This window comes from Caulobacter sp., from assembly GCF_017744445.1.
In the GTDB taxonomy this organism is placed as follows: domain Bacteria; phylum Pseudomonadota; class Alphaproteobacteria; order Caulobacterales; family Caulobacteraceae; genus Caulobacter.
Genome location: NZ_JAGIBH010000007.1, coordinates 165,185 through 220,464 on the forward strand (window position 1 = coordinate 165,185; position 55,280 = coordinate 220,464).

The 55,280-nt window shown below is 68.5% G+C and carries 55 protein-coding genes (2 of these 55 running past the window's edge); 29 read left to right on the top strand and 26 right to left on the bottom strand.

Annotated elements, in window-relative coordinates; translation table 11 throughout:
* Both recQ and J7528_RS12770 read left to right on the top strand, forming a co-directional pair.
* On the top strand, positions 1–1,725 hold the 3' portion of the coding sequence (recQ, locus tag J7528_RS12765) for a DNA helicase RecQ (RefSeq protein WP_291874785.1). Its footprint begins 117 nt before the window's first position; the window shows 1,725 of its 1,842 coding nt (coding positions 118–1,842); the start codon falls outside the window, past its left edge; its stop codon occupies positions 1,723–1,725.
* Between the two features lie 47 nt (positions 1,726–1,772).
* Entirely contained in the window at positions 1,773–2,096 is a 324-nt protein-coding gene (locus tag J7528_RS12770; protein ID WP_291874787.1) for a hypothetical protein, read from the top strand.
* 165 nt (positions 2,097–2,261) lie between these two features.
* On the opposite strand, the gene mmcB is transcribed toward J7528_RS12770, so the two are convergent.
* Positions 2,262–2,717 (bottom strand): DNA repair putative endonuclease MmcB, encoded by a 456-nt coding sequence (gene mmcB, locus J7528_RS12775; protein ID WP_291874927.1) that lies wholly within the window; start codon positions 2,715–2,717, stop codon positions 2,262–2,264.
* A 187-nt stretch (positions 2,718–2,904) separates the two neighbouring features.
* Here mmcB and J7528_RS12780 point away from each other — a divergent pair, with 187 nt between their 5' ends.
* On the top strand, positions 2,905–3,942 hold the full coding sequence (locus tag J7528_RS12780; RefSeq protein WP_291874790.1) for a hypothetical protein: 1,038 nt from the start codon (positions 2,905–2,907) through the stop codon (positions 3,940–3,942).
* On the opposite strand, the gene J7528_RS12785 is transcribed toward J7528_RS12780, so the two are convergent.
* The 3 genes from J7528_RS12785 to J7528_RS12795 all read right to left on the bottom strand — a co-directional run bounded on the left by J7528_RS12785 (position 3,939) and on the right by J7528_RS12795 (position 6,227).
* Positions 3,939–4,475, bottom strand: a complete 537-nt coding sequence (locus J7528_RS12785; RefSeq protein WP_291874792.1) for a lipocalin family protein — start codon at positions 4,473–4,475, stop codon at positions 3,939–3,941. The genes J7528_RS12780 and J7528_RS12785 overlap by 4 nt on opposite strands.
* Positions 4,472–5,002, bottom strand: coding sequence for a lipocalin family protein (locus J7528_RS12790; protein WP_291874793.1), 531 nt, complete (start codon positions 5,000–5,002; stop codon positions 4,472–4,474). The genes J7528_RS12785 and J7528_RS12790 overlap by 4 nt, the downstream gene beginning before the upstream one ends.
* A gap of 97 nt (positions 5,003–5,099) precedes the next feature.
* Positions 5,100–6,227 (bottom strand): ferritin-like domain-containing protein, encoded by a 1,128-nt coding sequence (locus tag J7528_RS12795; protein ID WP_291874795.1) that lies wholly within the window; start codon positions 6,225–6,227, stop codon positions 5,100–5,102.
* Positions 6,228–6,375: 148 nt separating this feature from the next.
* Between J7528_RS12795 and J7528_RS12800 the strand changes: the two genes are divergently transcribed.
* Both J7528_RS12800 and J7528_RS12805 read left to right on the top strand, forming a co-directional pair.
* Positions 6,376–7,071 carry an NAD-dependent deacylase gene (locus J7528_RS12800; RefSeq protein WP_291874797.1) on the top strand — a complete coding sequence of 232 codons (696 nt, stop codon included), beginning with the start codon at positions 6,376–6,378 and terminating at the stop codon, positions 7,069–7,071.
* Between the two features lie 43 nt (positions 7,072–7,114).
* Positions 7,115–7,597: a GFA family protein gene (locus J7528_RS12805; RefSeq protein WP_291874798.1), complete on the top strand. Its 483-nt coding sequence runs from the start codon at positions 7,115–7,117 to the stop codon at positions 7,595–7,597.
* On the opposite strand, the gene J7528_RS12810 is transcribed toward J7528_RS12805, so the two are convergent.
* Both J7528_RS12810 and J7528_RS12815 read right to left on the bottom strand, forming a co-directional pair.
* On the bottom strand, positions 7,594–8,001 hold the full coding sequence (locus tag J7528_RS12810; RefSeq protein ID WP_291874800.1) for an SWIM zinc finger family protein: 408 nt from the start codon (positions 7,999–8,001) through the stop codon (positions 7,594–7,596). The two genes, J7528_RS12805 and J7528_RS12810, sit on opposite strands and share 4 nt — an antisense overlap.
* Positions 7,998–8,399: a metallopeptidase family protein gene (locus J7528_RS12815; protein ID WP_291874802.1), complete on the bottom strand. Its 402-nt coding sequence runs from the start codon at positions 8,397–8,399 to the stop codon at positions 7,998–8,000. Before J7528_RS12815 ends, J7528_RS12810 begins: the two co-directional genes overlap by 4 nt.
* A 115-nt stretch (positions 8,400–8,514) precedes the next feature.
* On the opposite strand from J7528_RS12815, the gene J7528_RS12820 reads away from it, so the two are divergent.
* Positions 8,515–10,827 carry an ATP-binding protein gene (locus J7528_RS12820; protein WP_291874804.1) on the top strand — a complete coding sequence of 771 codons (2,313 nt, stop codon included), beginning with the start codon at positions 8,515–8,517 and terminating at the stop codon, positions 10,825–10,827.
* Positions 10,827–11,834 (top strand): DUF1176 domain-containing protein, encoded by a 1,008-nt coding sequence (locus J7528_RS12825; RefSeq protein ID WP_291874805.1) that lies wholly within the window; start codon positions 10,827–10,829, stop codon positions 11,832–11,834. The genes J7528_RS12820 and J7528_RS12825 overlap by 1 nt, the downstream gene beginning before the upstream one ends.
* A 203-nt stretch (positions 11,835–12,037) precedes the next feature.
* Here J7528_RS12825 and J7528_RS12830 read toward each other — a convergent pair whose 3' ends face one another.
* Positions 12,038–12,868 (bottom strand): hypothetical protein, encoded by an 831-nt coding sequence (locus J7528_RS12830; protein WP_291874806.1) that lies wholly within the window; start codon positions 12,866–12,868, stop codon positions 12,038–12,040.
* Between the two features lie 162 nt (positions 12,869–13,030).
* On the opposite strand from J7528_RS12830, the gene ahcY reads away from it, so the two are divergent.
* From ahcY to J7528_RS12850, 4 genes are all read left to right on the top strand, one after another.
* Complete coding sequence (gene ahcY, locus J7528_RS12835; RefSeq protein ID WP_291874807.1) at positions 13,031–14,422, top strand: adenosylhomocysteinase; 1,392 nt, start codon at positions 13,031–13,033, stop codon at positions 14,420–14,422.
* Between the two features lie 159 nt (positions 14,423–14,581).
* On the top strand, positions 14,582–15,433 hold the full coding sequence (locus J7528_RS12840; protein WP_291874808.1) for a bifunctional hydroxymethylpyrimidine kinase/phosphomethylpyrimidine kinase: 852 nt from the start codon (positions 14,582–14,584) through the stop codon (positions 15,431–15,433).
* The gene (locus J7528_RS12845; RefSeq protein ID WP_291874810.1) at positions 15,430–16,557 is read left to right on the top strand and encodes a serine hydrolase domain-containing protein; all 1,128 of its coding nucleotides are present in this window, start codon (positions 15,430–15,432) and stop codon (positions 16,555–16,557) included. Before J7528_RS12840 ends, J7528_RS12845 begins: the two co-directional genes overlap by 4 nt.
* Positions 16,554–17,339, top strand: coding sequence for a transporter (locus J7528_RS12850; RefSeq protein WP_291874813.1), 786 nt, complete (start codon positions 16,554–16,556; stop codon positions 17,337–17,339). The genes J7528_RS12845 and J7528_RS12850 overlap by 4 nt, the downstream gene beginning before the upstream one ends.
* Here J7528_RS12850 and J7528_RS12855 read toward each other — a convergent pair.
* The 4 genes from J7528_RS12855 to J7528_RS12870 all read right to left on the bottom strand — a co-directional run bounded on the left by J7528_RS12855 (position 17,284) and on the right by J7528_RS12870 (position 22,276).
* Complete coding sequence (locus tag J7528_RS12855) at positions 17,284–18,690, bottom strand: MFS transporter (protein ID WP_291874815.1); 1,407 nt, start codon at positions 18,688–18,690, stop codon at positions 17,284–17,286. The two genes, J7528_RS12850 and J7528_RS12855, sit on opposite strands and share 56 nt — an antisense overlap.
* A 10-nt stretch (positions 18,691–18,700) precedes the next feature.
* Positions 18,701–19,609 (bottom strand): EamA family transporter RarD, encoded by a 909-nt coding sequence (rarD, locus tag J7528_RS12860; protein WP_291874817.1) that lies wholly within the window; start codon positions 19,607–19,609, stop codon positions 18,701–18,703.
* A gap of 199 nt (positions 19,610–19,808) precedes the next feature.
* Complete coding sequence (locus J7528_RS12865) at positions 19,809–20,837, bottom strand: aspartate-semialdehyde dehydrogenase (RefSeq protein ID WP_291874819.1); 1,029 nt, start codon at positions 20,835–20,837, stop codon at positions 19,809–19,811.
* A gap of 98 nt (positions 20,838–20,935) precedes the next feature.
* The gene (locus J7528_RS12870; protein WP_291874821.1) at positions 20,936–22,276 is read right to left on the bottom strand and encodes a TonB family protein; all 1,341 of its coding nucleotides are present in this window, start codon (positions 22,274–22,276) and stop codon (positions 20,936–20,938) included.
* Positions 22,277–22,403: 127 nt separating this feature from the next.
* Between J7528_RS12870 and polA the strand changes: the two genes are divergently transcribed.
* Both polA and J7528_RS12880 read left to right on the top strand, forming a co-directional pair.
* The gene (gene polA, locus J7528_RS12875) at positions 22,404–25,301 is read left to right on the top strand and encodes a DNA polymerase I (protein WP_291874823.1); all 2,898 of its coding nucleotides are present in this window, start codon (positions 22,404–22,406) and stop codon (positions 25,299–25,301) included.
* Positions 25,302–25,564: 263 nt separating this feature from the next.
* Positions 25,565–27,490 (top strand): methyl-accepting chemotaxis protein, encoded by a 1,926-nt coding sequence (locus tag J7528_RS12880; protein ID WP_291874826.1) that lies wholly within the window; start codon positions 25,565–25,567, stop codon positions 27,488–27,490.
* 63 nt (positions 27,491–27,553) lie between these two features.
* On the opposite strand, the gene J7528_RS12885 is transcribed toward J7528_RS12880, so the two are convergent.
* Positions 27,554–27,691: a hypothetical protein gene (locus J7528_RS12885; RefSeq protein ID WP_291874830.1), complete on the bottom strand. Its 138-nt coding sequence runs from the start codon at positions 27,689–27,691 to the stop codon at positions 27,554–27,556.
* Between the two features lie 299 nt (positions 27,692–27,990).
* The gene (locus J7528_RS12890) at positions 27,991–29,178 is read right to left on the bottom strand and encodes an acetyl-CoA C-acyltransferase (protein WP_291874832.1); all 1,188 of its coding nucleotides are present in this window, start codon (positions 29,176–29,178) and stop codon (positions 27,991–27,993) included.
* A 276-nt stretch (positions 29,179–29,454) separates the two neighbouring features.
* Between J7528_RS12890 and J7528_RS12895 the strand changes: the two genes are divergently transcribed.
* Complete coding sequence (locus J7528_RS12895) at positions 29,455–31,839, top strand: TonB-dependent receptor (RefSeq protein WP_291874833.1); 2,385 nt, start codon at positions 29,455–29,457, stop codon at positions 31,837–31,839.
* A gap of 49 nt (positions 31,840–31,888) precedes the next feature.
* Here J7528_RS12895 and J7528_RS12900 read toward each other — a convergent pair whose 3' ends face one another.
* The 5 genes from J7528_RS12900 to J7528_RS12920 all read right to left on the bottom strand — a co-directional run bounded on the left by J7528_RS12900 (position 31,889) and on the right by J7528_RS12920 (position 36,065).
* Positions 31,889–32,293, bottom strand: coding sequence for a nuclear transport factor 2 family protein (locus J7528_RS12900; RefSeq protein WP_291874835.1), 405 nt, complete (start codon positions 32,291–32,293; stop codon positions 31,889–31,891).
* A 79-nt stretch (positions 32,294–32,372) separates the two neighbouring features.
* Positions 32,373–33,074 (bottom strand): TPM domain-containing protein, encoded by a 702-nt coding sequence (locus tag J7528_RS12905; RefSeq protein ID WP_291874837.1) that lies wholly within the window; start codon positions 33,072–33,074, stop codon positions 32,373–32,375.
* Between the two features lies 1 nt (position 33,075).
* Entirely contained in the window at positions 33,076–33,864 is a 789-nt protein-coding gene (locus tag J7528_RS12910; protein ID WP_291874929.1) for a TPM domain-containing protein, read from the bottom strand.
* Positions 33,865–33,973: 109 nt separating this feature from the next.
* Positions 33,974–34,609, bottom strand: a complete 636-nt coding sequence (locus J7528_RS12915; protein WP_291874839.1) for a LemA family protein — start codon at positions 34,607–34,609, stop codon at positions 33,974–33,976.
* A gap of 163 nt (positions 34,610–34,772) precedes the next feature.
* Positions 34,773–36,065 carry an acyl-CoA dehydrogenase gene (locus tag J7528_RS12920; protein WP_291874842.1) on the bottom strand — a complete coding sequence of 431 codons (1,293 nt, stop codon included), beginning with the start codon at positions 36,063–36,065 and terminating at the stop codon, positions 34,773–34,775.
* Positions 36,066–36,185: 120 nt separating this feature from the next.
* On the opposite strand from J7528_RS12920, the gene J7528_RS12925 reads away from it, so the two are divergent.
* The 12 genes from J7528_RS12925 to sugE all read left to right on the top strand — a co-directional run bounded on the left by J7528_RS12925 (position 36,186) and on the right by sugE (position 45,147).
* Positions 36,186–36,608 (top strand): hypothetical protein, encoded by a 423-nt coding sequence (locus tag J7528_RS12925; RefSeq protein WP_291874845.1) that lies wholly within the window; start codon positions 36,186–36,188, stop codon positions 36,606–36,608.
* A gap of 456 nt (positions 36,609–37,064) precedes the next feature.
* On the top strand, positions 37,065–37,397 hold the full coding sequence (locus J7528_RS12930; RefSeq protein WP_291874846.1) for a hypothetical protein: 333 nt from the start codon (positions 37,065–37,067) through the stop codon (positions 37,395–37,397).
* 151 nt (positions 37,398–37,548) lie between these two features.
* Positions 37,549–37,788, top strand: a complete 240-nt coding sequence (locus J7528_RS12935) for a hotdog domain-containing protein (RefSeq protein ID WP_291874848.1) — start codon at positions 37,549–37,551, stop codon at positions 37,786–37,788.
* A gap of 180 nt (positions 37,789–37,968) precedes the next feature.
* Positions 37,969–38,523 (top strand): F0F1 ATP synthase subunit delta, encoded by a 555-nt coding sequence (locus J7528_RS12940; RefSeq protein WP_291874851.1) that lies wholly within the window; start codon positions 37,969–37,971, stop codon positions 38,521–38,523.
* A 53-nt stretch (positions 38,524–38,576) separates the two neighbouring features.
* Positions 38,577–40,109, top strand: coding sequence for a F0F1 ATP synthase subunit alpha (atpA, locus tag J7528_RS12945; protein ID WP_291874853.1), 1,533 nt, complete (start codon positions 38,577–38,579; stop codon positions 40,107–40,109).
* An 8-nt stretch (positions 40,110–40,117) separates the two neighbouring features.
* Positions 40,118–40,747 (top strand): pseudaminic acid biosynthesis-associated methylase, encoded by a 630-nt coding sequence (locus J7528_RS12950; protein ID WP_291874856.1) that lies wholly within the window; start codon positions 40,118–40,120, stop codon positions 40,745–40,747.
* A 7-nt stretch (positions 40,748–40,754) separates the two neighbouring features.
* On the top strand, positions 40,755–41,630 hold the full coding sequence (locus J7528_RS12955) for a F0F1 ATP synthase subunit gamma (protein ID WP_291874858.1): 876 nt from the start codon (positions 40,755–40,757) through the stop codon (positions 41,628–41,630).
* Positions 41,631–41,686: 56 nt separating this feature from the next.
* On the top strand, positions 41,687–43,315 hold the full coding sequence (gene atpD / locus J7528_RS12960; protein WP_291874861.1) for a F0F1 ATP synthase subunit beta: 1,629 nt from the start codon (positions 41,687–41,689) through the stop codon (positions 43,313–43,315).
* A complete protein-coding gene (locus J7528_RS12965; protein ID WP_291874864.1) occupies positions 43,315–43,566 on the top strand; it encodes a hypothetical protein in 252 nt (83 codons plus the stop codon). Before atpD ends, J7528_RS12965 begins: the two co-directional genes overlap by 1 nt.
* The gene (locus J7528_RS12970; protein WP_047412005.1) at positions 43,566–43,826 is read left to right on the top strand and encodes an ATP synthase F1 subunit epsilon; all 261 of its coding nucleotides are present in this window, start codon (positions 43,566–43,568) and stop codon (positions 43,824–43,826) included. Before J7528_RS12965 ends, J7528_RS12970 begins: the two co-directional genes overlap by 1 nt.
* 149 nt (positions 43,827–43,975) lie before the next feature.
* Positions 43,976–44,716, top strand: coding sequence for a hypothetical protein (locus J7528_RS12975; protein WP_291874873.1), 741 nt, complete (start codon positions 43,976–43,978; stop codon positions 44,714–44,716).
* 107 nt (positions 44,717–44,823) lie between these two features.
* Positions 44,824–45,147 carry a quaternary ammonium compound efflux SMR transporter SugE gene (gene sugE, locus J7528_RS12980; RefSeq protein ID WP_291874875.1) on the top strand — a complete coding sequence of 108 codons (324 nt, stop codon included), beginning with the start codon at positions 44,824–44,826 and terminating at the stop codon, positions 45,145–45,147.
* A gap of 160 nt (positions 45,148–45,307) precedes the next feature.
* Here the strand turns inward: sugE and J7528_RS12985 are convergent, their stop codons facing one another.
* From J7528_RS12985 to J7528_RS13005, 5 genes are all read right to left on the bottom strand, one after another.
* Positions 45,308–46,057: an alpha/beta hydrolase gene (locus J7528_RS12985; RefSeq protein WP_291874878.1), complete on the bottom strand. Its 750-nt coding sequence runs from the start codon at positions 46,055–46,057 to the stop codon at positions 45,308–45,310.
* A gap of 54 nt (positions 46,058–46,111) precedes the next feature.
* Entirely contained in the window at positions 46,112–47,593 is a 1,482-nt protein-coding gene (locus J7528_RS12990) for an alpha/beta fold hydrolase (protein ID WP_291874880.1), read from the bottom strand.
* A gap of 29 nt (positions 47,594–47,622) precedes the next feature.
* Entirely contained in the window at positions 47,623–48,111 is a 489-nt protein-coding gene (locus J7528_RS12995) for an RNA pyrophosphohydrolase (protein WP_291874883.1), read from the bottom strand.
* 39 nt (positions 48,112–48,150) lie between these two features.
* Positions 48,151–49,335 carry a divergent polysaccharide deacetylase family protein gene (locus J7528_RS13000; protein ID WP_291874886.1) on the bottom strand — a complete coding sequence of 395 codons (1,185 nt, stop codon included), beginning with the start codon at positions 49,333–49,335 and terminating at the stop codon, positions 48,151–48,153.
* Between the two features lie 87 nt (positions 49,336–49,422).
* Positions 49,423–50,793 (bottom strand): PLP-dependent aminotransferase family protein, encoded by a 1,371-nt coding sequence (locus J7528_RS13005; protein ID WP_291874889.1) that lies wholly within the window; start codon positions 50,791–50,793, stop codon positions 49,423–49,425.
* Between the two features lie 128 nt (positions 50,794–50,921).
* Between J7528_RS13005 and J7528_RS13010 the strand changes: the two genes are divergently transcribed.
* Genes J7528_RS13010 through J7528_RS13020 form a run of 3 tightly spaced genes read left to right on the top strand, consistent with a single transcriptional unit; the run spans position 50,922 to position 52,548 of the window.
* Positions 50,922–51,497 (top strand): DUF1579 domain-containing protein, encoded by a 576-nt coding sequence (locus tag J7528_RS13010; RefSeq protein ID WP_291874892.1) that lies wholly within the window; start codon positions 50,922–50,924, stop codon positions 51,495–51,497.
* Positions 51,497–52,057 carry a DUF1579 domain-containing protein gene (locus J7528_RS13015; RefSeq protein WP_291874894.1) on the top strand — a complete coding sequence of 187 codons (561 nt, stop codon included), beginning with the start codon at positions 51,497–51,499 and terminating at the stop codon, positions 52,055–52,057. Before J7528_RS13010 ends, J7528_RS13015 begins: the two co-directional genes overlap by 1 nt.
* A complete protein-coding gene (locus J7528_RS13020; protein WP_291874896.1) occupies positions 52,054–52,548 on the top strand; it encodes a GNAT family N-acetyltransferase in 495 nt (164 codons plus the stop codon). Before J7528_RS13015 ends, J7528_RS13020 begins: the two co-directional genes overlap by 4 nt.
* A gap of 11 nt (positions 52,549–52,559) precedes the next feature.
* Here the strand turns inward: J7528_RS13020 and J7528_RS13025 are convergent, their stop codons facing one another.
* From J7528_RS13025 to rlmH, 3 genes are all read right to left on the bottom strand, one after another.
* Positions 52,560–53,948 (bottom strand): S41 family peptidase, encoded by a 1,389-nt coding sequence (locus tag J7528_RS13025; RefSeq protein ID WP_291874898.1) that lies wholly within the window; start codon positions 53,946–53,948, stop codon positions 52,560–52,562.
* A gap of 114 nt (positions 53,949–54,062) precedes the next feature.
* Positions 54,063–55,118: a peptidoglycan DD-metalloendopeptidase family protein gene (locus tag J7528_RS13030; protein ID WP_291874900.1), complete on the bottom strand. Its 1,056-nt coding sequence runs from the start codon at positions 55,116–55,118 to the stop codon at positions 54,063–54,065.
* Positions 55,119–55,133: 15 nt separating this feature from the next.
* Positions 55,134–55,280, bottom strand: partial view of a 23S rRNA (pseudouridine(1915)-N(3))-methyltransferase RlmH gene (gene rlmH / locus J7528_RS13035; protein WP_291874903.1) — the final stretch only. Its footprint extends 318 nt past the window's final position; 147 of the gene's 465 nt are visible here — the last part of the coding sequence; the start codon falls outside the window, past its right edge; it ends in the stop codon at positions 55,134–55,136.

A 55,280-nucleotide genomic window follows, 5' to 3' on the forward strand; every position in this document is an offset into this window, starting at 1 on the left:
GGCCACAGCGCCATGGCCGTGCTGCCCACCGGCGGCGGCAAGTCGCTGTGCTATCAGATCCCGTCGCTGATCCGGCCGGGCGTGGGCCTGGTGATCTCGCCGCTGATCGCCCTGATGGCCGACCAGGTCCAGGGGCTGCGCCAGGCGGGCGTGGCGGCCGAGCGGCTGGACAGCAACGTCTCGATGGAGGAGCGCGGCGACATCTGGCGGCGCATCGACGCCGGCGAGGTCGACATGCTGTACCTGTCGCCCGAAGGCCTGATGCAGCCGTGGATGCTGGACCGCCTCTCGCGCACGCCGCTGGCTTTGATCGCCGTCGACGAGGCGCACTGCGTCAGCCAGTGGGGCCACGATTTCCGGCCCGAATACCGCATGATGGGGCGCCTCGCCGAACTGTTCCCCGACATCCCGCGCCTGGCGGTCACCGCCACCGCCGACGCCCGGACCCGCGACGACATCCGCGCCGAACTGCGCCTGCAGGGCGCGGCCGAGTTCGTCGACAGCTTCGCCCGCCCCGAGCTGGCGCTGAGCGCCGAGCGCAAGCGCGGCAAGGGTCATGACCGGGTGGTCGAGCTGGTGCTGGAGCGCCCCGGCCGCGCCGGCGTCGTCTATGCCGGCAGCCGTGACTCGACCGAGAAGCTGGCCGAGAAGCTCAACGCCGAAGGCATCCCGGCGCTGGCCTATCACGCCGGCCTCGACAAGGCCGTCCGCGCTCGCCGCCTGGAGGAGTTCCTCGAGGCCGACGCGGCGGTGATGGTGGCGACGATCGCGTTCGGCATGGGCGTCGACAAGCCCGACGTTCGTTACGTGATCCACGCCGATCCGCCGGCCGCCATCGAGGCCTATTGGCAGGAGGTCGGCCGCGCCGGGCGCGACGGCCAGCCGGCCGAGGGCATCACCCTGTACGGCTCGGCCGACATGGCCTGGGCGGGGCGTCGCATCGAGACCAAGGACGCGCCCGACGAGGTCAAGCAGGCCCAGAACCGCAAGCTGCGGCAGTTCTACGCCATGCTGGAAGGCGTCACCTGCCGCGCCGCCGCCGTCCGCCGGTATTTCGGCGAGGAGGGCGTGGCCCGTTGCGGGGTCTGCGACGTATGTGTCTCGCCGCCGACCGGGGTCGAGGCCACCGAGGCCGCCCAGAAGGCGCTGTCGGCCGTCCACCGCATGGGCGGCCGCTATGGGCGCGGGCGGATCATCGAGCACCTGATGGGCAAGACCAAGGACGTCACGCCCCAGGAGGCCCAGCTGCCGACCTTCGGCATCGGCCGCGAGTTCAGCCAGCCGACCTGGCGCGACCTGTTCGACACCCTGATCTTCGAGGGACTGCTGCGCGAGGACCCCAATGACGGCCGGCCGCTGATCGGGCTGGGCGATGTCGAGGGCGTGCGGCAGGTCTATCGCGGCGAACGCAAGGTCGCCCTGCGCCAGGCCGCCGAGGCCCCGGAGACCGGCCGCGCCAGCACGGCCCGCAAGCGCCGCGAGGGCAAGGCCCTGACCATCCCGCTGGAAAACCAGATGCTGTTCGAGGCCCTGCGCGCCTGGCGCAAGGAGCAGGCCCAGGCCCAGCACGTGCCGCCCTATGTCATCTTCCACGACGCCACCCTGGCCGAGATCGCTGCCGCGCGTCCGGCGACCCTGGCGGCCCTGGGTAAGTCCGGCGGCGTGGGTCAGGGCAAGCTGGACCGTTATGGGGAAGCGGTTTTGAAGGTCGTGCGGGAGAACTAATCCCGGTCCCGCGAGTTAGCTTCCGGTCAAGCCGAGGAGCCTCCCCCATGACTGACATCAGCAGCTTCACCCCCGACACCTCGTCCGCCGCCGCCGCGCTGGACGACGCCAAGAAGACGACCGCCGAAAAGACCAAGCAGGCCAAGGAAGCGGTCACCAAGGCCATGAAGTCGGCCCGCGAAACCGCCACCGAGGTGGCCGCCCAGACCCGCACCTTCGCCAGCGAAAAGGCCAAGGTCGGCGCCGCCTATGCGCGCGACAAGGCCCAGGTGGCCCACCACGTCGCCGAAGAGCATCCGATGGGCGTCGCGCTGGGCGCGTTCGCGATCGGGCTGGGCGTGGGCTTCCTGATCGCGCGGAATTTGGACTAATTCCGAAGCTCCCTCTTCCATAGGGAGAGGGAGGGGCCCGCCGCGTAGCGGTGGGAGGGTGAGGGGTTACACCCTCACCGATCGAAGCGCGGTCGTGCCTTGCGGGTCAGTGAATTATCCGGCCAAGGGTGAAACCTCTCACCCTCCCATCCCGGCTGCCGGTTTTCAGACCGCCAGCCGCTCGGCGTTCACGCCCGCCGCCCTGAGCGCCGCGAGGCGCGCGAACGCCAGGGTCAGGGCCTTGCGACGCGCCGGCGCCAGCGGCGTGACCGCCGCTTCGCGCACGACCGCGCCGCCGAAGGCGTCGGTGACCAGCAGCCCAGGCTCGTCCGGCAGGATGCCATCGGGAAAGTGCGGCGCCACGGCGAAGTAGAAGGCGTCGCAATAGGGCGCGTACTCGCCCCATTTGCGGTCGACGCGAAAGTCCTCCAGCCCCGACTTCACCTCGACGATCAGCACATCCCCTTTCGGCCCCAGCGCCATCAGGTCGGCCCGCCGTCCGTTCGGCAAGGTGACCTCGGCCAGCGGCGCATAACCCAGGTCCACGAGCAGCCGCGCGGCCCCACGGGTTACGGCCAGCGTCGTTTCCGGCCGGGTCTGAAGTTCGATGATCACGTCCATCGGCGCGATCATGTTCCAGCTTTGTTCGCGAAACAAGGTTAAATGACCGCCCGCCGCGCGAGTGGGAATCGCGCGGCGCGGGGATGGGTTTGCCCTCAACCTCCTGGCGACCTACCGCCTTGAGCGAGAGTTTCGCGAGAGGCACACTTTGCGACCCCGGACCCGCGCCCTGGCGCTCATGATCTTGATGGCTGCGCCCTCGACGAGCTGGGCGCAATCCGAGCCCGCCGCCGGTCCGGAGACGATCGCCTACACCCATCGCAAGCCCGCCGCCTTCGCGCTGGGCCAGGCCATCATCCCCGTGCAGAACAACGCGGGCATCCTGGGCGCCCTTGCGATCGTGGCCACCCACGCGGCGATCGCCCGTGTGGCTGGGGCCAAGGCCATCGAGCGCGGCGACATCAGCGACCCGGCCATCGCCCTCTCGCATGACCTGGCCCAGATCCTGGCCGAGCAGCGCGACGGGAACCTCGCCGAGCGTCCGATAGCCGTCGACCGCGAGAAGCCCAAGGCCATCGCCAAGGCCGCCGGCGACGCGCGCTATGTCGTCGATGTCCGGACCACCAACTGGGACTTCCGCAACGAATACGGCGCGCAGCCGAAGGTGGCCTACGCCGCCGAGTTCAGCGTCATCGACGGCCGCACCGGCAAGCTGGTCGTGCAGGATAACTGCTTCTGGACGCCGCCGCGCATCGACGCCAACGCCATGACAGCCACCGATCCGGAAACGCCTGTCCGCCGCTATTTCGCTGCGGCCAGCACGGCGTGCCGCGAGCAGTTCCGGGTGGCGATGCGCAATCTGGCGCTGGCGCCGCGCACGACCCTGGCCGCCGCCTCGCCGGTCGAGGTCCTGCGATCACCCGAGCCGATCTACACGCCGGCCGAGCCCGTCGTCGCCCCCGCGCCGCCGCCGGCTCCGGTCCATCTGGCCGAGGCGAAAGCGCCGATGCTGGCTGCTCCGATCCAGGCCGCTCCGATCATCGACTCCGCCCCGGTCCGGGCCCTGCCGCCTGAGCCTGTCCCTGCGCCGATGAAGCTGGCTCAGGCCGAGTTTGCTCCCTGGTCACAACCGACGCCGGAACGCTATCCGATGTTCGACCAGCGCCTGGCCGCGGCCTATTCCGAGCCGACGCCGGCGCCGACCTTCGTCGCGCAGTCGTCCAGTCGCCATGCCGCCGGCCGCGACGCCCAGGGCTACCTGACCTGGCCGGGCAAGCGCCCCTAGGGCGCGGGCTGCCTGGTCGGTCGCAGCAGGCTCGTGTCATAACCCAGCGCCTTGGCGCGCGCCGTCAGGGCCGCGCGGTCGGCGTCGGTCGGCGGCTTGCGCGACAGCAGCCACAAATACCTGCCCGAGCCCTCGCCGACGATCGACCAGCCGTAGTCGTCGGCATGGTCCAGCACCCAGTAGTCGCCGAAGAAGAACGGGCCGAAGAAGCTGACCTTCAGCTTGGCATTGGTGGCCGTGTCGGCGACTTTTGCCTTGCCTTCGGACACCTTCACCGGGCCGTCGACCGCGCCCTGATGGCAGGTGTTGAGCACGCGGATCAGGCCGTCGGGGCGCTTGGAATATTCGGCGGTGACGCCTTCGCAGCCCTTTTCGAACCGCATGTCGTAGCGGGCCACCTCGTACCAGCGGCCGGCATAGCGCTCGAGATCGACGCTCTTGGCGGGCTGCGGCGGGTTCGGGTTGCCGACCGGACCGGCGACACAGGCGCTCAGGCCCAGCGCGGCAAGGACCGCGAGGAGGGGAAGTCTCAAGCGCCGGCTCCTGGCGGATGTTGCGGGAATTCCAGCTTGGCGTAGCCCAGTTCCTTCACCCGCTCGAGGGCGATGGCCTTGGTGGCCACGGGCATGTCGGCGGTGCGCGAGATCAGCCAGACATAGTTGCCGCCGGGCGTGGCCATGATCGCCCACGAGCCGTCGGCGGCGCAGTCGAGCACCCAGTATTCCTGCTTCCGCAGTCCCCCCAGGAAGCTCATCGTGAAGCGGGTGTTCTGGCTGTTCTCGACGATCTTGCCGTTGGTCGTGAACACCTTCTCGGCGCCCAGGGGCGAGCCGCGGTGGCAGACCTGACGGACCTTGAAGGCGGCTCCCTGCAAGGTGAAGTCGGTGGTCGGGGCCTCGCAGTCGCGCTGGCCGGCATTGGGCGTGCGGGCGATCTCGTACCAGCGGCCCGAATAGAACTGCGCCGAGACCGGCTTGGCCGGCGGCTTGGCGGCCGCGAAGGCGCTGCCCGACAGCGTCACCGCGATCAGGCTCGTCAGGACGATCTTGGAAAAGCGCATGGGCGAACCTTTGCCTAGGTCCGCCCAAACGCTGTCGGTTGCGGCGAAGTTCCGCCTATTCGGCCGCGATGCTCACAGAGCTGGCCACTCTTTTCTCTTACTCGGCCGCGATCTCGATCGCGGCCGTAGGCCGGTCCTTGAAGTTGATGGCCTGCAGGTAGCGGATGCCTTCCTCGGCGATGTCGTCGCCGACCATGCGCTCGCCCTCGTTCTTCAGCTCGTTGAGGTCGACATACATGGCGTAGAAGGCGCGCGTGCGGTCGGTGATGATGCCGGCGTTGAGCAGGGTTTTCACCAGCACCCGGAAGATGTTGGTCTGCTCCTTCATGTTCTCCCGACGCAGGTCGTCGGTCATGATCTTCCCGTACTCCTCGACCACCTTGTCGGGATCCAGGCCGAACTCGGCATAGAGATCCAGCTGCTGGTGCGGCGAGACCAGGTTGAACAGCAGGGTCTGGAAGCAGTGCGCCGCCCAGTCCTCGATGATCGCGTGCTCTTCGGGGGTCAGCTTGGGCACGGTGCGGTCGGCCCAGATCTTCCCGAACTTGTGGTGGAAGGCCTCGTCGGTCATCACCAGCTGCAGCAGCTTCTTGCCGACGGGGTCATTGATATTGTTGAAGAAGGTGGCGAAGGCGCCCATGGCCAGGCCTTCCACCAGCATCTGCATGCCGATGATCTTCTTGTAGACCTCCGGCGCACCGATGATCTCGACCAGCAGGGTCTTCAGCGCCGGGCCGCACGCGACCGGGCGACCCCAGCGGGTGTTGATGTACTTGGCGAAGGCCGTGACGTGGCGGGCCTCTTCGCGCGTCTGGTTGGCGGCGTATTCCTGCGCGCCCTGGTCCTTGAGCACATGGCACAGGCTGGCCGACAGGTTCAGCGCGCCTTGCTCGCCATGCAGGATCGACGAGAAGCTGCGCAGCACCGACTGGTTGATGAAGCGGATGCGCTGCTTGGGGTCGGACAGATGGTTGGAGACGTAGTCGGTCGACAGGGCGATCACGAGATCCTCGGGCACCAGGGCCTGGTTCTCCATGTCGAACGGCTCGTCGAAATCGATATAGGCCTTGTCCAGCGGGTCCCAGAAGTGGTCGTGGGTCGCGGCGATGATCTTGTCGAAGGCGCTGGACCGGTTGCCGTAGCGGTCGAGTTCGAGCATCGACTCGAAGTCGTCCGGCGCGACCGCGTCGTACATGGCGTCCTTGGTGATGTTCTTGTCGGTCATTGCGGCGCTCCCTATCGGCCGGGTCGACGTCCATCAGCGGAGCCCGTCTTGCGCGGGTCTTCGGCTATCTAAACACTGTCAACTCAAGTGAGCGGGCGGGTCAAATGAAAAATGACGGCGGCGTCACCTTCAATCGTCTGGAGTCGGAATGAAGATCTTCGTGCTGACCGGGGCCGGCGTCTCGGCCGAGAGCGGCCTGGGCACCTTTCGCGACAAGGACGGGGTGTGGACGAAGTACGACCTGAGCGAGGTCGCCACGCCCGAGGGTTTCGCGCGCAATCCGGCCCTGGTGCGGGACTTCTACAACGCCCGCCGCGCGAACCTGGCGGCGGCTGAGCCGAACGCGGCGCATGTGGCGTTGGCGCGGCTGGAGGCGGCGCTGGGCGATGACCTCTTCCTCTGCACCCAGAACGTCGACGACCTGCACGAGAAGGCGGGGTCGAAGCGCGTGGTCCACATGCATGGTGAGCTGGCGGTCACACGCTGCCATCACTGCCAGGCGACCCGGCCGGATGTGGGGGCGCTGACCGCGGAGGCCGTCTGCGCGGCTTGCGGGCGCGACGGCGGCGCGCGGCCGCACGTGGTATGGTTCGGCGAGATGCCGCTGTACATGGAGGAGATCGAGGATGCGTTGGCGGAGGCGGACCTCTTCGTCTCGATCGGCACCTCGGGTTCGGTCTATCCGGCGGCGGGGTTCGTTTCCGAGGCGCGGGCGATGGGGATCGCGACCTGCGAGATCAATCTCGAACCCTCGGCTAATGCGTATGTGTTCGATGAGAAGCTTTACGGCCCGGCCAGCGAGGTCGTGCCGGCGTGGGTGGAGAAGGTGCTGACACAAGGCTGACAGCAGGTGCTGTACTGCCGCCAGATTGTGTCCGGAGATCGTCATGTCCAAACCCCTCAAGCCCCCCGCTGAGGAAGCCGAAGGCGCCTGCGCCTGTGGGGCCGTCCGCCTGGCGATCGGCGTGCCGGCCCGCTGGTCGTTCCACGACCACTCGGCCGCCAGCCGCCACGCCCAGGGCTGCGCCTACGTCACCTACACCGCCAGCTACCGCAGCCGTTTCCGCTGGCTGGAGGGCGAGGAGATCGTCACCCGCCACGAACATGAGGGAACCACGCGGGGCTTCTGCGGCCGCTGCGGCACGCCGATCTTCATGGAGCGCAAGCGCAGCCCCACCATGATCAACCTGCCGAGGGCCTTGTTCTCGACCCGCACCGGCCGCGAGCCGCGCTACCACACGTCGCTCGACCAGGCGCCGGACTGGGCCTATGGCGGCGGCAAGCTGGTCCCGCTGAAAGGCTATCCCGGCGTGATGTGGGAACGGCCCAAGCCGAAGAAGAAGCGCGCGGCGATCGACGACTTCCTCTAGCGCCCTTCCAGCGCCGCCAGCACCGCCGGCTGCACCCGCGCCAGTTCGGCCAGGCGTTCGATCAGGGCGTCCTTGCTGTCCAGGGCCAGACCGTCGCGCAGCTGGGCCATGCGGTCGCGGACCTTGGAGAGGTCGGCGCCATTGGCCGCCGTCACCACGGCCGCCTGGTGCTTGCAGGCGCCGAATTTCTCGAAGCCGGGGCAGGTGCAGGAGCCCTCGCCGGCCGGGGCGCGCAGTTCCACGACATAGAGGTCGCCGACGCTGCCAGTGACGTGGGCGGTGACCTTCTCGTCCTCGATCGCGACGAGGTCGACGGCGCCGGCTTCGGCCATGGCCGCGCCGGTGTCGAACCAGCGCTCATCCATGCGCTCGCGCCAGGCGTCCTGATCGAACAGCGAACTCATTCCTCGTCCTCGATGCGGTGGATGTCGTCGTCCGACAGGCCGAAATGGTGGCCGATCTCGTGGACCAGCACGTGGGTGATCAACTCGCCAAGGGGCACGTCGCCGCGCTCGGCCCACTCGTCCAGGATCGGGCGGCGATAGAGAAAGACCCGCGACGGCTCGGTTCCGTAGTCCAGCACCGAGCGACGGCCCAGGTCGACGCCCTGATAGAGGCCGGTCAGCTCGAACGGGTCCTCGATCCCCAGGCTGTCCAGCACCTCTTCGGACGGAAAGTCGTCGACCCGGATGACCACGTCGCCCGACAGCTTGCGGAAGTCGTCGGGCAGGGCGTCGAAGGCCTGCTTGGCCAGGACGGCGAAGTCGTCGAGCGACGGGGCGGAGCGGTCGGACCAGGTCATGACCCTCCAAATAGAGCGATTGGCCCGGGACGCCATAGCCCCTCTGGTCCATAGCCCTACTGGCCATAGCCGGACTAATCTGAAAATCTGATTCGAGGACCCGCTGGGCGCACTGATGACTTCGTACGACCTGATCCTCGCGGCGGCGGCCGGCGCGGTTTGCCTCGCCATTTGCGTGACCCTGTGGTCGCTGGGGCAGCGCCGTGGCTACGAGGATCGCATCGCCGCGCTGAAGAACCGGCTGACCCTGCAAGGCGGCGACGCCCTGGATGCGCCCGCCTGGGTCGAGGCCTTCGACACCGCCGTGCTGGCCGTCGAGGGCGGCCGTCCCAGCCTGGCCGCCGGGGCCGAGGGCCTGGCCGCCTGCGCCCGCGTGCTGGGCGTTCCCGCCGAGGTCGAGGCGGTGGTCGCCGCCGTCAGCGCCGTCGATCCGGCCCACGCCCAGAAGCTGACCGCCCTGTTCGAGCGCGGCGAGGCCTGCGTGTTCGAGGCGCGCGGCAGCGGCGGCTGGATCTCGGTCGAGGGCCGCGCGGCCGGCGCCCTGGCCTGGCTGCGCCTGGCGCCCGCCAGCGGCGGCGACGCCGGCCTGCCGTCGGCGGCCCGTTTCGCCGCCTTCGTCGACAGCGTGGCCGAGCCCGCCTGGATCGCCGGCGCCGATGGCCAGCCGGCCTGGGGCAACGACGCCTTCATCCGCGCGGTCGGCGCGACCTCGGCCTCGGCCGCGGCCCTGGCCGGCAAGAGCTTCGACCGCGCCGCCGACGCCCTGGTCGTCGAGGCCGTCGAGAAGGGCGAGCGCCGCGAGGCCCTGCGCTGGATCAACCTGGAGGGCCGCCGGCGGGCCTTCAGGCTTTCCGCCCAGCCGCTGGACGGCGGCGGGGTGGGCGTGTTCTGCGCGGACGTCACCGAAATCGAGGACGTCCGCGACGCCTTCCGCAAGCATGTCGAGGCCCACGACGAGACCCTGAACCACATCGCCGAGGCCGTGGCGATCTTCAGCCAGACGCGCCGGCTGTCCTACCACAACACCGCCTTCGCCGAGCTGTGGGGCCTGGAACCGGCCTGGCTCGCGGAACGCCCGACCCATGGCGAGGTGCTGGACCGCCTGCGCCAGCGCCGCCGTCTGCCCGAGAGCATCGACTATTCCGGCTGGAAGGCCGCCGAACTGGCCCGCTACGAGGACCTGGGCCCCCAGGCCGACGACCTGTGGCACCTGCCCGACGGCCGCACGCTCAAAGTCGTGCGCCAACCCCACCCGCTGGGCGGCATGCTGCTGATCTATTCCGACATCACCGGCGAGCTGCGCCTGAAGGCCCAGTACAACGCCCTGATCCAGGTGCAGCAGGCCACGCTGGACAAGCTGAACGACGCCGTCGCCGTGTTCGGTTCCGACGGCCGCCTGCGCCTGCACAACGAGGCCTTCGAGACCTTCTGGAACGTCAGCGCCTTCTCGCTGGAAGCGGCCGGCGACTTCGAGGGCGTGGTCGAGCTGTGCGTGCCGCGCCTGCACGACCTGGCCTTCTGGCGCGAGCTGAAGGGCCGGGTGGCTGATCCCGATCCGCAGATGCGCGCCCCGACCTCGGGCGAGGTCCGCACCTCCGACGACCGCATCGTGGTCTATCAAAGCCGGCCGCTGCCGGACGGCGCGACCCTGATCGCCTTCGCCGACGTCACCGACACCCGCGACCTGCAGAACGCGCTGTCCGATCGCTCCGCCGCCCTGGCCGAGGCCGAGCGCCTGAAGCGCGACTTCGTCGGCAATGTCAGCTACGAACTGCGCACCCCGCTGACGACGATCATCGGCTATTCCGAACTGCTGGAGCGGGCCGACGGTATTTCCGAGCGTGGCCGCAACCACGTGGCCGCCGTCCGCGCCGCCGCCACCCAGCTGGCCCGCTCGATCGACGACGTGCTGGACATGGCCCAGATCGACGCCGGCGAGATGGCGCTGGAGATCGAGGACATCCGTGTCGCCGACCTGCTGCTGAACGCCCAGGAACGCGCCCTGAAGGACGCCCAGCTGGGCGCCGTCACCCTGGCGGTCGAGTGCGAGGAAGATGTCGGCCTGATCCGTGGCGACGCCAAGCGCCTGGCCCAGACCATGGACCACCTGGTCGAGAACGCCCTGCGCCAGACCCCGCCCGGCGGTCGCGTCACCCTGCAGGCCCGCCGCGCCCTGGGCGAGGTGCGCCTGGACGTCTCCGACACTGGCCGCGGCGTGCCATTCCACGTCCAGGCCCACATCTTCGACCGCTTCGTCGGCCGCGACCGTGGCGGTCCGGGCCTGGGCCTGGCCCTGGTCAAGGCGCTGGTCGAGCTGCATGGTGGCTGGGTGGCGCTGGAGAGCGAGCCGGGCGCCGGCTCGACCTTCACCTGCCACCTGCCCGAGACCCAGCAGCCGGGCGCCATGCAGCCGGAACTGGGCTTCTAGTGCTGCGCGCGGCGGTCCTGCTGGCGGGATTGCTGCTGGCCGCGCCCGCCGTTGCCCAGGACGTGGCCATCAAGGACTGGTGGGTCGCTTGCGACAATGTCCGGGTCTGCACGGCTTACGGATTTCCGCCTGAAGACGCTTATGGCGTGGTGCTGCGGGTGCGTCGCGAAGCGGAAGCCGATGCGGCGGCCACGCTGGATCTCGGCATCGACGCCGAGACCGCCAAGGGCGTTTCGGGGCCTCTGACCCTGACGGTCGACGGCAAGGTGGTGGCGCGCACCGCGGCGCCCGAGGGAACGGACGACGAGTATCGCACTTGGTCGGTTTCGCCCGCCCGGTCGCCGGCCTTGCTGGAGGCGATCGCCAGGGGCGAGGTCCTGGAGGCCAGGGACGGCGGGCGCACCGTCGCGACCGTGTCGCTGTCCGGTGGTTCGGCGAGCCTGCGCTGGATGGATGATCGCCAGCGGCGCGTCGGCGGCGTCACCGCACTGGTCGCCAAGGGCGCGGCGCCGGCTTCCGCCGTTCCGTCGCCGCCGGTCCCGCCTTTGATCCGACCCGCCAAGCCGGTGAGCCAGGACGGCCTGACCGATACGCCGCCGCCCGCCGTGCTGGCGCGGATCAAGAGCCTGGACTGCCAGGCGGACGCGCCCGAAGACCCGACCTCGAACCGCTTGGCGCCCGACGTGGTGTTGTGGGTGATCCCGTGCTGGGTGGGCGCCTATCAGATCTCCTCGGCCCTGGTGCTGGCCGACGAGAAGGGCGGTCACGCCCGGCTGGCCGACCTGGGCGGGGCGGGCGACACACGGGCCATGGCCACCAACGCCGTATTCAATACCGACGACCAGAAGCTCTACAGCTATGCCAAGGGGCGGGGCTTGGCCGACTGCGGCGAGTCCCGCACCCATGCCTGGACCGGCAAGGGCTTTGTCCTGACCGAACGCTCCGAGCTGCAGATCTGCCGTGGCCTGCCCGAGGACTATTGGGTCACGATGTACCGCAGCCGCTAGAGCCTGTTCAAACAGGCCCTGGGGCGGATCGACATTCGGCGAGGAGCTTTCCCCATCACCGACTGTCCCCGCGAAGGCGGGGATCCAAGCCGAGTCAGAGGGCCATCGCTCGGACGCGCTGCATCCTGAAAGCCACCTTGGATCCCCGCTTTCGCGGGGATGATCGGGTTTGGGGTTGGCTCAAGACTGAATGTCGATCCGCGCTAGTCGGCGGCCTTGGCCGCCTTGGGCCAGGCGCTGACCTCCTTGTCGCCGCGCATCACCTGCACGTGGTCGATCCGGGCCGTGACGAAGCACTGCTGGTCCTTGACCCAGGTCGGCGTATTGCCAGTGATTTCCTTGAAGGTCACCGCGCCCCGCCAGCCGCCGCAGAACACCTGGGGCTTCTGGCCCAGGTCGGTGATCTCGCCCTCGACCACCAGGGTCAGGTCGCGGGCGAAGCGCTCGGCGTGGTCGCGGCGACCGCGCGCCTGGCTGACCTCCAGCGGGGCCATGCCGGCCGGCAGGGCCGAGGGACCGTTCTCTTCGTAGGGTACGGCCAGGCCGAAGCTGGTGGCCTTGCTCGAGTCCGCCAGGTCGAAGTTCTGATTCGGTGGCGGCGCGCGGAGCGGTACGCCGCCCGGGGAGCCCATCCGTGCGCGGGGCATCAGCAAAGAGACCGGCCGTCCAGACGCATCGAGCGCCTGGCCGCGCGCGACGTCGACGTTGAAGAAGAACGACTGCAGCGGCGGCAGCGCCGCCAGGCCGCTTTCCTTGAAAGCCCCGAAGTTGCGATCGGTGATCTCGCCGAGCCCCACCGAGGTGACCAGCGTCTGCTTGCGACGGTCATACAGCCAGCGGCCCGACTGCTTGAAGATGCCGTACTTGCGCGGCTTCTCCTCGACGAAGCGGGTGACTAGCCGGAAGCGCTGGCCGGTGAGGGGGCGAGCGCCGGGATTGGCGGCCGCCTCGGTCATGGCCTGGCGCAGGCTATCCTGATCCAGCGGCGGCGTGTCGGCGGCCAGCAGGGCGGCGGCGAGAAGCAATCCGGACATTGAGCGCTCCTGTGTACTCAATCATAGCGCGCGCAAACCAGTGATCTGTCAACCTCTGGCGGACATAAAGATATCTTTATGCGTTAATTGCTCGATAGGGCTCGGGGTTGTATAGACTGCGCCCAAGACCCTCCCTTCCACGACCCGACGCAGGAGCCGCACGTGGCCGACTACATCGTCAAGGACATCTCGCTCGCCGACTACGGCCGCAAGGAACTGGCTATCGCCGAGACCGAAATGCCGGGCCTGATGGCCACGCGCGCCGAGTACGGTCCGCAGCAGATCCTGAAGGGCGCCCGCATCGCCGGCAGCCTGCACATGACCATCCAGACCGGCGTGCTGATCGAGACGCTGACGGCCCTGGGCGCCGAAGTCCGCTGGGCCTCGTGCAACATCTTCTCGACCCAGGACCACGCCGCGGCCGCCATCGCCGCCTCGGGCGTGCCGGTGTTCGCCTTCAAGGGCGAGAACCTGGTCGAGTACTGGGAATACGCCCACAAGATCTTCGAGTGGCACGACGGCGGCTACCCGAACCTGATCCTGGACGACGGCGGCGACGCCACCCTGCTCTGCGTGCTGGGCCCCAAGGCCGAGAAGGATCCGTCGATCCTGAACAACCCGCAGAACGAGGAAGAAGAAGCTCTGTTCGCGGTGATGAAGAAGTACCTGGCCGAAAAGCCGGGCTTCTACTCGGCGATCCGCGCGGCCATCGGCGGCGTGTCGGAAGAGACCACCACGGGCGTGCACCGCCTGTACCAGATGGCCGCCAAGGGCGAGCTGCCGTTCCCGGCCATCAACGTCAATGACAGCGTCACCAAGTCGAAGTTCGACAACCTGTACGGCTGCCGTGAATCGCTGGTCGACGCGATCCGTCGCGGCACCGACGTCATGCTGTCGGGCAAGGTCGCGGTGGTCTGCGGCTACGGCGACGTGGGCAAGGGCTCGGCCGCCTCGCTGCGCCAGGGCGGCGCCCGCGTGATCGTCACCGAAATCGACCCGATCTGCGCCCTGCAGGCGGCCATGGAAGGCTACGAAGTCCAGACCCTGGCCGACGTCGCCGACAAGGCCGACATCTTCGTCACCGCGACGGGCAACAAGGACGTCATCACGGTTGAAGACATGCGCCGGATGAAGAACAACGCCATCGTCTGCAACATCGGGCACTTCGACTCGGAAATTCAGATCGCCGGCCTGCGCAACTTCAAGTGGGACGAGATCAAGCCGCAGGTCCACCACGTGGAATTCCCGGACGGCAAGAAGATCATCGTCCTGTCGGAAGGCCGCCTGGTGAACCTGGGCAACGCCACGGGCCACCCCTCGTTCGTGATGTCGGCCTCGTTCACCAACCAGACGCTCGCCCAGATCGAGCTCTGGACGAACAAGGACGCCTACAAGAACGACGTCTACACCCTGCCCAAGCACCTGGATGAGAAGGTCGCCTTCCTCCACCTGGAGAAGCTGGGCGCCAAGCTCTCGGTCCTGCGCAAGGACCAGGCCGACTACATCGGCGTGCCGGAAAAGGGCCCGTTCAAGCCAGACCACTACCGCTACTAAGCGACGGGTCGACGTCGCTATAAATTACGACGTTTCCGCTACGGAAATTGTCTGATTTTCCAAGGGGAAAGGCCTGCCAGCGATGGCGGGCCTTTTCTTTTCGTCTCTTGGGCGAACACGCCCTATTCAAGTCCGCAATGCTCGGCTAATCGCATTGGCATGCCGCTAGCCTTGATCCTTTCCAGCCACGTCGCCGGCAGCCAGGTGGGCGCGACGGCGCAGGCCACCGCCCTGGCGCAGTTCCGCATCGACTCGATGGTGGTGCCGACCGTGCTGTACGGCCGCCATCCCGGCTGGGGCATCCCCGGCGGCGCGCCCGTGCCGATCGAGGTGTTCGAAGGCATGCTGGACGGCATCGAGGCCAACGGCCTGTTCGGCCTGGTGGACCTGGTCATCACCGGCTACTTCGCCACCGCCGCCCAGGCGCGCGCCGCCGCGCGGGTGATCGACGCCGTGCGTGAAGCGCCTCGCCCCAACGGCGCGGCGACCCGCCGGCCGATCGTGGTGGTCGATCCGACCATGGGCGACGCCGGCAAGGGCCTGTACATCCCCACCGAGACCGCCGACGAGATCATCGCCGACCTGATCCCGCGCGCCGACGTGGTGGCCTGCAACTGCTGGGAGCTGCAGAAGCTGACCGGCACGGACGCCCGCGATCCGGTGTCGGCCATGAAGGCCGCCCGGCTGCTGGGCAAGACGACCCTGGTCTCCTCGGTCCAGCGCGGGGCCGAGATCGGCGCCGTGCTCGCTGATCACAAGGAGGCCTGGCTGGCCGCCCACGCCAAGACCGAGCGCGCGCCCAACGGTACCGGCGACCTGCTGACCGCCCTCTACGCCGCCTCGATCCTGGAGGGGCAGACCTTCTCGTACGGCCTGGCTCGCGCCGTCGGCGGGGTGGCCGAGACCATCACCGCCGCCAACATCTGGAACGCGCCGGAGCTGCCGATCGTCGCCATGGGCGCGCGGATCAAGCAGACCTCGCCGACGGTCCGCATCGAGCGCTTGGCATGACCGTAGACATCACCGGGGTCTGCCCCAACCGCTTCGCCCGCGTCCGCGAGGTCTTCGAAGCCAATTTCGACAACAATGGCGAGCTGGGCGCGCGTTTCGCCTTCGCCATCGACGGCGAGATCGTCGTCGACCTGATGGGCGGCTATGCCGACCGCAAGCGCGAGATTCCGTTCGGCCCCGACACCCTGACCGCCCTGTTCTCGACCACCAAGGCCGTGGCGGCCCTGCTGGTCGCGCGCCTGGTCGACGAAGGCCGCCTGGCCTACGACCAGCCCGTCGCCGACGTCTGGCCGGAGTTCGCCCAGAACGGCAAGGGCGAGGTCACGGTCGAGCAGGCCCTGTCGCACCAGGCCGGCCTGTCAGGCTTCCCGGACGAGACCGATCCGGCCCTGTGGTTCGACTGGGACGCCACCTGCGCGAAACTCGCGGCGATGGCCCCGCTGTTTCCGATCGGCTCGGCCAGCGGCTACCACCCCGTCACCTACGGCTATATCGCCGGCGAGATCTTCCGCCGCGTGGACGGCCGGACCATGGGCACGGCGCTGCGCGAGGACATCTGCCAGCCGCTGGATCTGGATATCTGGATCGGCCTGCCCGACAGCGAGCACGGTCGCGTCGCCGACCTGATGCGCCCGACCGCCATGCCGCAGTTCGGCGAGATCAACCCCGCCCTGACCGCCGCCTTCCTGAAGCCCTGGTCGTCGCCGGGCGGCAAGAGCGCGGCCGAGTGGCGGCGGGCCGAAATCCCCTCGGCCAACGGCCACGCCACCGCCCCGGCCCTGGCTCGCCTGATGGGCGCCCTGGCCAGCGGCGGCAGCCTGGACGGCCGCTCGCTGATCACGCCCGCCGGGATCAAGGCCGCCAGCGCCGAGCGCATCCGCGGCCGCGACCTTGTCCTGCCGTACGAGATCAGCTGGGGCGCGGGTTTCATGCGCAATGAGCCTAACATGTTCTACGGCCCGACGGCCGAGGCGTTCGGCCATTCGGGATGGGGCGGCTCGTGCGCCTTCGCCGACCCGACGCGCGGCGTCTCCGGGGCCTATGTGATGAACAAGCAGGGCGCCGCCCTGATCGGCGACCCGCGCGCGGTGACGCTGATCCAAGCGGCCTACGCCTCGCTGTGATCCGCGCCGCGCTCGCCTTTCTGGTCCTGGCGGGCGCCGCCCACGCTGAAGAGCGCGACTTCTGCGCCGATCGGCCCGGCAAGGGCTCGCCGCCCTGCGTCATGGACAAGGGCCGCTTCCAGGCCGAGCTCGGCGGTGTCGACGCGGCCTTCACGCGCGGCGGCGGGGTTTCGGTCGACGATGTCTCGTATGGTGGGCTGGAGTTGCGGCTGGGCCTGACCTCCACGCTTGAAGGCCAGCTCAGCTGGACCGCCCACGAGCGCGTGCGGACCAAGGATCACGGCGTCGTCGACACCGTCTCGGGCGCCGGCGACCTGGGCGCGGCCTTGCGGTGGTCGCTGAAGAACCCGGCCGGTGACGGCCTGTCGGTCGCCGTCCAGCCCTATGTCACCGCCCCGACTGGTTCGCGCGGGATCGGCAGCGATGTCTGGCAGGGCGGGGTTATGCTTCCAGTGTCGACCCCGCTGACCGGCGACTGGTCGCTGAACCTGTCGCCGCAGGTCGAGGCGCGGGAGAACGCCTCGGGCGCGGGGCGCCATGCGGGCTATGCCCTGGCCGGCGGCGTCGGCCGCGCGGTGGGGCCGGTGAACCTGGGCGCGGAGCTGTGGGTCGATCGCGACGACGACCCGACAGGCCATGTCACCCAGGCCAGCTTCGACCTGACCGCCGCCTGGACGCCCAAGACGCTGAAGGACATCCAGCTGGACGCCTCGGCCTATGTCGGCCTCAACCGCCAGACTCCGGACCTTGAGCTGGTCGTGGGTCTGGCCCACCGCTTCTGATCGTCGCGGCGCCGACCAGGCCGGCCACGATCGCCGCCGCCGCGCTGATGCCCATCACCCAGGGATAGCCGCCGCCGCCCGGCGCGAAATAGACGAGGCCCAGCACCGCCACGGCCAGCAGGCCGGCGATGCGGGCGACGGCGTTGTTGATGCCCGAGGCGACGCCGGAGTGGCTGGACGGCACGGCCGCCATCACCGTGCTGGTCAGGGGCGCGACGCTGATGGTCATGCCGAGCGCCAGCACCAGCAGCCCCGGCAGGACGCCGGTCCAGAAGCCGCTGGCGATCCACGGCAGGCCCAGCAGGGCAAAGCCCACGCCGGCCGTGATCGGTCCGACCGTCAGCATGGCCCGCGCCCCGACCTTGTTGGCCGCGCGGCCGGCGAGCCCTGACAGCGTCCCCATCACCGCCGACAGCGGCAGCAAGGTCGCGCCCGCCTCGGCCGCCTTGTAGCCGTGCCTGGCGATCAGCTCGTAGGGCAGGAAGAACATCGCGCCGGTCAGGCCGAAATAGAGGGCCAGGGTCAGCAGGTTGGCGCCGCTGAAGGTCGGCGAACGGTAGAGCGACAGCGGCATCATCGGATGCGCCTCACGGCCTTGCAGCACGACGAAGCCGACGAGGATCGCGGCGCCGGCGACGATGGCGCTCCAGACGGCGGGGCTGGTCCAGCCGCGCTCGCCGGCCGCCGTCAGGCCCCAGGTCAGGGCGCCCAGGCCGGCGGCCGCCAGGATCGCGCCGCGCCAGTCCAGGTGCTGGACGTCCGGATCACGGCTTTCCGGCACGGCCTTCAGAGTCAGCCAGACGGTGGCGGCGGCGATCGGCAGGTTGATCAGGAAGAGGGCGCGCCACGACACCGCGTCGACCAGCCAGCCGCCCAACACCGGTCCCAGCGCGGCGGTCACCGCCCCAAACCCGGCCCAGGCCCCGATCATCGGTCCACGCCGCTCTTCGTCGAAGGCCGCGCCCAGGATGGCCAGGCTGGCCGGCACGACCAGGGCGGCGGCGACGCCTTGCAGGGCGCGGGCGGCGATCAGCCAGGCGATGGTTGGTGCGAGGGCGCAGGCTAGCGAGGCGAGGGCGAACAGGCTCACGCCGACCACGAACACCTTGCGCCGACCCCAGCGATCGCCGGCCGAGCCGCCGATCAGGACCAGCGACCCGAGCAACAGCAGGTAGGCGTTGACGATCCACTGGATCTCTTCCGGGCGCGCGGAAAGCGCCTGGCGGATCGTCGGCAGGGCGACGTTGACGACCGAGCCGTCGATGAAGGCCAGGCTGGAGCCCAGCACGGTCGCGGCCAGGATCAGCCGGCCGCGACCTGTGGAGATGGTTTCGTCCATGGCGTCGACCATGGACCGGGCGTCAGGCTGGCGCCAGGGCTCGCGTCTTCTTCCAGGCCCCATAGGCGAAGGTCGCCACGCCCAGCCAGATGAACACAAACGACAGCGCCCGCAGCGGGGTGAAGGGCTCACCGAAGACCACGCCCAGGGCGAACTGCAAGGTGGGCGCGATGAACTGCAGGAAACCGACGGCGCTGAGCGGCAGGCGACGGGCCGACCAGGCGAACAGCGCCAATGGCGCGACCGTGGCCGGACCCGCCAGGGCCAGCAGGGCCGTGACACCCGCGCCACCGCCGAAGTGACCTTGGCCGCTCAATTGCAGGAACCAGACATAGGCCAGGCCCGGCAGCGCCAGATAGGCGCACTCGATGAAGAGCCCCGTCTGGGCGTCGGCCTTCACCTGCTTGCGCAGGATGGCGTAGGCGCAGAAGGTCAGGGCCAGACCCAGAGAGACGATTGGCAGATGGCCCAGGGCGATGGTCTGGATGGCGACGCCGACGGCGGCGAAGCCGATGGCGATCTTGCCCTCGGTTGTCAGGCGCTCGCGGAAGAGCAGGGCGCCAGCGGCCATGTTCATCAGCGGGTTGATGTAATAGCCCAGGCTGGCCTCGATCACGTGGCCGGCGTTCACCGCGAAGACGTAGATCGTCCAGTTGCTGAAGATCGCCGCTGTCGACAGCAGCAGTATCCCCAAGGTCTTGGGCTGGCGCAGCACCGCCGCGACCTGACCGCCCTGCTTGGCGATCAGGACGAGGCCCCCGGCCCACAGCACCGACCACAGCGAGCGGTGGGCGATCATCTCCCAGGACGAGACGCCCAGGTTCGACAGCAGGTGGAAATACAGCGGCAGGAAGCCCCACAGCACGTAGCAGCCGACGCCGGCGGCATAGGCGGCGCGGCTTTCCGTGGAGGGGCTGGAGCTAGGCGGCATGGCTCGGAGCGTTTCCCAGACGGGAGGATCACTGTCCGCCCGAAACTTGCGAAGCTTTCCCTAAACCCGATCTTCCCGGCGAAAGCCGGGACCCAGATCTCAAAGCGCTTGGGCTGATTGGAAGGGCGCTGAGCTCATAGCGTCAGCCCCAGCGCCCTTCCATCTGGGCCCCGGCTTTCGCCGGGGATACGGATATGAGTTAGGCCACGGCCTTGGACTTGATCAGGCCCTTGTCGTGCAGCAGCTGGGCGATCTGCACGGCGTTGAGCGCCGCGCCCTTGCGGAGGTTGTCGGCCACGCACCAGAGCGCGATGCCGTTGTCGACGGTCGGGTCGGTGCGGATGCGCGAGACATAGACCGGGAACTCGCCGGCGCTTTCCTTCGGCGTCATGTAGCCGCCGTCCTCGCGCTTATCGATCACTTCCACGCCGTCGGCGTCGCGCAGGATCTCGCGGACGTCTTCCTCGTCCAGCGGGGTCTCGAACTCGATGTTCACGGATTCAGCGTGGCCGACCATGACCGGCACGCGCACGGCGGTGGCGGTCAGCTTGATCGCCGGATCCAAGATCTTCTTGGTCTCGGCCATCATCTTCCACTCTTCCTTCGTGTAGCCGTCTTCCATGAACACATCGATGTGCGGGATGACGTTGAAGGCGATCTGCTTGGTGAACTTCTTGGGCGGCGGGGCGCCCAGGACGAAGACGCCCTTGGTCTGGTCCCACAGCTCGTCCATGCCCTCTTTGCCGGCGCCCGACACCGACTGATAGGTCGAGACGACGACGCGCTTGATCTTGGCTTCTGCGTGCAGCGGGGCCAGCACCACCACCAGCTGCGCGGTCGAGCAGTTGGGGTTGGCGATGATGTTCTTGGGCAGCTTGTCGACGGCGTTCGGGTTCACTTCCGGCACCACCAGCGGCACGTCCGGGTCCATCCGGAAGTGGCTGGAGTTGTCGATGACGATCGGACCGGCCGCGCCGATCTTCTCGCCCCAGGCGGCCGAGATCGAGCCGCCCGCGCTCATCAGCACGATGTCGACGGTCGAGAAGTCGAACTGCTCCAGGTCCTCGCAGTGCAGGATCTGGTTGCCGAACGAGACTTCCACGCCGATGGATTTGCGGCTGGCGATGGCGTGCATCTTGTCCACGGGGAATTTGACTTCCTCGAGGATGTTGAACATCTCGCGGCCCACATTGCCCGTGGCGCCGACCACGGCGACCCGGTAACCCATCGCGCTCTCCTGAAACTGTCGTCCGCGCACCCCGCGGAGCGTGGTTCCCGTACGCCTCATGCCAGGCGCGCGCAAGGCGAGGAAAGCTGGCGTGGCCTTTAGGGCTTGGCTGGGGGCGCGGGCGGCGAGGCGTCGCTGAGGGTGAAGCTCATCGGCACGGTGATGCGCAGGCCGTCGACCGTGTCGCCTTCCTTGGTCCAGGGGTTCATGCGCATGACCGCGGCGGCCTTGATCGCGGCGGCGGCGAAGTCGAGGCCGGCCGGCGCCTCGCGGGCGGCCTGACAGTCGGTCAGTTCGCCCGTGGCGGTGACGGTGCAGGTCACCGCGCCCTCGCCGGAGCGCACGCCGGCCTTGACCGCCGCCTCGGGATAGACCGCGACCATGGCTTCGGGACCCAGGGTGCGAACCCAGCGCGGCTTGGTCAGTCGGCGCGCGTCGGGCGTGGCCGGATCGCGGAAGCGGAACGGCACGTCGATCTTCACGCGCTTGACCGCCTTGGCGTCCTCGGGCGCGAAGGTCAGGTGGAAGTCTTTGGCCAGGACCTTGGCGGCCTTGCCGAAGCCCTTGCCGCGCGGCAACTCGGAGATGACCTCGCAGTCGTCCAGCCCGCCGGTCTTGTCCAGCCCGCAGCGCAGGGCGGCCTGGCCCGAGGCGAGGCCGGCGGCCTCCTTGGGCCAGGCGGCGTCGACCGCCGCCTGGGTCGGGACGCGGGTCCACGGCGGGTCCAGCACGATCGAGGTGCTGCCCAGCAGCATGGACGGATTGGGCGCGCCCCAGTTGATCGGGATCGTCACCTTGCCGCCGGTCACGACCTGGCCGCCGCGGATCTTGGGCGTCATCAGGAACTGCGGGGCCAGCTGCAGGCCGGCCAGGCCGAAGTCGTAGCCCGCCGGCGACTCGCTGCGCACGAAGCAGTTCTGCAGGAAGCCCTCGACGGTAACCTGGCACTGGATCGTGGCCTTGCCGCCGATCCCGTCCTCGATGGCCTTCTTGGGAAAGACGTTGGCGATCTGGGCGCCGGTCGGCTTGCGCAGCCAGTCGGGATTGGCGTCGCCGGGAGCCAGGAACTCGAAGCTGGTCCGTACGGGTCGCCCGACCACCGAGGCTCCGGCGTCGTCCGTCGTCTTGATCCGCTCATAGCCGACCACCGACAGCGCCGCCTGGCCAAAGCCCTGCCCGGCGGGATCCTCCTTGGCGATCTTGCAGTCGACCAGCTTGCCGCCCTGCGCCGCGACGCAATCCAGCGACGCCTTGCCAGTCACTTTCGCGCCCTTGGGGAAGGCGGCCTTCAGCTTGTCCTTGGGCGCGCGCACCTGGAAACGCGGTTTCCAGCCCTCGGTCTTGACCGGATCATCGTCGTCGTCATCGGCCCAGGCGGCATGGACGCAGAGGACGGAAAGGCCGGCGACAAGCAGCGTCGGCAGGAGCTTACGCGACACGGTGAAACCCTGAGCAGCGGTCGGCGCGCGACCCCTTCGACGCTCGACCTTAAGTCGAGCATATGTCAGCCATTCGAGCCTCGCCAGAGGGTTTCCGACACGCCCGGCGCCCCCTATGTTGCCGGCCATGACCGACGTCGCCGCGCCCCCGCTTCCGAACGCTTCCGAACTGACCCAGGACGGCCCCGCCGTCCGGCTCTTCCTGGTCGATGGCTCGGCCTATCTGTTCCGCGCCTATCACGCGCTGCCGCCGCTGACCCGCAAGAGCGACGGCCTGCCGGTGGGCGCCGTCCAGGGCTTCTGCAACATGCTGTGGAAGCTGATGCGTGACATGCAGGGCGACACGCCCACGCACCTGGCGGTGATCTGGGACCACTCGGAGAAGACGTTCCGCAACAGCCTGTACGACCAGTACAAGGCCCACCGTCCGCCGCCGCCGGAAGACCTGATCCCGCAGTTCCCGCTGGTGCGCGAGGCGACCCTGGCGTTTGGCGTGCCGGCCATCGAGCTGCCGGGCTACGAGGCCGACGACCTGATCGCCGCCTATGCCTGCAAGGCCCGCGAGGTCGGCGGCGAGGCGATCATCGTCTCGTCCGACAAGGACCTGATGCAGCTGGTCGGCGACGGCGTCTCGATGTTCGACCCGATGAAGGGCCTGCGCATCGAGCGCGAGCAGGTGTTCGAGAAGTTCGGCGTCTATCCCGACAAGGTCGTGGACGTCCAAGCCCTGTGCGGCGACAGCGTCGACAACGTCCCCGGCGCGCCCGGCATCGGCATCAAGACCGCCGCCCAGCTGATCACCGAATATGGCGACCTCGACACGCTGCTGGAGCGGGCGGGCGAGATCAAGCAGCCCAAGCGCCGCGAGACCCTGATCAACTTCGCCGACCAGATCCGCCTGTCGCGGGCCCTGGTGAAGCTGGATTGCGACACCCCGCTGCCCCAGCCGCTGGACGAGCTGAAGGTGCGCGAGCCCGACAAGGAAGTGCTGGCCGCCTTCCTCGAGCAGATGGAGTTCCGCACCCTGGCCCGCCGGGTCGGCGACGGCTCGGCCGCGGCGACGCCCGGCACGCTGGATCGCGCCCCGGCTGCCCAACCCAAGGCGCCGGTCACTACCGTCTCGTACATGGGCGCGGCCGCCCGCGCCGCCGCCAATCCGGTGGCTGAGCCTGTCACGATCGATCACGCGTCCTATGTCTGCGTCCGCGACCTCGACACCCTGAAGGCCTGGGTCGCCAAGGCCACGGCCAAGGGCGTGGTGGCGTTCGACACCGAGACCGACGCGCTGGGCTCGGCCACCGCCGGCCTGTGCGGCGTCTCGCTAGCCGTGGCGGCGGGCGAGGCCTGCTACATCCCGCTGAGCCACTGCGAGAAGGCCGACGGCCTGGCCTTCGAGGCTCCGGCCGACATCGAGCAGATCCCGCTGGCCGACGTAATCGCCACGCTCAAGCCGCTGCTGGAAGACCCTTCGGTGCTGAAGGTGGCCCAGAACGCCAAGTACGACATCGCGGTGCTGTCGCGGTTCGGGATCCAGGTGGCCCCGATCGACGACACCATGCTGATCTCCTACGTCTTGGAGGCCGGCCTGCACGGCCACGGCATGGACGAGCTGTCGGAGCTGTGGCTGGGCCACAAGCCGATCCCGTTCAAGCAGGTGTGCGGCACGGGCAAGGGCCAGATCAGCTTCAAGCACGTGGCCTTGCCCGAAGCGACCGCCTACGCCGCCGAGGACGCCGACGTCACCCTGCGCCTGTGGGAGATCCTCAAACCCCGCCTGGCGCGCGAGGGCCTGGCGACCGTCTACGAGACGCTCGAACGCCCGCTGCCGACCGTGCTGGCGCAAATGGAGAACAACGGCGTCCGCGTCGATCCCGAGGCGCTGCGCCTGCTCTCCAACGAGTTCTCGCTGCGCATGGCCAAGTTCGAGGAGCGCGCCCAGGAGCTGGTCGGGCGTCCGTTCAACCTGGGCAGCCCCAAGCAGATCGGCGACGTGCTGTTTGGCGAGATGAACATGAAGGGCGGCAAGAAGACCGCCACCGGCCAGTGGTCGACCGACAGTGATGTGCTGGAAAGCCTCGCTTTGGAGCACGAGCTGCCGCGCGTCCTGCTGGACTGGCGCCAGCTGTCGAAGCTGAAGGGCACCTATACCGAGAACCTAATCGCGGCCATCGCCGAGAGCACCGGGCGGGTGCACACCTCCTACGCCCTGGCCGCGACGACGACGGGCCGCCTGTCCTCGTCCGATCCCAACCTGCAGAACATCCCCGTGCGCACCGAGGAAGGCCGCAAGATCCGCAAGGCCTTCGTGGCCGCGCCGGGCAATGTGCTGATCAGCGCCGACTACAGCCAGATCGAGCTGCGCCTGCTGGCCCATATCGGCGACATCCCGCAGCTGAAGAAGGCCTTCCAGGAAGGCCTGGACATCCACGCCATGACGGCCTCGGAGATGTTCGACACGCCGATCGAGGGCATGGACCCGATGATCCGCCGCCGGGCCAAGGCCATCAATTTCGGCATCGTCTACGGCATCAGCGCCTTCGGCCTGGCCAACCAGCTGGGCATCGGCCAGGGCGAGGCGGGGGCCTATATCAAGACCTATTTCGAGCGCTTCCCGGGCATCCAGGCCTATATGGACGCGACCAAGGCCTTCGTGCGCGAGCACGGCTATGTCACGACGATCTTCGGTCGGAAGATCAACATCCCCGACATCGAGGCCAAGTCCGCCGCCCATCGCCAGTTCGCCGAGCGCGCGGCCATCAACGCCCCGATCCAGGGCGCGGCCGCCGACGTCATGCGCCGGGCGATGGCCCGCATGCCCGCCGCGCTGGAAGCCGCCGGCCTTGAGGCCAGGATGCTGCTGCAGGTGCACGACGAACTGGTCTTCGAGGCTCCGGCCGCCGAAGCCGACCGCGCCTGCGAGGTGATCAAGGCGGTGATGGAGAAGGCTTCCGAGCCGGCCGTCGCCCTGTCGATCCCGCTGACCGTCGAGGCCCGCGCCGCCGCCAACTGGGACGAGGCGCACTAAGGGATTGATCAGTATTCGGAGCGTGTGTCGGCCCGCGCCGGCCGCGCCCCGTTCGCGCGCAGGTATTGATCGAACGCCTGCAACTTGTACGCAAGTCCTTGGATTTGTGACGGATTCTCGAAGGATCCTGCGACGTTCCGCCACAGTACAGTTAACAGCCCAGCAACCTTGTAGACCTCAAAGATGGCGGTGTGTTCGGTTGCACGGAGCCCAGGGGGCTAGCCTGGTCCTGACCGAACCTCGCGAGAACCTTGGAGGCTGCGGTGAATTTCGGCAATTTCAGGATCCCCACGAAGCTGCTGGTCGTGTTCGGCGTGCTGCTGGCGACCATCGCGACGATGGGCGTGGCGTTGTTCATCAACTCCAAGGTCCTGGAGCACTCGGTCGCCCGCACCGATCGCGCCTACAAGGTGATGCAGGCGGCCGACACGGCCACCTTCCGCCTGACCCGCCAGGAAAACTCGCTGCGCGGCTACCTGCTCTCGGGCGACGACTATTACGTCAAGCGCATCGAGACCGTGCACAAGGTCAAGTTCTTCGGCGCCCTGGACAAGCTGGACCAGCTGGAAGCCGACAAGGCCCAGGTGCAGGCGATCCGCGACGCCTATGCCGGCTATCGCAAGGAAGCCATCGACCCGGCCCTGAAGCTGGGCGCCGATCCGGCCACCCGTCCGCAGGCCGTCGAGCTGGTGCGTAACGACGGCGTCGCCGACAAGGCCGTGGTGCCGGTCGAGGACGCCCTGGAAGCCATCCAGACCTGGGCCCAGGCCCAGATCGACGCCGAGGCCCTGGCCCAGAAGAAGGCCCAGGCGCTGTCGAACCTGGTGCTGACCGCCGGCATCCTGCTGAGCGCCGCCATCGCGCTGGGCGGTGGTCTGCTGCTGTCGACCTCGATCGCCAAGCCGGTCGCCGCCATGACCGCCGCCATGCGCCGCCTGGCCTCGGGCGACAACGCCATCGAGGTTCCGGCCACCGATCGCCAAGACGAAGTCGGCCAGATGGCCGCCGCCGTGATCCACTTCAAGGAAGCCGCGATCGCCAAGATCCGCGTCGAACAGGACGCCGAGAAGACCCGCACCGCCGCCGAGCGCGACCGCGCCGCCAATGACGACGAGCGCCGCGCCGCCGAGGCCGAGCAGGCCGAGGTGGTCGAGGCCCTGGCCTCGGGCCTGTCGCGCCTGGCCGGCGGGGACCTGACCGCCCGCATCGACGCGCCGTTCGCCGGCCGCTACCAGCAGCTGCGCGAGGACTTCAACGAAGCCGTCGCCAAGCTGCAGGACGCCATGAAGGCCATCGTCGCGGCCACCGGTGGCGTCAATGCCGGCTCGGACGAGATCGCCGAAGCCTCCAACAACCTGTCGCGCCGCACCGAGCAGCAGGCCGCCGCCCTGGAAGAGACCGCCGCCGCCCTGGACGAGATCACCGCCACGGTCCGCAAGACCGCGTCGGGCGCCAAGGAAGCCTCGCAGGTCGTGGCCGCCGCCCGCTCGGACGCCGAGCGCTCGGGCCGCATCGTCGGCCAGGCCGTCTCGGCAATGACCGAGATCGAGACCTCGTCCAGCCAGGTTAGCCAGATCATCGGCGTGATCGACGAAATCGCCTTCCAGACCAACCTGCTGGCTCTGAACGCCGGCGTCGAGGCCGCCCGCGCCGGTGAAGCCGGCCGTGGTTTTGCGGTCGTCGCCCAGGAAGTCCGGGCCCTGGCCCAGCGCTCGGCCGACGCGGCCAAGGAGATCAAGCAGCTGATCTCGACCTCGACCTCGCAGGTCGAGGCCGGCGTGGACCTGGTCGGCCAGACCGGCGAGGCGCTGAACCGCATCGTCGAGCAGGTCGCCTCGATCGACGCCCTGATGCAGGAGATCTCGGCCTCGACCACCGAACAGGCCACCGGCCTGAACGAGGTCAATACCGCCGTGAACCAGATGGATCAGGTCGTCCAGCAGAACGCCGCGATGGTGGAAGAGGCCACGGCCGCGACCCACTCGCTGAAGAACGAAGCCGGTTCGCTGGCCAGCATGGTGTCGCGCTTCAAGGTCGGCGCCGAAAACGCCGCCGTCGCGCCGGCCTCGCGTCCCGGTCAGCGCCCGGCCACGCCGGTCGTCAACCGCGCCAAGCCGGCGGCTCGCCCCGCGCCGGTGTCGCGTGGCAACACCGCCGTGGCGGTCAGCGAGGACTGGGAAGAGTTCTGATCGCCTAGCCGCGATCGTCGAGACTTGAAGGGCTCTCCGGGAAACCGGAGGGCCCTTTGCCTATCAGCCCTTGTTCAGGGCGATCGTCTCGAACGACGACTTGGTCGTCTGCGGCTGATGGCTCGCGCCAGGGGTCGGCAACGCCAGGCCGATGGCGGCGGCGATGAGGAGGGCGACGGCGAAGAAGGCCTTGCTGGCCATGGTCCTATCTCTGGTCTGCGTTTCTAAGGCGACGATCGCGGACGCTGACGCAGGCACAGATGGCCCTGCTCGCGCCGGGTTCAAGGCTTCGTCGACCAGCGTTCGCGTAAGTGCGACGAAAGCGTCCTGATCCGACAAGAAAGGCCGGAAACCGCCTTTGCGGTTCCCGGCCTTATTTCGGGGTCGAAATGGAACTTTCTACGCTGTCATCCCGGCCGCAGCGGAGCGGAGAGCCGGGATCGCGGAAAGCTCGGTGCTCCCTGCGGTCCCGGGTCTTCGCCCGGGATGACAGTTGTGGGCTAGAAGATCTCGAAGAGACCCGCCGCGCCCATCCCACCGCCGATGCACATGGTCACCACACCCAGCTTGGCCTTGCGGCGCTTGCCTTCCAGCAAGAGGTGGCCGGCGCAGCGGGCGCCGGTCATGCCAAAGGGGTGGCCGATGGCGATCGAGCCGCCGTTGACGTTGTACTTCTCCGGATCGATGCCCAGCTTGTCGCGGCTGTAGAGGCACTGGCTGGCGAAGGCCTCGTTCAGCTCCCACAGGTCGATGTCGTCGACCTTCAGGCCGTGGCGTTCCAGCAGGCGCGGCACGGCGAAGACCGGGCCGATGCCCATCTCGTCGGGCTCGCAGCCGGCGATGGCGAAGCCCTTGAACAGGCCCAGCGGCTCGAGATTGCGCTTGGCCGCTTCCTTGGCTTCCATGATCACCACGGCGGCCGCGCCGTCCGACAGCTGGCTGGCGTTGCCGGCGGTGACGAAATTGCCCGGGCCCTTGACCGGCTCCAGCTTGGCCAGCCCTTCCAGCGTGGTGTCGGGACGATTGCACTCGTCCTTGCTGACGACATAGTCGACCAGGCTCTCTTCCTTGGTCTCCTTGTTGACCACCTTCATCTTGGTGGCCATCGGCACGATCTCGTCGTCGAACAGGCCGGCGGCCTGGGCGGCGGCGATGCGCTGCTGGCTGCGCAGGGCGTATTCGTCCTGGTACTCGCGGCTGACATTGTAGCGCTTGGCGACGATGTCGGCGGTGTCGATCATCGCCATCCACAGGGCCGGATGGGTCTTGAGCAGCTTCTCTTCGGTGATGTGGTAGCGGTTCATGTGGCCGCTGGCGTTGACCAGCGAGATCGACTCCACGCCGCCGCCGACCGCGACGGGCGCGCCGTCGTTGCGGACATAGTTGGCGGCCGTGGCGATCGCCTGCAGGCCCGACGAGCAGAAGCGGTTGACCGTCTGGCCCGAGGTGGTCACCGGCAGGCCGGCCCACATCGCCGCGTTGCGGGCGACGTTCATGCCGGTGGCGCCTTCGGGGCCGCCGCAGCCCAGGACGACATCCTCGACTTCCGCGCCTTCCAGGCCGGCGCGCGACACGGCGTGCTGGATGGCGTGGCCGGCCATGGCCGCGCCGTGGGTGTTGTTGAAGCCGCCGCGAACGGACTTGGCCAGGCCCGTGCGGGCGTAAGAGACGATGACCGCTTCGCGCATTGAGGCGCACTCCCCGTTAAAACATTAGTTTGAATTGCCGCCACCCTAGACCGGCTTTTCGCGGTGCGAAAGATCACGTGCGCGTCAACGTCATGCAGTCCCTGTTCGGACCCACTTTTCATACGTCGATTTCGAAAGCTTCGGACACCGGTGTCTAAAACACTGATTTCTCGGCCTTTCGTTTCGCGTTGACTTTCCCCGATTCCAGGATGAACGCTGCGATTGTGTCGTGAGCTCGACCTCGCGACGCCAAAAAATGCCGTACGGGAGGTAAGAATGACCAAAGCTACATCGCGCCGTCAGGCGCGTCGCGCGCTGCTGGGCGCCAGCGCGCTCTCTACACTGCTGTTGCTGCCAGGTCTGGCCGCCGCTCAGCAGGACACCGCCGTCGAGGAGATCATCGTCACCGCCACCAAGCGCGACGCGACGATCCAGGACATCCCCTTCTCGATCAACGCCCAGACGGAAAAGGACATCCAGCGCTCGGGCGCCGTCACCCTGGAAGACCTGTCGCGCAACGTGGCCGGCCTGACGATCCAGAACCTGGGCCCGGGCCAGAGCCAGGTCTCGGTGCGCGGGGTCTCGGCCGGCCAGGTCGTCCGCGACCAGCCGGGCGTCAAGGAGCAGGTCGGGGTCTATCTCGACGAGTCCGTGATCTCGCTGTCGCTGTTCACGCCCGACATCGACCTCTTTGACCTGAACCGCGTCGAGACCCTGCGCGGTCCGCAGGGCACGCTGTTCGGCTCGGGTTCGGTCGGCGGCACGATCCGCTACATCACCAACCAGCCCAAGCTGGGCGTGAAGGAAGGGACCTTCGAGGCCAACGCCAACCTGGTGGGCGGCGACGACTTCGGCGGCCACGTGAAGGGCGCGGTCAACATCCCGATCTCCGACAAGGTCGCCATGCGCGCGGTCGGCTACCTGACCCGCTACGGCGGCTTCATCGACGCCCGTAAGGAAGGCGGCAAGGTTGAGAAGAACGTCAATGACGGCACGCGTCGCGGCGGCCGGGTGTCGTTCTATGTCGAGCCGAACGAGACCTTCAACTTCACCCCCCGCATCGTCTACCAGGAGATCCGGGCCCACGGCTTCAACCGCCAGGAATCGTTCAACCTCTTCGCCAATCCCAACACCACGACGCGGCCCAAGATCGCCCTGGGTGAGCGTGAACAGTACCTGCTGCTGGACGAAAGCTTCGCCGACGACACGATGCTGGCGGACCTGACCGCCAACCTCAATCTGGGCGGCGCGACCCTGACCTCGGTCACCAGCTATATCGACCGCAACATCACCGTGAACCGCGACGCCAGCGCGCTGTCGGGCAGCGTCTCGGTCGATCTGGGCTTCCCGGCCGCGGCGGTGACCCTGCCGTCCAAGCTGGTCGACACCACCGATCTCGAGCAATTCACCCAGGAACTGCGCCTGGCCTCGACCGGCGAGGGGCCGTTCCAGTGGGTGGTCGGCGGCTTCTATTCCAAGGTCGACCGCGTCTATGAGCAGACCCTGCCGACCCCCGGCTACGACGCCTATACCGACGCCGTGCTGGGCGCCGGCACCTCGGCGGCGGTGCGCAACGGCTTCGCGGCCAACTCACCCTACAACGCCTACCTGCCCTACAACATCAAACAGAAGGCGGTGTTCGGGGAGGTGAACTACACCCTGGGCAAGCTGACCGCGACGGCGGGCGGGCGCTACTACGACTTCAGCGAAACCCGGCAGTTCAAGTCCGGCGGCCTGTTCGCCAACGGCGACAACCGCACCGACAAGACCTCGTCGGACGGCTTCACCCCGCGCTTCCTGCTGAGCTACGAGGCGACCGACCGCGTCACCTTCAACGCCCAGGCTTCGAAGGGCTTCCGCCTGGGCGGCGTCAACGACCCGCTGAACCTGCCGCTGTGCTCGGCCCAGGACCGGGCGATCTTCGGCGGCTACCAGAAGTATGACGACGAGACGCTGTGGAACTACGAGGGCGGCGTGAAGTCGCGCTTCGGCGGCGTCACCTTCAACGGCGCGGTGTTCTACACCGACATCAAGAACCTGCAGACCACCCTGGACGCCGGTTCGTGCAGCTCGCGCGTGGTGTTCAACGTGGCCAAGGCCCACACCAAGGGCGTCGAGGGCGAGCTGACCGCGCGCCTGGCCCCGGGGTTGGACATCGGCCTGTCGGGCAGCCTGCTGGAAGCCGAGTTCGACACCACGGTGAAGGACGGCACGGGCGCGGTGATCGGCGGCATCCGCGAGGGCAACCGCCTGCCGTCGGTGCCCAAGTTCCAGGTCTCGTTCGACGTCACCTACAGCCGCGAGGTGTGGGATGGCGCGAACGGCTATCTGAAGGCTTCGGTCCAGCACGTCGGCAGCCGCTACACCCAGGCCAGCGACCAGGAGAACAACCCGCGCTCGTTCGTCTCGGGCCTGCCGTTCGGCGGGGCGACGGGGACCGTGCCGACGGTCGTGAACCTGCAGCTGCCCAGCTATGAGATCGTCAATCTCAGCGCCGGGGTCGAGATGACGGACGGCGTGGACATCACCCTCTACGTCAACAACCTGTTCGACGAGAACGCCCTGCTGTCCTTCGACCGCGAACGCGGCGGCCGGGCGCGCCTGGGCTATTCGGTGGGCCAGCCGCGCACTGCGGGCGTGACGATCCGCAAGTCGTTCTAATGGGTGAGGGGCGGTCGCTTTGGCGGCCGCCCCGCATCACGCCGGGACCTTACGCTCCCGCCTCCGCCAGAGGATCCGCATGGCGGTGGACCAGTTTCCAGCCGCCGTCCTCGCGGCGGAACAGTTCGGTGATCCGCAGGTGCATTTCGACCGGCTCGGGCTTGCCGGCCATGCGCACCTTGGCGTGCTGCAGCCCGGTCCAGTAGGCGAGGTCGCCGACGCTGTCGCTGTGCAGGATCTCCAGCCGCGTCTCGCCGCCCTCGCAGAAGACCTCGGCGTCGCGGGCATAGATGTTGGCCACCCACTCGGCGCCTTCCTCGTGCCCGCCGCGCGGTGGGAAGAAGCTGGCCGGGCAAGCGGTGGCGGCCATCACGCCCAGCGGTCCGGCATGTCCGTTCACATAGGCCTCGGCGGCCTGGCGGCGGATCTCGAGAAAGGCGTCGAAGTCGGACATGGCGGCTCTCCTGATGGTCATTCAGGCCTGATGGTCATTCAGGAAAGCGTTTTGAGACGGTCTAGGTTTCCCGAAAGTGCTACCGCTTGGGCAGGATCGTCAGGCCGTCGGGCAGTTCGTTGCGGTCGTCGCCGCGCGGGGGGACGTGGGCGGCCAGGATCGCGCCGGTGCGGGTGACGGCGGCGACGAAGCCGTCGGCGATCTTGCCTTGCTTGAGGCCGCCGACCAGGTCGGCCACCACCTCGTCCCAGACCGTGTCGGGCGCGGCCTTGTAGATGCCCTCGTCGGCGATGACCTCGACCCGGTGCTCGGCTAGGGCGGCGAAGATCAGCACGCCGGTGCGGTCACGGGTGACGTGCAGGCCGTGGCCCAGGAACTGCTCCATGGCCGCGCGGCGCACGCGGGCGGTCTTCAGCGAACCGGGGGTGAGGGCGCGGCGCACCGGCGGGATCGATACGACCAGGGCCGCGATCACGAACACCACCAGCTGCAGGGCGATATAGGTCGACAGCGCCGACAGGATCGCGCCGTCCAGGGCCGCCTGGTGGCCGATGCTCCAGCCGCCGAACAGCCGGGTCAGCATCTCGGGCCGGAAGCCGGCGAACAGCGCGGCGGCCGGCAAGACGAGCGCCGTGGCGGCGGCCCACACCAGCGGGGTCTCGCGATAGTCCGACACCTCGGGCGCCAGGACGCAGAAGATCTCGCCGGCGGTTGTCTTTTCCGCCTCGGCGACCGCGCCGGCGATGCGGTCGAGGTCCTGCGGGGTCATGCGTGTCGCCATCTCACCAGCTCCCCGAACTGCCGCCGCCGCCGAACGATCCGCCGCCGCCGGAGAAGCCGCCTCCGCCGCCGCCCCAGCCGCTGCCGCCGCCTCCGCTCCAGCCGCCTCCGCCGCGCCCGCTGTTGTTCAGCGCGCTGAGGATGATCCAGGGCAGGGCCGAGGAGAGGCCGCTGCGGCCGCGCCGGCCTCGGAACAGGCTCGAGAACACGAAGATGATGAACAGGAAGACCAGCAGCCCGACGATCGGCGAGCCCTGGGCCTTGTGCTTGGCGGGCTGGCTGGCCTGCGCGATGCGGGCCTTGGCCTGGTCGGCGGGCAGGCTCAGCTGCTCGACCAGGGCGTTGGTCCCCGCGACGATGCCGCCTTCCATGTCGCCATCGCGAAACTTCGGCAGGATGGCGCTCTGGATGATGACGCTGGACAGGGCGTCGGTCAGGACGGGCTCCAGCCCATAGCCGACCTCGATCCGCACCTTCCGCTCGTTGGGCGCGACCAGCAGGATGACGCCCGTGTTCTTGTCCTTTTCGCCGATGCCCCAGGTCCGGCCCAGCTGGTAGCCGTAGTCCTCGATCGGATAGCCCTGCAGGCTGGGGACCGTGGCCACGACCAGCTGGCGGCCGGTCGTGGTCTCGAGGTTCTCCAGCTTGGCCGACAGATCGCGCTCGGCGTCCGGCGACAGGATCCCGGCCCCGTCGACCACGCGGCCGGTCAGGGCCGGGAAGGTCGGCGCGGCGAGGGCGGGGAGGGCAAGGGTCAAGGCTAAGACCAAAGCCACCCAAAACCCGCTCATCCCCGCGAAAGCGGGGACCCAAGCGGCGTTGGCGGCTGTAGCGCCACGCGAAACCGTCATGCTCGGCTTGGGTCCCCGCTTCCGCGGGGATGAGCGGAGATAGAACAAGTTATTGGACTTTCGGCGGCGTTGCCGTGGGAGGCGCGCTGAAGTCCACCGTCGGCGCGCTCTGCGCCGAGGCCGAGGCCTGGAACAGCTGGGCCGGCTTCTGGCCGCTGTACAGGGTCTTGGCCCACAGCACGCTGGGGAAGGTGCGCAGCGTCGTGTTGTACTGCTGAGCCGCCAGGTTGTAGTCGCGACGCGAGATCGCGATGCGGTTCTCGGTGCCTTCCAGCTGGCTTTGCAGCGCCAGGAAGTTCTGGTTCGACTTCAGGTCCGGATACTGCTCCTGGATCACCATCAGGCGCCCCAGCACGCCGGACAGCTGGTCCTGCGAGGCGGCGAACTTCTGGAACTGGGCCGGGTCGGTGATGGTCGAGGCGTCGACCTTGACCTGGGTGGCGCTGGCGCGGGCGGCGGTGACGGCGGTCAGCACGTCCTTCTCCTGGGCCGCGTAGCCCTTCACGGTGGCGACCAGGTTCGGGATCAGGTCGGCCCGGCGCTGGTAGTCGTTCTGCACCTGGCCCCAGGCGGCCTTGGTCGCCTCGTCCTGGGTGGGGATGGTGTTGATCCCGCAGCCGGCCAGGGTCGCCGGGATGGCGACGATCAGGGCCACGCGCGCTGCGTTACGAGCCAGACGGTTCATCAAGTCCCTCCGCGAGAGCCTGCCCGCTTCGAAGAAGCGGATCAGCAGGCTCGTCCAACCAGAATGCGAACATGTATGCTCGCGTACCGCTGTTAGGTAGCGTTTCCGCGACACTACGCCAGGTCGCGGCGGATTAAACCTTCGACATGTAGAGGGTTCCGCCTCAGAGCTCGGCGAACGCCTTCTTGCGCGGACCCATGTAGCCGAACAGCCAGGCGGCGACCTTGCGCATCTGGATCTCCTCCGAGCCCTCGGTGATCCGGTAGCGGCGGTGGTGGCGGTAGATGTGCTCGAACGGCTTGTGGCGCGAATAGCCGATGCCGCCATGGATCTGCATGGCCCGGTCGGCGGCCTCGCAGCACAGGCGGTTGGCCCAGTAGTTACACATCGAGACCTTGTCGGAGAGGCGCTTTTCGACCTCGACCTTGGACATCTGGTCCATCTCCCAGGCGGTCTTGCGGATCAGCAGGCGCAACATCTCGGCCTGGGTCGACAGCTCGACGATCGGGAACTGGATGGCCTGGTTCTCGGCCAAGGCCTTGCCGAACGGCTTGCGCGCGCGTGCGTACGCGATGCTTTCTTCTATGCAGAACACCGCCGCGCCCAGGCTGGAGGCCGCCTGGCGGATGCGGTTCTCGTGGACGAAGTGCTGGGCGATCGACAGGCCGCCGCCCTCCGGTCCGAACATCGCGCTGTCAGGGACCCAGACATTGGTGAAGCTGACCCTTGGGTGATCGGTCGGCATGTTGAAGGTCCAGAGATACTCCTCGACCTTGACCCCCGGCGCATGGGCCGGGATCAGGAAGGCGGTAATGCCCCGCGCGTCGCCGTCCTCGCCGGACGTGCGGGCGAACAGGCAGCAGTGGGTGGCCGCGTGCATGCCCGTGGTCCACATCTTCTGGCCATTGATCCGCCAGCCGGCCTCGCCCTTGTGCTCCTCGCGGACCGCGCGGGTCTCCATGAAGGTGGCGTCCGAGCCGTGCTCGGGCTCCGTCAGGCCAAAGGTCGGGCGGAAAGCGCCCCTGTCCAGCATGTCGCTGATCAGGTGCTGCTGGTCGGGTCGGCCGAAGTCGCGCAGCATCAGCACGAACGGATTGTTGCCGACGATCGAGTGCTCGTTCTGCAGGTCGTTGAACAGGCCCAAGCCCTTGGACGCCAGGTGCTCGCGGATCACCGCCATCCAGAGGTTGGAACCGTCCTTGCCGCCATACTCCTTGGGCAGGGCGAAGCGATAGTGGCCCGCCTGATCGGCCAGCTTGCGGGCCTTGGCCAGCAGCTCCTCCCACTCGTGCCGGGGCAGGCCGCCCATGTCCCAGTCGGTGCGGGCCCATTCTCGGCGGTGGTCGAAGAACCGCTCGTTGTCGTCGCGCGCCTGCAGGGGCGCGATCTCCTTGTCGATGAAGGCGTCGAGCTCGGTCAGATAGGCCGTCAGCGCCGGCGGCAGATGGAAGTCCATGGCAAAGCCTCCCTCACGCACGTCTTATGGTTGGGGAGACCTTAGGCTCGACGGGCGGCCGGGGCCAACCGTGCCCCTTGGGAACGCGGTTTTAACCAGACCGGGCGTAGGGTTTCCGCCATGATCACCATGGCCGCCTTCGCGATCATCGGCGCCGCGCTCGGAGCATTCGTCCGTCCGCGCTGGCTGGGCGTGCTGCTGCCGGTGCTGCTCGCCGTCTCCGTCGAGGGCGGGGTCTACTGGGCCATCGGGATCATGGACCACCAACCCAATCGCGAAGTGCTGATCATGCGCCTGCAGGCGGTGTTCGGCGATGACCTGATCAGCATGGTCGGCCCGATCGCCGCCGCCGCCATCGGCGGCGTGGTCGCCGCGGTGCTGGGCGTCTTCACCGATCCCAAGACGGTCGACGTCTACAGCGCCGAGAACATCAAGCGCCGCGTCGGCAAGGACGGCCGCTACGCCCGCGCCGAAGGCATGGTCCAGGACCGCGCCATCCACGCCAAGGCCGAGAGCCGGATCGATCAGATCCTGGGGCTCTGAGTCCGCACCCGCAAACAATGTTTGCCTTCCTAGGTCTTGTGCCTACGACCCATCGTTCAGCGGTCGCTGCGCCAGGCTTGAGTGCGCCAACGTCGACCAAGCGCTTCTTTCACTGTCGAGCCCAGCTGCACCATGGGTCCTAGGCACAAGACCTAGGAAGGCGATCTTGGGGTGGTGGGGAATGGAAAAGGCGCCCCCGGCCCTCGCCGTTTTCGCGCACGCCTCGCCGCATCCGGCGCGGAATGCCCGTTTCCCAAATTATCGACGTATCGACGAAATTCCACTTGCGGAATTTCTGATCACTGATATCTAAGCGATGCTTAGTTCGGATCCGAAGCACCGGTGGGGATATCGGTGCGCCACGCCTAGATAGGGTGGTGGGAGCCGGGCGGCCAGTACCGCTTATCACCGATCAACGATCTGACCGCAACTTCCCCAACACCGGAGGGCTTTCTGATGAAGCTCCGCACCCTGGCGGCTGCCGCCGCCTTCACCATGCTCGCCACCTCGGCCTTCGCCGACGGCCGCATCGCCGCCGCCCTGGACGCGCCGGTCGCGGCCAAGACCAAGGTCGTCGCCGGCGGCGCCGTCTTCGTCTGCGAGGGCGCCGAGTGCGTCTCGACCCAAGCCCCCTCGCGGGCCCTCACCGCGGTGGCCTGCAAGGCCCTCGCCAAGGAAGTGGGTCGCGTCGCGGCCTTCGGCGGCGAAACCAAGTCGCTGGACGCCGATGACCTGACCCGCTGCAACGCCTCGGCCAAGGGCGGTTCCGCCCTGGCTTCGGCTAAGTAAGAACACGTATCGCTTTACCTGAGACCAGACGCTTTTGGGGCCGCCGTTTCTCCGGCCCGTCTGGCTGTTTCCTCGAGCATTCGCCTGAACGGGGCGGCGGATTTATTCCGCCGCCTCTTTTCTTTTCCGCAACCGTGATTAGTTGACCGACATGGACACGAGCTTGGCCGCCCAGCTGGAAACCGTTCTGCGCAAGGCCGCGGGCGACGGGACCGCCCTGGCCTCGATGACCGTGGACTATGCCGGCGAGGCTGGCGACGGCGTGCTGGAGCCCAAGGGCTGGGTCGAGCGGGCCACCCGCAGCCTGGTCTTCGCCCAGGGCGAACTGCGTCGCGCCGACGGCGCTCTGGCGGCTTCGGCCTCAGCCGTGTTCCGCCGCGCCGGAGACTGATCGCGCCCCTTTGGTTGCGACTGCGAAAGGCCCGTGTTATCAGGCGCGCGGCTTCGGATAGGGCGATGCGGACGCGTCGGCCTTCCATGTGCTTTTTACAAGCGCGCTCAAGCCTTTAAGCCGCGATAAGGGTTAACCTTCTTGTTCGCGGCCATTTGCAACGCACCGGGCGGATACCAAGTGGCGGACGAAACCAAGGCGACGGATGCGGGTCAGCGCTATGCGCAGTCCCTCTTCGAACTGACGATCGAGAACGGCAACCTGGCCAAGGTCGAGGCCGACCTTAAGAGCCTGAAGGCGATGATCGCCGACAGCGCCGACCTGCGCCGCCTGATCGCCTCGCCGGCGTTCTCGGCCGAGGACAAGGGCAAGGGCCTGGTCGCCGTGGCCGTGAAGGCCAAGTTCGACATGCTGACCACCAAGTTCCTGGGCCTGATCGCCTCGAACGGCCGCACCGGCGACCTGTTGGGCGCCATCTCGGCCTTCAGCGAACTGTCGGCCAAGCACCGTGGCGTCGTCACCGCCGAGGTGGTCTCGGCCACCGCCCTGTCGGCCGCCCAGCTGAAGGGCGTGCAAACGACCCTCGCTGAAGCCCTGGGCAAGACCCCCGAAGTTTCCACGCGCGTCGATCCGTCCCTGCTGGGCGGTCTGAAGGTGCGCGTCGGTTCGCGTCTCTTCGACGCTTCGCTCCGTTCGAAGCTCGATTCCCTGAAATTCGCCCTGAAGCGCGCTTAAGCCTTTAATTAAGCGCCTCGAAAAAAATTAGATCGCAGAGAGCCCAGAAGACCATGGACATCCGCGCCGCCGAGATTTCGGCCATCCTCAAGTCGCAGATCGCCAATTTCGGCGAGGAAGCCGCTGTTTCGGACGTCGGCCAGGTGCTGTCCGTCGGTGACGGCATCGCCCGCATCTACGGCCTGGACAACGTCCAAGCCGGTGAAATGCTGGAATTCCCGAAGGCCGGCGTGAAGGGCATGGCCCTGAACCTGGAGCGCGACAATGTCGGCGCCGTGATCTTCGGCGCCGACGCCGAGATCAAGGAAGGCGACGAAGTCCGCCGCCTGGGCGAAATCGTCGACGTGCCGGTCGGCCGTGGCCTGCTGGGCCGCGTCGTCAACCCGCTGGGCGAGCCGATCGACGGCAAGGGCCCGATCCAATACACCGAGCGTCGCCGCGTCGACGTCAAGGCTCCGGGCATCATCCCGCGCAAGTCGGTGCACGAGCCCGTGCAGACCGGCCTGAAGTCGATCGACACCCTGATCCCGGTCGGCCGTGGCCAGCGCGAGCTGATCATCGGTGACCGTCAGACCGGCAAGACCGCCGTCGCCATCGACACCATCCTGAACCAGAAGGCCGCCAACGCCGGCAAGGACGAGAGCGCCAAGCTCTACTGCGTCTACGTCGCCATCGGCCAGAAGCGCTCGACCGTCGCCCAGATCGTCAAGACCCTGGAAGAGCACGGCGCCCTGGAATACACGACCGTCGTCGTCGCCTCGGCCTCGGAGCCGGCCCCGCTGCAGTACCTGGCCCCGTTCTCGGGCTGCGCCATGGGCGAGTGGTTCCGCGACAACGGCCTGCACGGCCTGATCATCTATGACGATCTGTCCAAGCAAGCCGTCGCCTATCGTCAGATGTCGCTGCTGCTGCGCCGCCCGCCGGGCCGCGAAGCCTATCCGGGCGACGTCTTCTATCTGCACTCGCGCCTTCTGGAACGCGCCGCGAAGCTGAACGAAGACAACGGTTCGGGCTCGCTGACCGCCCTGCCGATCATCGAAACCCAAGCCAACGACGTGTCGGCCTACATCCCGACCAACGTGATCTCGATCACCGACGGCCAGATCTTCCTGGAAACCGACCTGTTCTACCAGGGCATCCGCCCGGCCGTGAACGTCGGCATCTCGGTGTCGCGCGTCGGTTCGTCGGCCCAGATCAAGGCGATGAAGCAAGTCGCCGGTCCGATTAAGGGCGAGCTGGCCCAGTATCGTGAAATGGCCGCCTTCGCGAAGTTCGGCTCGGACCTGGACGCCTCGACCCAGAAGATGCTGGCCCGCGGCGAGCGCCTGACCGAGCTGCTGAAGCAGCCCCAGTACGCCCCGCAGGCCGTCGAAGAGCAGGTCTGCGTGATCTACGCCGGCACCCGCGGCTACCTGGACAAGATCCCGACCAGCGCCGTGCGTCGCTTCGAGACCGAGTTCCTGGCGCGCCTCCACAGCCAGCACAAGGACCTGCTGGACGGCATCCGCACCAAGAAGGCCCTCGACAAGGACCTGGAGAACACGCTGAAGGGCGTGCTCGACAGCTTCTCGGCGACCTTCGCCTAAGGCGAGAAATGGCGAGCAACCCCAAATCCTTGGACGCCTGGTCCGGTGAGTTCGGCGACCGCTACACCCAGCGGAACGCCGTGACCGCCGAGGCCGTGAGCGGCCGCGCGAGGGTTTGGGGACAGGTGCTGCCGCGCCTGGCGGGCGACCCGCCGGCGAGCATCCTGGAAGTCGGCCCGAACGTCGGGCTGAACCTCCGGGGCCTGGCGGCCGTGTCGGACGCCGAGCTGTGGGGCATCGAGCCCAACGGCGCGGCCCGCAAGCAGCTGCTCGAGGACGGCGTCCTGCCGGCCGAGCGGCTGTTCGAAGGCTTCGGCCACACCATCCCGCTGGCCGACGGGGCCGTGGACATGGCGTTCACCTCGGGGGTGCTGATCCACGTGGATCCGTCCCAGCTCGAGGCGACGATGCGCGAAATTCACCGCGTATCGGCCAAGTATGTCTTCTGTGCCGAATATTTCTCGCCCAAGCCTGAGACTATTACGTATCGCGGCGAACAAGATCTTCTGTTCAAGAACGATTTTGGTTCGCTGTACTTGGATCTCTTCCCGGATCTGGTGTTGGTCGATTGCGGGTTCTTCTGGAGAAGGACGACCGTGATGGACGACACCACCTGGTGGCTGTTTAGGAAGGTCTGATAGGCGAATGGCAAGCCTAAAGGAAATGCGCAATCGGATCTCGAGCGTCAAGGCGACGCAGAAGATCACGAAGGCGATGCAGATGGTGGCGGCGGCCAAGCTGCGCCGGAGCCAGGATGCGGCCGAGGCCGCGCGTCCCTACGCCCAGCGCCTGTCCCGCGTCATCGCCAACCTGGCCGCTGGCGTGTCCGGCGCCGACGCGCCGAAGCTGCTGACCGGCACGGGCCGTGACGACCGTCACCTGGTGATCGTCGCCGCCGCCGACCGCGGCCTGGCGGGGGGCTTCACCTCGTCGATCGTCCGCGCCGCGCGCGAGCGGATCGACAGCCTGATCGCCCAGGGCAAGGACGTGAAGATCGTCTGCGTCGGCAAGAAGGTCACCGCCCAGCTGAAGCGCCCCTACGGCGACAAGGTGGTCGAGAACTTCGACCTGTCGGCCTATCGCCAGTTCACCCTCTCGGTCGCCCAGCCGATCGCCGACGTCGTCACGCGCCTGTACGAAGCCGGCGACGTGGACGTGGTCACCCTGTTCTACAGCCGCTTCAAGTCGGTGGTTCAGCAGGTCCCGACCGCCCTGCAGCTGGTGCCCGCCGTGGTCGACGGCGCCGAGGCCCCCGCCGGCCCGGCCGCGGTCTACGAGTACGAGCCCTCGGAAGAGGCCATTCTCGAGACCCTGCTGCCGCGCAACCTGACGGTCCAGATCCTGTCGGCCCTGCTCGACAACATGGCTGGCTTCTACGCCAGCCAGATGACGGCCATGGACAACGCCACGCGCAACGCCGGCGACATGATCAAGCGCTACACCCTCGAATACAACCGTTCACGTCAGGCTCAGATCACCAAGGAGCTGATCGAGATCATCTCCGGCGCCGAAGCCGTCTGATCCTGAATCCCCCATAAAACGCCCGCAGAAGACGCACACGAAAGATCCTGAACGCCATGGCCAAGACCCCTGCTAAGGCTCCCGCCGCCGCCAAGCCGGCCGCCGCCAAGACGACCGCCCCGAAGGCCGCCGCCCCGAAGGCCGCCGCGACCAAGGCTCCCGCCGCCAAGAAGCCGGCCGCCCCGAAAGCCGCCGCTCCGAAGGCCGCCGCCGCTTCGGCTCCGGTCGCCTCGTCGGTGAACCTGGACGGCGCCACCGGCCGCCTGGTGCAGATCATCGGCGCCGTCGTCGACATCGAGTTCGACGGCGCGCTGCCGGCGATCCTGAACGCCGTCGAAACCGTCAACCAGGCCACCGGCCAGCGCCTGGTGTTCGAAGTCGCCCAGCACCTGGGCCAGAACACCGTCCGCGCCATCGCCATGGACGCCACCGAGGGCCTGGTCCGCGGCCAGCCCGTCAAGGACACCGGCGAAGCCATCCGCGTCCCGGTCGGCCCCGGCACCCTGGGCCGCATCATGAACGTCATCGGCGAGCCGATCGACGAACAGGGCCCGATCCAGTCGGACATCTCGCGTCCGATCCACCGCGACGCTCCGACCTTCGCCGAGCAGACCAACACCGCTGAAGTGCTGGTCACGGGCATCAAGGTCATCGACCTGATGTGCCCCTACACCAAGGGCGGCAAGATCGGCCTGTTCGGCGGCGCCGGCGTCGGCAAGACCGTGACGATGCAGGAACTGATCAACAACATCGCCAAGGCTTACGGCGGTTACTCGGTTCTGGCCGGCGTCGGCGAACGCACCCGCGAAGGCAACGATCTGTATCACGAGATGATCGAGTCGAACGTCAACGTCGACCCGAAGGCCAACAACGGCTCGACCGAAGGCTCGCGTTGCGCCCTGGTCTACGGCCAGATGAACGAACCCCCGGGCGCCCGCGCCCGCGTCGCCCTGACCGGCCTGTCGATCGCGGAATACTTCCGTGACGAAGAGGGCAAGGACGTGCTGCTGTTCGTCGACAACATCTTCCGCTTCACCCAAGCCGGCGCCGAAGTGTCGGCTCTGCTGGGCCGCATCCCCTCGGCCGTGGGCTATCAGCCCACCCTGGCCACCGAGATGGGCAACCTGCAGGAGCGCATCACCTCGACGAACAAGGGCTCGATCACCTCGGTCCAGGCCATCTACGTTCCCGCCGACGACCTGACCGACCCGGCTCCGGCCACCTCGTTCGCCCACTTGGACGCCACCACCGTTCTGTCGCGTGACATCGCGGCCCAGGCCATCTTCCCGGCCGTGGACCCGCTGGACTCGACCTCGCGCATCATGGACCCGCTGGTCATCGGCGAAGAGCACTACACCGTCGCTCGCCGCGTCCAGGAAGTCCTGCAGCAGTACAAGGCCCTGAAGGACATCATCGCCATCCTGGGCATGGACGAGCTGTCGGAAGAGGACAAGCTGGTCGTCTCGCGCGCCCGCAAGATCTCGCGCTTCCTGTCGCAGCCGTTCCACGTCGCCGAGCAGTTCACCAACACGCCGGGCGCCTTCGTCCAGCTGAAGGACACGATCCGCTCGTTCAAGGGCATCGTGGACGGTGAGTACGACCACCTGCCGGAAGGCGCCTTCTACATGGTCGGCCCGATCGAGGAAGCCGTGGCCAAGGCCGAAAAGATGGCGGCCGAAGCCTAATGACCGAAGACGCCGATCTGGGCCAATTCTGTTGCGATGAGCTGGCGGAAGCGGTGTCTCCGGACGCCAGCGCCAGCCTCATCGAGCATGACAGCGGCCTGATCCTGCTGAACCTCGGCGAACGCGAGGAAGAGGGCGAAACGGGCGTGGTGCTGGCCACCATCCGCTTCTGCCCCTTCTGCGGCGCCGAGATCCAGACCGACGAAGACATCGAGGCCGCCCTGGGCGGCGTCGAGGAGACCTTCAACTGATGGCCAAGCTGCACTTCTCTCTGGTCGCCCCCGAGCGCGAACTGTTCTCCGGCGACGTGGACCTGGTCCAGGCCCCGGGCACGGAAGGCGACTTCGGCGTCCTGGCCGGCCACGCTCCGTTCATGACCACCCTGCGCGAAGGCAAGGTGACCGTGAAGGACGGCGCGACGACCAAGGTGTTCGACATCCAGGGCGGGTTCGCGGATGTGGGGCCCGATGGCCTGACCATCCTGGCCGAACACGCCGTCGAAGCGGCTTAAGCTTCGCCGACGCTGACGCTTTCGAAACGCCCTCGTTCCACCCGGATCGGGGGCGTTTTCGTGCGGCAAGCGAAAAAATTACACTTGTGACCCAATCTCCGCCTCAATCGGTAGCCATAAGGGTTGCGAGGGACCGCCTGTCGGTTTTAATGCCGACCTCTCGTCTTGTTGGGGATATCCAGCCTATGCGCCTTGCGCTCGTCAGCCTGATCGCCCTCGGTGCGGTCTCGACCGCCGCCGTTGCCCAGGAAACTGCTCCGGCTCCTGCCGCCGCTCCCGCCGCCGCTCCTGCCGCGGCTCCGGCCGATCAAGCTGCCCCGGCCGCTGCTCCGGCTGATCAAGCCGCTCCGCCCGTCGCCGCGCCGGCCGCCGGCGCTGCTCCGGCCGAGACCTACACCGCCCCGGTCCGTGGTCCGCGCACCACCGATCCGCTGTCGGTCCGCCTGATGGACGTGCTGGACAAGGTCTGCAAGCCGTCGGTCGCCGGCGGCGACTTCGCCCAGCTGGTCAAGGACTACGGCTTCAAGAAGAAGAAGGAACAGTGGGTCCTGGCGCTTGAGAAGCCCTACAACATCACCCTGGATAACCCCGGCTCGAACAAGAACGTCTGCACGGTCACCATCGACTACGCGCAGACCCCCGAGCAGGCCCAGGAACTGGCCAACGCCCTGCACGACTACGCGACCTGGGAAAACAGCCCGCAGCTGCGCCTGATCCGTAACGACCAGACCGTCGGCAGCGACTTCCGCCGCTTCACCGTGTCGTGGGACGACGCCTGGGCTGGCGGTCACGCCGGCCTGGTGTTCATGCGCCTGAAGAAGCTGGACGAGACCTCGGTCGGCAAGAACTTCGAGCGCGCCCAGATCCTGTACAGCACCACCAGCCGCTAACCGGTTGATCCGCCCCTCAGGCGGACCTATTTAAGCGAAGGCGCGAGGGACGACCCTCGCGCCTTTTGCTTTGTCCGGGGACGACCCCACCTGAAAAGGGGCTCGTCATGGCCTGGATCATTCTCTTCATCGCCGGTCTGTTCGAAATCGGTTGGGCCGTCGGCCTGAAATACACCGAGGGCTTCACGCGGCTTGTGCCAACGGTGCTCACCGGCGTCAGCCTGGTGCTGTCCATGGGCCTGCTGGGCTGGGCCGTGAAGACCCTGCCATTGGGCACGGCCTATGCCGTCTGGACGGGCGTGGGCGCGGTCGGCACGGCCATCGTCGGCATCGTGCTGTTCAAGGAGCCGGCGACCGCCGCGCGGCTGGTGTGCCTGGGCCTGATCGTGGCCGGCATCCTGGGGCTGAAGGTGTTTTCTCCGGCGGCTTAGACTGTAGGCCTTCCACTCCAAATCCGTTTCCCCGGCGAAAGCCGGGGCCCAGATTCATCCGGAGAGGCTGGGGTGTTCGCGCCACCAGCCTTTGCCGGTTCTGGGGGCGCTCAGGGTTCGATCTGGGCCCCGGCTTTCGCCGGGGAAACGGATTTGGAGGTTAGGCCGCGGCCCTGTCCTCGGCCGCGATAAACGCCAGGCATCGCTCCGCCACCTGCTCCCACCCCGGTTCCCCGGGCAGCCAGTGGCTCATCTGCGGGAACACCTCGACGGCGCCGCCCAGACGCGCGGCCGTCTGGCGGACCGTGGCCGGCGGATGGATCACGTCCTGGCCGCCGGCGATGGCCAGCACCGGGCAGCCCGGGGCTGAGACCGACGTCGTCATGAACGGGTCCAGCCACCAGTTCAGCGTCTCCCACAGCGCCCGGCCGCTCTCGGCCGTCATGCGGGCGAAGATCGCCTTGCGCTCGGGGCGGGCTAGCTTGTCGACGCTATAGCGGCGCACGACGCCGTAGTCGGGCGCGATGGCCTGCAGCCAGTAGGGGCCGAAGGTGTAGAGGCTGACGGCCGACACGGCCTCTTCCAGGCTGGCGCCGGACACGCCCCAAGGCGCCGAGGGAGCCAGCAGGATCAGCTTGGAAATCTTGGCGCGTGAAGCCGCCATCTGGGCGACCAGGCCGCCCATGGAGTGGCCGATCAGGATCGGCGGTGTTTCGCAGGTCTGGGCCAGGCGGGCGATCTGGCGGGCGTAGTCGTTCATCGACACGCCGGCGGCGCTGCTCGCGCCATCATGACCGATAAGGTCGGGCGCCAGCACGCGATGACCCGCCGCCTCGAAGGGCTGGCGGAAGGAGTCGAAGGTCCAGCCGCCGCAAAAAGCGCCGTGGACCATGATCACGGGTGCGCGCATGGACGCCCTGGTAGATACCCCGCCGGCGAAGCGGCCGGCGGGGTCAGCCTACACTTACTTCGCGGCCTTGGGCGAGGTTTTGGCGGGCGCCTTTGTCGCAGGCTTCTTGGCGGCCGCGGCTTTGGGAGCTGCCGCCGCCTTCGGAGCGGCGGGGGCCTTGGCGGCAGCCGGCTTAGCGGTGGCGGCCTTCGGGGCTGCCGCAGCCTTCGGAGCAGCGGCCTTGGCAGGAGCCTTCGCTGCCGGAGCCTTGACGGCCGGAGCAGCCTTAGCGGCAGCCTTCGGGGCGGGCGCGGCCTTGGCGGCCGGCTTGGCGGCGGCCTTCGGAGCCGGAGCAGCCTTGGCCGGGGCCTTGGCGGCGGGAGCCTTAGCGGCCGGAGCGGCAGCCTTCTTCGGCGCGGCGGCCTTGGGCGCCGGCGCGGCCTTCTCGGCGGCGGGAGCCTTGGCCTTCGGAGCGGCCTTCGCCGCAGGGGCCTTCTGAGCGGCCTTGGCCGCCGGAGCCTTCGGCGCGGCCTTCGCGGCCGGAGCCTTGGCGGCGGCCGGCTTGGCCTCGGCCTTCGGTTTGGCGGGCGCCTTCGGCTTGGCCGGAGCCTTCGCCGCCGGAGCTGGGGTCGGCGCGGGCGCCGGAGCCGCCGCGACCGGGGCCGGTTCGGCCGCCTTCACGGGTTCGGGCGCCGGGGCGGGCGCGGGTGTCGGAGCCGGTTCCGGCTTCGGGGCGGGAGCCGGCGTGGGGGCAGTCGCGGCGGGAGCCGCCGGCGTCTGCTTCTTGCCGCTCAGCCAGGCGATCAGGTCGGAGAGGATGCTCATCGTGTTCGGCTCATCTATGAGATAATGGGCGTTGTGGGGGTATTCGCGGTAGTCGGCGCCGGCGTACTTCTTGCCGACGAGGCGGACGTCCTCGACGGGAGTCGTGCGATCCAGCGCGCCCGCCATCACCAGTACTGGCACGGTGACCTTGCTGGCGTCGACATGGGCGGTCTTGTGGGGGTCCTTGTGCGGCCAGGCCAGGTCGGCCAGCACCTGTCCGCTGTCATAGACCATCTTGGCGTAGAGGCCGTCGTGGCGCTCGGCCGGCACGGCGTTCATGACGCCGAACTTGAAGCCCGTCTTCCACATCTTGCCCGCCTTGGTCTCGGGCTTGGATTGCAGGGCCATGTTCAAAAAGGTGAAGACCGGGGACAGCTTCGGCTTGCCGCGTGCGTCGGCGGGCGAGCCGGGCGCGAACAGGGCGATGGCGGCGGCGTGGCCGGCTTCGGCGATCTTCTGCGCGATCAGGCCGCCCATCGAGTGCCCGATGACGATCGGCTTTTGGCCGCCGTTCTCCTTGGCCAGGGTCTGGGCCAGGGCGCTCATCTCGGCGACGTAGTCGGCCAGGGTCAGGCCGGCCAGGCCCGCGCGGGGACCCTCGACCGTCCGTACGGCGGAGCGGATAGTGGGGGCCACCACGTGATAGCCTTCGGCGCGCAGGCGTGCGGCGACGGGGTCCCAGACGTCCCCCGCGCACCCGTAGCCGTGAATCAGCAGAACCGTATCCGCCATACCGTTCTCCCCCGCGCCACAGCGCCAGATCAGACGCCGCGCGCGTACCCCGCGAAGGCGGCGACCACTGCTTCGTAGACGCCACGCTTGAAGGGTACGATCAGTTCGGGCGTTTCGTCGAGCCTGCCCCATTTCCAGGCGTCGAACTCGATGTGTTCGTCAGCCTCGAGATCGATCTCGGACTCCGCGCCGATGAAGCGATAGGCGAACCAGACCTGCTTCTGGCCCAGCCACCCGCGCGAGTGTTTTTTGTCGGCCAGGATCTCGGGCGGGAAGTCGTAGGCGATCCAGCCCTCGGTGCGGCCAAGCAGCTCGACGGAGCTGACGCCGGTCTCCTCGGCCAGCTCGCGACGGGCGGCGGCTTCCAGGTCCTCGCCGTCGTCGACCCCGCCTTGCGGGAATTGCCAGTTGTATGGCGGGGCCTGCCGATAGCGCCGGCCCAGCCATACGCGGCCATCGGGATGGAACAGGACCACGCCGACATTGGGACGATGCTTGGGATACTCACGCTCGCTCATGACGAGCTTTGTTCCACGACTTGTCGTGGTGCGCCAGTTTTACCGGTGGGCGAGGGCCGAAGCCGGCGCCAGTTGCAGGCCCCGCGCTTGCAGGCCGGCGGCCCAGATGCGGACCTGGGTGATGGTCACCGGATAGGCGAAGCCCGAGCCCAGCGACTGGCCGCGACCGGCCGCGCCGTTCTCCAGCGCGCGCAGCTGGGTGTCGATGGCGCCGGCCGACAGCTCGTCGTCGATGACGCGATCGGCCGAGGCGCGGGGGATCGGACCGGCGCGACGCGCGGCCAGGCCGTCGTCGACAAAAGCCAGGCCGCGGGCCTTCAGCACGGCGTTGAAGGCGCCCATCGCCTGGTCGCTGTCGACGAAGCGGGCGCCCAGATAGTTCGACAGGCCGAAATAGCCGGTGGCGCGCGACATCAGCCATTCCAGCTTGCGCACGGTGTCTTCCGGCCGGTTGGCGGCGATCAGGGTGTAGGGGCCCGGGTCGTTGGCCGGATAGTCGGCCGGCTCCATCGGGGTCTCGAGCAGAACCTCGTGGCCGTGGGCGCGGGCCAGGTCGATCCAGCCTTGCAGGCCTTCGGCATAGGGCGCGAACGACAGGGTGATCTCGCCGGGCAGGGTCTCGATCGCCGCGCGGGTGGTCTGGGCGTTGAGGCCGAGGCCGCCGATGACCACCGACACCTTGGGGCGGCCATTGGGCTGGAACGGGCGGGCATAGGCCTCGGCGGCCGTGCGGCCGTCCGCGCCGATGATCGGCAGGGGGCCGCCGCCGGGACCCGGTGCGGTCAGACCGGCGATCGGGGCCTGGGCCAGGCCCGGACCCGGCTGGATTGGCGGCAGGTTCTGCGGGTCCGCGGCAAGCGGCGTCTCGCCCTCGGCCTCGGCCGGGACGGGCGCGAACGGATTGCGCGACAGGCCCATCTGGCCCGGCGTGAACTCGGCCTCGTGAGCCGGATCGCCGCCCAACGCCTCGCGCCAGCCGTCGGGGGCGTTCTTGGTAGCGCCGATCTTGGTCAGTTCCAGGCGAATCACCGGCGAGCCGGCGTGCGGGTCGCTGGTGATCAGCACCAGGGTCGCCAGCGAGGCCAGGAACAGCACGGCCGCGCCGCTGGCGGCGATATAGGGATTGCTGACGGCCGCCATCAGCTTGGCGCGCAGGTCGCCGGTCCCGCCCGAAGCGGGCGCGGCGGCGGCATAGGCGGGCTTGCGCGAGAAGGTGACGGCCATGACCCGCTCAGGCTAGTCGGGAAGCTTCGAACATATGGTTAACGAGATGCTGCCGAACCGCGTTGGCGGCGCGGCGCGACGTCGCGGCTAGCCGATGGCTTTGACGAGCAGGCGGACCGCCTCGTCGATCCGCGCCGCCTCGATCTGGCCGAAGCCGAGGACCAGGCCGGGCGGCGAGGCGCGCTCGGCGGCGTAGGTCTCCAGCGGGTCGACGGCGACGCCCAGGGCGGCGGCGCGGGCGACGATGGTGTGGGTGTCGGCGGACGGGGCCAGCAGGGCGGTGATATGCAGGCCGGCCGGGGCGGGGATCGGCTCCAGCCTGCCGCCGGCGTGGGCGGCCAGGGTGTCCAGCAGCGTGGTGCGCCGCTCGGCATAGACCCGCCGCATCCGTCGCACGTGGCGGGCCAGGTGGCCCTCGGCGATGAAGGCGGCCAGGGTGGCGTGCTCGATGGCCGGGCCGTGCCAGTCGCTGCGCTCGCGGGCGGCCAGCAGGGCGTCGCGGGCCCGCGCGGGAGCGACCACGAAGCCGATCCGCAGGGCCGGCAGCAGGCTCTGCGAGAAGGTGCCGACATAGACCACCCGTCCGTCGGGATCCTGCGCCCTCAGGGGCGGCTGGGGCGGGCTCTCGAAGCGGAACTCGCCGCCATAGTCGTCCTCGACCAACAGGGCGTCGTTACGGGACGCCCAGTCCGCCAAGGCGATACGGCGGGCGGGCGAGAGCGACGGACCCAGAGGGTACTGCTGCGAGGGCGTCAGGCAGACGAGGGCGGCATGTTCCGGCAGAGCCTCGATGACGAGCCCCTCGCGATCGACCGGCGCGGCCACGACCCGCGCCCCGGCGGCGGCGAAGGCCTCGCGGGCGGCAGGGTAGCCGGGATCCTCGACCACGACGGTCTTGCCGGGACCGGCCAGGGTGCGGGCCACCAGGTCGAAGGCCTGCTGGGCCCCGACCGTGACGATCACATCCTCGGCCGCGCAGGCCAGGCCGCGCGCGAAGGACAGGTGGCCGGCGATCGCCTCACGCAGCGCCGGGTGGCCGGCGGGCTCGCGATAGACCCCGCCCGCGCGGCCGAACTGGCGCAGCGCCCGGCCCGTCAGCCGCCCCCAGATGTCGAACGGAAAGGCGCTGGCGTCCGGACGCCCGGGGCGCAGGTTGAAGGCCGCCTCAGGGCGCGTGGCCGGTCCCAGCGGCGACTTCGTCGCGCCGCCGGCCACGAAGGTCCCCGCGCCGGGCTTGGAGACGATGTGACCCTCGCTCAGCAGCAGGTCGTAGACGGCCATGGCGGTGTTGCGCGAGAGGCCCAACTGCTCGGCCAGGGCGCGGCTGGCCGGCAGTTGCAGGCCGGGCGCCAGGCGGCCGTCCAGGATCGCGGCCTTCAGCTGCTCGTGCAGCCGGCGGCGCACGTCGCGCGACCCGGCGGGCGGCAGCTGCAGCGGCAGTTCCAGGACGACGCTCATCGGCTCTTTGTGCGCGTCGCCGGGCGAGAGCTCAAGCGGTCCCCGTTGGCGCCCCGAGGTTCGTCGGGATTGGCTCTCGTTCGCGCCCGGCAGCGGCTCCAAAACCCTCACCAGAGAGGGAGGACGCCATGAATCGATCGATCGCATTGGGTTTGCTGGCGGCTTTGCTGCTGGCCGCGCCGGCCTGGGCCGACCAGGACAACATCAAGCCCAAGGCCGCCGCCAAGCAGGACCTGTCCGGCCTGACTGCCTTCGACCTGCGGGTCGGCAAGTGGAAGGCCACGCACCGCCGGCTGAAAGAGCGCCTGGTCGGCGACACCCGCTGGGAGACCTTCACCGGCGAGCAGGTCTGGTGGAAGACCATGAACGGCCAGGGCAATGCCGACGACAACCTGCTGCGCCTGCCCGACGGCGACTACTGGGGCCTGACGACGCGGGCCTATGACCCCGCGACCGGCGAGTGGGCCATCTGGTGGCTGGACGCCCGCAAGCCCGGCGTCATGGACACGCCGGTGAAGGGCAGGTTCGTGAACGGCGTCGGAACCTTCTACGCCGACGACACCCTGCGTGGGAAACCGATCAAGGTGCGCTTCACCTGGTCGAACATCACCGCGACCGGCGCCCACTGGGAGCAGGCCTTCTCGCCCGACGGCGGCAGGACCTGGGAGGTCAACTGGTATACCGACTTCGAGAAGATCGGCTGATGGACCTGTGTCGCCGCGACTTGATGGGCCTCGTCCTGGCCACGCCGGGCCTGATCGCCGCCCGCGAGGCCTTCGCCGGTGAGGGCAGGGGCTCGATCCACGACTTCGACTTCTTCATCGGCGCCTGGACCGTGCGCCACCGCCGCTTACGCAAGCGGCTGGCGGGGAACAACGACTGGGAGGAGTTCGACGGGACCACGACCTGCCAGGCCCTGCTGGGCGGGGTGGTGAATCTCAACGAGAGCAAGGCTATGCGGGCCAGCGGCCCGACGGCGGGCATGGGCCTGCGGGCCTATGACGCCAACACCGACACCTGGGCCGACTGGACCCTCAGCGCCGCCAATCCGCACGAGATCGGTCCGCCGGGCATCGGGCGCTTTGCCAATGGCGTCGGGACCTTCCTGTCGGACGAGACCTTCGAGGGGCGGCCGATCAAGGTGCGCGGCCAGTTCCGCTCGCTGTCGCCGGGCGAGGCCCAGTGGGACCAGGCCTTCTCGCCCGATGGCGGGGCGAGCTGGGAGACCAACTGGATCATGCGCTATTCGAAGGTCTCGGCATGATCATCCGGCGCGCCCTGGCGGCGGACCTTCCGATCCTGGCCCCGCTGTTCGACCGCTATCGCCAGTTCTACGGCCAGCCCGCCGACCTCGAGCGGGCGAAGGCCTTCCTCAGCGAGCGGCTGGAGCGGGACGAGTCGGTGGTGTTCGTGGCCTTCCATGGCGGCGAGGCCATCGGGTTCGTGCAGCTCTATCCCGGCTTCTCGTCGGTGCGGGCAGCGCGGACCTTCGTACTCAACGACCTGTACGTGGCGGACGATCGCCGGCGTGGCGGCGTCGGGCGGGCGCTGGTCGAGGCGGGCGTCTCGCATGCTCGAGAGGCCGGGGCCGTGGGCCTTTCCCTGGTCACCGGCGTCGACAACCGCCGCGCCCAGGCGCTGTACGAAGGCCTGGGCTGGGCGCGCGAGACGGCCTTCGTCGAATACGGCCTCACCCTGGGAGCGGACACGAAAAACGCCGCCCCGGTCTCCCGGAGCGGCGCTGTTCAAGTCTAGGCCACGGAGCCTTACTTGTTCTCGGTGATCGGCTTGCCGGCCGCGGCGGCGGCCTTGGCGGTGACCTCGGCGACCTTGGCCGCCGGCTTGGGCAGCTTGGGCGTATTGGCCACGCCGCCGGACTTGAGCACCGCGATGGCGCGTTGCAGCTGGAAGTCCTCTTTCTTGTCGTCGAAGCCCGTCGGGGGCGCTTCGGCCGGCGCGTGCGGCGCGACGCGGGTCTTGCCCTCGTCGGCGTTCAGCGCGTTCTTGAAGCTGGCTTCGCTGAACCACACGCGGTTGGCAATGTCCTGGGCCTGGTCGCGGGTCTGCGCGACCTCGAGATCCGGGGCGATGCCGGTCTTCTGGATCGAGCGGCCCGACGGCGTGAAGTACTTGGCCGTGGTCAGCTTCAGGGCGCCGTCGGCCCCGCCGCGCAGCGGGATCACGGTCTGCACCGAACCCTTGCCGAAGCTGGTCAGGCCGACCAGCTCGGCGCGGTGGCGATCCTGCAGGGCGCCGGCGACGATTTCCGCCGCTGACGCGGAGCCTTGGTTGATCAGCACCACCATCGGCAGGCCGTTCAGCATGTCGCCCGCGCGGGCGTTGTAGCGCTGGATATTGCGCGGGTCGCGGCCGCGCTGGCTGACCACCTCGCCGCCGTCCAGGAACACGTCGGCCACGCCGACGGCTTGATCCAGCAGGCCGCCCGGATTGTTCCGGAGGTCGAGGATCAGGCCCTTCATCTTGGGGTTCTTGGTCTTCAGGTCGCTGATCGAGCTGACCAGGGCGTCGGTGGCCTTCTCGTTGAAGCCGGGCAGACGCACATAGCCGTAGTCGCCTTCCATCTTGGCGATGGCGGCCTTGGGCTTGATCACTTCACGGATCAGCTTCACGTCGAACGGGTCGGTCTTGTCGCGGGCGATGGTCAGGGTGACCGGCTCGCCGGCCGTGCCGCGCATCTGCTTGACGGCCTCGTTGACCGTCAGGCCCAGCACGCTCTGGCCGTTGACCGAGGTGATGTAGTCGCCGGCCTGGATGCCCGCGCGCGAGGCCGGGGTGCCGTCCATCGGCGAGATGACCTTCACGACGCCGTCTTCGCTGGTGACCTCGATGCCGAGACCGCCATACTCACCGCGCGTGGTGTCCTGCATGTCTTCATAGCTGTCGGGCGACAGGTAGCCAGAATGCGGGTCCAGGCTGGTCAGCATGCCGTCCAGGGCCGCCTCGATCAGCTTCTTGTCGTCGACCTCGGTGACGTACTGGTCCTCGACCGTGCCCAGCACGTCGCCGAAGAGCTCCAGCATCTTGTAGGTCTTGGTCTTGGGGGCGTTGTTCGCCTGGGCGATGGGACTGACATAGGCCATGGCCCCCGCACCGAGGACGAAGGCCGAAACTCCGATGAGCAGATACTTGCGCATTAAGGCCCAGAAGGCTCCCTGGCGACGCGCGGCGTCGCAAACCGTGTTTAGCCCCGTCCAACCACTAACAATGGCAGCCGGTAGAATTACGGCCACCATTACTGAAAAAGTCGTCTATCGCGACTCTTGTTTGAGCCAGCGCTCCGGGTCCGCCGGCTCGCCGTTCTCGCGGACCTCCAGATAGAGCTCCGGATCGGAAGATACATGATCCGGCATCTTCCCGATGGGGGCGCCCGCCGCGACAGATTGTCCGGGAGCGGCCGTTATCTGGTCGAGGCCGGCGAGGACCAGGTGGTAGGCGCCTTGTGATCGCAGGATCAGCACCGCGCCCCAGCCATTCAGCGCGCCGGCATATTCGACGGTGCCCGCGGCGGGGGCGGTGACGGTCAGGCCCTTGTCGACGCGCAGGGTCAGGCCGGGGGATTTGCCGCCGGCCGGCATCTCCGCGCCGAAGCGGCGAACGATGGCCCCGGCGACGGGGCTGCGCAGGTGCAGCGGCCCGGTGGCCTCCACGCGGCCCAGGCCGTCGGTCAGCACGCCCAGGGTGCGCAGCTCGTTTTCCTCGGTCAGGGCCTCGTGGGCGTAGGCGCGCTCCAGCTGGGTCTTCTCGATGATCAGGCGCTCGATCTCGCCCTTGCGGTCGGCGACCACGCTCTCGGCGGTGAAGAGCTCGGCCGAGGCCGCGGCGGCCTCGCGGCGCAGGGTCCCGACGGCGGTGGCCTGGCGGGCATAGGCGTCGGCGCGGCGTTGCAGGTCGGGCGTCATGGCCCGGATCAGGATCGCGGCCCGCACCGCGTCGCGGGCGTTGTCGGGCGCGACCAGCAGGGCCGGCGGCGGATCGCGGCGGAACAGCTGCAGCGCCGACAGCAGCAGCGACAGTCGCTGCCGGTTGACGCCCAGATCGGCCAGGATCGAGCGCTCGCGGGCGTTCAGGGCCTCCAGCCGCGCGCGCTTGGCGTCGACATCGGCCCCGGCGGTGATGCGGGCGTGGTCCAGGCGGTCCAGCTCGGTCCGCAGGTCCTGGATCTCGCGACGCGTATCGGCGGCGGTCTGGCGGTCCTTGGCGCGCTGGGCCTCGACCGCCCGGTCGGCGCGCTGCCAGCCGACCACGGCCGTGGGGACGGCGAGGGCGATGGCGATCAGGCCGATGGCGACAGGGCGACGAAGCATCAGGGCCTTACTGCCCTAATCGCGATGGTAGGGCGAGCCCGACAGGATGGTGGCGGCGCGATAGATCTGCTCGGCCAGCATCGCCCGGGCCATGGCGTGCGGCCAGGTCTGGATCCCGAAGGCCATGGTCTCATTGGCGATCGACAGGATCGAAGGATCCAG

Bases quoted from the DNA above. Each gene is read 5' to 3' on its own strand.
- J7528_RS12770 (WP_291874787.1), top strand. From the start codon at position 1,773: ATGACTGACATCAGCAGCTTCACCCCCGACACCTCGTCCGCCGCCGCC.
- mmcB (WP_291874927.1), bottom strand. From the start codon at position 2,717: ATGGACGTGATCATCGAACTTCAGACCCGGCCGGAAACGACGCTGGCC.
- J7528_RS12780 (WP_291874790.1), top strand. From the start codon at position 2,905: ATGGCTGCGCCCTCGACGAGCTGGGCGCAATCCGAGCCCGCCGCCGGT.
- J7528_RS12790 (WP_291874793.1), bottom strand. From the start codon at position 5,002: ATGCGCTTTTCCAAGATCGTCCTGACGAGCCTGATCGCGGTGACGCTG.
- J7528_RS12795 (WP_291874795.1), bottom strand. From the start codon at position 6,227: ATGACCGACAAGAACATCACCAAGGACGCCATGTACGACGCGGTCGCG.
- J7528_RS12800 (WP_291874797.1), top strand. From the start codon at position 6,376: ATGAAGATCTTCGTGCTGACCGGGGCCGGCGTCTCGGCCGAGAGCGGC.
- J7528_RS12805 (WP_291874798.1), top strand. From the start codon at position 7,115: ATGTCCAAACCCCTCAAGCCCCCCGCTGAGGAAGCCGAAGGCGCCTGC.
- J7528_RS12810 (WP_291874800.1), bottom strand. From the start codon at position 8,001: ATGAGTTCGCTGTTCGATCAGGACGCCTGGCGCGAGCGCATGGATGAG.
- J7528_RS12815 (WP_291874802.1), bottom strand. From the start codon at position 8,399: ATGACCTGGTCCGACCGCTCCGCCCCGTCGCTCGACGACTTCGCCGTC.
- J7528_RS12820 (WP_291874804.1), top strand. From the start codon at position 8,515: ATGACTTCGTACGACCTGATCCTCGCGGCGGCGGCCGGCGCGGTTTGC.
- J7528_RS12830 (WP_291874806.1), bottom strand. From the start codon at position 12,868: ATGTCCGGATTGCTTCTCGCCGCCGCCCTGCTGGCCGCCGACACGCCG.
- J7528_RS12840 (WP_291874808.1), top strand. From the start codon at position 14,582: ATGCCGCTAGCCTTGATCCTTTCCAGCCACGTCGCCGGCAGCCAGGTG.
- J7528_RS12845 (WP_291874810.1), top strand. From the start codon at position 15,430: ATGACCGTAGACATCACCGGGGTCTGCCCCAACCGCTTCGCCCGCGTC.
- J7528_RS12855 (WP_291874815.1), bottom strand. From the start codon at position 18,690: ATGGTCGACGCCATGGACGAAACCATCTCCACAGGTCGCGGCCGGCTG.
- rarD (WP_291874817.1), bottom strand. From the start codon at position 19,609: ATGCCGCCTAGCTCCAGCCCCTCCACGGAAAGCCGCGCCGCCTATGCC.
- J7528_RS12865 (WP_291874819.1), bottom strand. From the start codon at position 20,837: ATGGGTTACCGGGTCGCCGTGGTCGGCGCCACGGGCAATGTGGGCCGC.
- polA (WP_291874823.1), top strand. From the start codon at position 22,404: ATGACCGACGTCGCCGCGCCCCCGCTTCCGAACGCTTCCGAACTGACC.
- J7528_RS12885 (WP_291874830.1), bottom strand. From the start codon at position 27,691: ATGGCCAGCAAGGCCTTCTTCGCCGTCGCCCTCCTCATCGCCGCCGCC.
- J7528_RS12890 (WP_291874832.1), bottom strand. From the start codon at position 29,178: ATGCGCGAAGCGGTCATCGTCTCTTACGCCCGCACGGGCCTGGCCAAG.
- J7528_RS12895 (WP_291874833.1), top strand. From the start codon at position 29,455: ATGACCAAAGCTACATCGCGCCGTCAGGCGCGTCGCGCGCTGCTGGGC.
- J7528_RS12900 (WP_291874835.1), bottom strand. From the start codon at position 32,293: ATGTCCGACTTCGACGCCTTTCTCGAGATCCGCCGCCAGGCCGCCGAG.
- J7528_RS12905 (WP_291874837.1), bottom strand. From the start codon at position 33,074: ATGGCGACACGCATGACCCCGCAGGACCTCGACCGCATCGCCGGCGCG.
- J7528_RS12910 (WP_291874929.1), bottom strand. From the start codon at position 33,864: ATGAGCGGGTTTTGGGTGGCTTTGGTCTTAGCCTTGACCCTTGCCCTC.
- J7528_RS12915 (WP_291874839.1), bottom strand. From the start codon at position 34,609: ATGAACCGTCTGGCTCGTAACGCAGCGCGCGTGGCCCTGATCGTCGCC.
- J7528_RS12920 (WP_291874842.1), bottom strand. From the start codon at position 36,065: ATGGACTTCCATCTGCCGCCGGCGCTGACGGCCTATCTGACCGAGCTC.
- J7528_RS12925 (WP_291874845.1), top strand. From the start codon at position 36,186: ATGATCACCATGGCCGCCTTCGCGATCATCGGCGCCGCGCTCGGAGCA.
- J7528_RS12930 (WP_291874846.1), top strand. From the start codon at position 37,065: ATGAAGCTCCGCACCCTGGCGGCTGCCGCCGCCTTCACCATGCTCGCC.
- J7528_RS12935 (WP_291874848.1), top strand. From the start codon at position 37,549: ATGGACACGAGCTTGGCCGCCCAGCTGGAAACCGTTCTGCGCAAGGCC.
- atpA (WP_291874853.1), top strand. From the start codon at position 38,577: ATGGACATCCGCGCCGCCGAGATTTCGGCCATCCTCAAGTCGCAGATC.
- J7528_RS12950 (WP_291874856.1), top strand. From the start codon at position 40,118: ATGGCGAGCAACCCCAAATCCTTGGACGCCTGGTCCGGTGAGTTCGGC.
- J7528_RS12955 (WP_291874858.1), top strand. From the start codon at position 40,755: ATGGCAAGCCTAAAGGAAATGCGCAATCGGATCTCGAGCGTCAAGGCG.
- atpD (WP_291874861.1), top strand. From the start codon at position 41,687: ATGGCCAAGACCCCTGCTAAGGCTCCCGCCGCCGCCAAGCCGGCCGCC.
- J7528_RS12965 (WP_291874864.1), top strand. From the start codon at position 43,315: ATGACCGAAGACGCCGATCTGGGCCAATTCTGTTGCGATGAGCTGGCG.
- J7528_RS12970 (WP_047412005.1), top strand. From the start codon at position 43,566: ATGGCCAAGCTGCACTTCTCTCTGGTCGCCCCCGAGCGCGAACTGTTC.
- J7528_RS12975 (WP_291874873.1), top strand. From the start codon at position 43,976: ATGCCGACCTCTCGTCTTGTTGGGGATATCCAGCCTATGCGCCTTGCG.
- sugE (WP_291874875.1), top strand. From the start codon at position 44,824: ATGGCCTGGATCATTCTCTTCATCGCCGGTCTGTTCGAAATCGGTTGG.
- J7528_RS12985 (WP_291874878.1), bottom strand. From the start codon at position 46,057: ATGCGCGCACCCGTGATCATGGTCCACGGCGCTTTTTGCGGCGGCTGG.
- J7528_RS12990 (WP_291874880.1), bottom strand. From the start codon at position 47,593: ATGGCGGATACGGTTCTGCTGATTCACGGCTACGGGTGCGCGGGGGAC.
- J7528_RS12995 (WP_291874883.1), bottom strand. From the start codon at position 48,111: ATGAGCGAGCGTGAGTATCCCAAGCATCGTCCCAATGTCGGCGTGGTC.
- J7528_RS13000 (WP_291874886.1), bottom strand. From the start codon at position 49,335: ATGGCCGTCACCTTCTCGCGCAAGCCCGCCTATGCCGCCGCCGCGCCC.
- J7528_RS13005 (WP_291874889.1), bottom strand. From the start codon at position 50,793: ATGAGCGTCGTCCTGGAACTGCCGCTGCAGCTGCCGCCCGCCGGGTCG.
- J7528_RS13010 (WP_291874892.1), top strand. From the start codon at position 50,922: ATGAATCGATCGATCGCATTGGGTTTGCTGGCGGCTTTGCTGCTGGCC.
- J7528_RS13015 (WP_291874894.1), top strand. From the start codon at position 51,497: ATGGACCTGTGTCGCCGCGACTTGATGGGCCTCGTCCTGGCCACGCCG.
- J7528_RS13020 (WP_291874896.1), top strand. From the start codon at position 52,054: ATGATCATCCGGCGCGCCCTGGCGGCGGACCTTCCGATCCTGGCCCCG.
- J7528_RS13025 (WP_291874898.1), bottom strand. From the start codon at position 53,948: ATGCGCAAGTATCTGCTCATCGGAGTTTCGGCCTTCGTCCTCGGTGCG.
- J7528_RS13030 (WP_291874900.1), bottom strand. From the start codon at position 55,118: ATGCTTCGTCGCCCTGTCGCCATCGGCCTGATCGCCATCGCCCTCGCC.